Below are 55,106 nucleotides of genomic sequence, written 5' to 3'. Positions count from 1 at the left end.
CGCCGCCTGGGCGGTGGCGTAGGCGTAGCCGGCCGTCTTGGCCGCCCACTGGGCGGTCTTGACCGCCTCGCTCTGGGCCGCCGCCGCCTCCTGCTTCGCTACGGCCGCCGCGGCGGACGCCTTCTTGGAGTCCTCCTCTGCCTGCTTCGCGTTCAGCGCCGCGGCCTCGGAGGCGTCGATGGCGACGGCCGCCGCCGAGTGGGCGGCAGCCGCCGACCCCTGAGCGGTGTAGTACGCGGACCAGGCGTTGTCCGCGGCCTTCTGGGAGTTGGCAGCGGCGACCTTCGCCTCGGTGGCCGCCGCTCGCGCGTTGATGGCCGCCTGGGACGCCTCGTTCGCCGCCGTACGGGCCGCCTTGGCGGCGGAAGCCGCCTCGTTCGCCGCCGTACGGGCTTCGGTCGCGGCCGTACGGGTCTCCCCGGCGGCTTCCGTGCCCTCGGCCGCTGCCGCGGCCGCTTCCAGGGCCGCGGCCCTGGAGTCCGTGGTGCGCTGGTGCTTCTCGGCCTCGACGGCTCGGTCCCGCGCGTCCGCGGCGTCCAGTTCGGCCCGCTCGGCCGCGGCCCGCTTCGAGGCCGCCGTGCCGCCCGCCGTGGTGGCGTCGTTCAGCGCGTTACCGGCCCGGGTCCGTTCGGTCTGGGCCCGGTCCTCGGCAGCCCCCGCCTTGTTGCGCTCGGACTCGGCGGTCGATCGAGCGGCGGCGGCCTTGGCGCGCTCCAGCTCGGCGACGGCCCGCTGGTTCTGCGCCGTGGCCGCGGCCGCCTTGGCCTCCTGCTCCTCCTTCTCCGCGGTGGTCCGGGCCTGCTGGGCGATCTTCAGGTTCGCCTCGGCCTCGGCCGCTTGCTTGTCGGCGCTGTCCGCCGCGGCCTTCGCCTGGGCGGCGGCCTCCTGGGCGGCGATCCGGCGGAACTCGGTGTTGAGCGCGTGCGCCTGGGTCTGCGCCAGGGCCAGCAGGGTCTGGGACGTCGCGACCGTGGCGTTCGTCGCGTTCAGCGCCGTCTCGGTCGCCTTCGCGGCGGCCGTGGCGGCCGCGCCCGAGGCGCGGGCGACCTGGACCGACTGCTGGGCGTACATCAGGCCACGGCCGCGCGGGACGCCGGCCGCGTCCGCGATGGCCCAGGCCTCCTGCTGGGCCGTGACCGCGCGCTGGGCGGCGGCGTTGGCCAGACCGGCCTGCGACTTGGCGGTGGTGAGCAGGGCCTGGACCTTGCCTCGGGCCTTCGCCAGGTCCGTATTGGCCCGGTCGAAGAGGGCCTGCTTCGGCTTGAAGATGCTGTCCGGGTCGTTCTTGAGCTGGTCGTGCCAGTACTTCTGCCAGCGCAGGATCTGGTCGGCGAGCCAGGCCTGGCCGATGGCCTCGACCATGGTGTCCGCGGCGGAGCGGGTCGCGGCGGCGGCGTCGGCCTCCGCCCGCATGATGACCGCGCGCGGGGCGGCCTGACCGGCGTACTCCGCCTCCCATTCGGCCGAGGCCTGGGAGACGGCCTCGCTCAGGGCGTTGCGCGGGTCGACCGGGTCCTGGTGGTTGCAGGAGGCCCAGGCCTGCTTGAGGTTCTCGACCTCGATGCGGAACGCCGCCGAGCCCTCGGCGACCTTCCCGGCGGGGAAGCCGCCGTGCCGCAGATAGGTGGCGATGTCCGCGGAGGTGGTGCCGCCGGCGAAGCGGGTCTGGTTCAGGTTCCAGTCCCGCAGCATGGAGTCCGCCGCGAAATCGTGCCAGGGGTCCTTGCCCCGGTTCTGCTCGGTGATCTGGCGGGCCTTGGCGATCGCCTCCGGGCTGGCATTGGTGTGCGCGTCCCAGCCGAGACGGTCGGCCAGCTTCGCCTGCGTGGAGAGGGTGAAGCCGAGGATGTCGGCGCCGAACTCCGGTGCGTGCAGCGTGATCCCGTCGTCGAACGAGCTCATCGCGTACGGGTGGTTGGCGTCCTCCAGGAGGGCCCGGCGAGCCGCGACGGCGTCCAGATAGGCGTAACCCGCCTCCCGGTCCTGGTCGCTGGCCTGCCCCAGGGGCATCAACCCGATCCAGCCCATGTCGCCGACGACGGCGTGCAGCTGGTCGTTGGTACCGGCCAGGCCCTCGATGGCCTTGGCCTTCATTTTCGCGCCGCCCGCGTGCAGGGCGACACCGGCGACACAGCGCTCCAGGCGCGGGGTGCTGCGGACGTCACGGATGACGGCGGTCAGCTCGTTGAGCCGGCGCAGGGCGTTGTCGGCGTCGACGAAGATCTGCCGCATGCCGGTGGAGACCTTCTCGATCGCCTGGGCGAGCGCGGGCATACGGCCCACGATCACGGCGGACGACGGGATGTCGACGAGCGCCCAGAGGCACTCCTCGACGTCCGACGCGGCCAGGCACTGCTTGACCTTGGCGGGGTCGAGCTGCTCGAAGAGAATCTGCCCGCCGTTGGCGCCGGCCCACTCGACGACGTTCACGGAGACGGCGGCGATGCCCTTGCGGTAGTCGTCGACGCAGGCCTGGCCGCAGGCGTCGAGGAGGATCTTCTCCTCGCGCTCACCCAGCACCGGCCAGTTGTTCGCGCCGCCCTTGATGGGCGTGGTGCCCTCGGCGAGCGCCGTCTTGTGCGCGGCCTCGTTCTTCTCGCGCTGCTCCTGCTCGGCCTTCTTCGCGGCCTCCTCGGCGGCGGTGCTGTGGCCCTGCGCGTTGCCCGCGTTCGTCTCGGCGGTCTTGGCCTCCTGTTCGGCCGTGGACGCCTTGCCTGCCGCGTCCTTGGCCGCTTCGCCGGCCCGGCCGGCCTTCTCGTTGGCCTCCGCGGCGTGCCGTTCGGCGTCGGTGGCCTCGCGGTCCGCCTCAAGGGCGACGCTGTTCGTCTCGTCCGCTACGAGGCGGGCGCTGGCGGCGTCGTTCCCGGCCTGCTGGGCGTGGTCCGCGGCGGTGTCGGCGGCGGCCTTGGCGCCCTGCTGGGCGCCGGCGGCCTCGGCCGCGGACGCCTGGGCGCGGGTCACGGCCTCGACGGCGCGGACCGAGTCCGCGGCGGCGCGGGCGGCGGCCTCGGCGGCGAGCTTCGCGTCGCCGGTGGCCTGGGCGGCGGCCTGCTGTGCGGCCTCGGCGGCGGCGGCCGCCTCGACGGCCTTGGCCTCGGCGGCGGCGGCCTGCTGTTCGGCGATCGTCTTCGACGACTGGCCGACGAGCACGGCGAACGCGGCGGCGCTGTCCTTCTCCTGGTAGGCGCTGCCGACGACGACGGCTTCACTGCCGGCGGCGACCGCCTCCTTGGCGCTGTCGCGGGCGGCGAGCGCGGCCTGGCCGGCGGCGTAGGCGCGGCCGACCACGGTCGCGGCCGACTTCACCGCCTCCGCGGCGCCGGTCCCGGCGGCGACGGCCTCCTGCTGGGCCTTCTTGGCGAGCTCGGTGGCGTTCGCCGATGCCGTGGCGGCGAGGTCCGCGCGGGTCGCGGCGTCCTGTGACGCGTCCAGGGCGGTGGCCGCGGCGGCGTGCGCGGCGGAGGCGGCGCTGAGGGAGGTGTGGTACGCCGACCACGCGCTGCTCGCGTTGGCCTCGGCGCGCTTGGCGGCGCCCTCCGCCGTGGTGGCGGCGGCGCGGGCGGCGACGGCGGCCGTGGTGGCCTCGTCCGCGGCGGTCTGGGCGGCGGTCGCGGCCTCGGCGGCCTGGTTCGCGGCCGTACGGGCGGTGGTGGCCGCCGCGCGGGTCTCGGCGGCGGCGGCGGTGCCCTCGGCGGCGGCGGCCGCGGCTTCGAGGGCGGCGGCGCGGGCCGCTGTGGCCTGCCGCGTCTGGAGGGCGGCGATCGCCTTCTCGCGCGCGGTCTGCGCGGCCTTCGCCTTCTCGTCGGCGACCTTGCGCTTGGCCGTCGCGTCCGTGGTCGCGGTCTTCGCGGCCGTGTCGGCACCCTTGGCCGCCGTCTGCTGAGTGGCGGCCCGCTGCTCGGCTTCCTGCGCCTTGGCACGCTCGGCGGCGGCCTTGGCCCGGGAGGCGACGGCGGTGGCCTGCTCCGCCTGGGCCTTGGCGCGCTCGGCGGCGGCGGTGGCGGCGGCGGTCTTGGCCTTGTCGCGCTTCTGCTCGGCCGTGGTCTGCGCGTTCTTGGCCGTGGTCGCGCTCGCGGCGGCGGCCGTGGCGTTGGCCTCGGCGCTGTCGGCGGCGGCCTTCGCCTGGGCGGCGGCCTCCTCCGCGGCGACGCGGCGGAACTCCGTGCTGATCGCGTGCGACTGGGTCTGCGCCTTGGCGAGCAGCGCGTCCGCGTCGGCGATGGTTGCGTTGGCGGCACCGAGCGCGGTCTCGGTCGCCTTGGCCGCGGCCGCCGCGGCGGCGCTGGAGGCGCGGGCGACCTGGACCGACTGCTGCGCGTACATCAGACCGCGGCCGCGCGGCACGTGGGTGGTGTCGGCGACGGCCCAGGCTTCCTGCTGGGCGGTCGCGGCCTTCTGGGCCGCGGTGGCGGCCGAGGCGGCGTGCCCCTTCGCCGAGGTGACCAGGGCCGCCACGTTGGCGCGGTAGCGGGCGAGGTCGGCCGCGGCCTGGTCGTACATCGCCTGGTCGGGCTTCTCGAAGATGGTGTCGGGATCCTGGGCGAGGTGGTCCTGCCAGTACTTCTGCCAGGTCAGGATCTGCTCGACGAGCCAGGCCTGGCCGATGGCCTCGACCATGTTGTCGGCGGCGGCCCGCGTCGCGGCGTAGGCGTCGGCCTCCGCCTGGATGATGGTGGCGCGCTGGGGGGCCTGTCCGGCGTACTCCAGCTCCCACTCGACCATCGCGGCCATGACCGGCTCGTTGAGCTTGCGCCACACGTCGACCGGGTTCTGGTAGTCGCACGCGGCCCAGGCCTGCTTCAGATCCTCGACCTCGACGCGGTACGCGGCGGAGTCCTTGGCAGGGGCCTCGAGCGCGAAGCCGCCGCGCCGCAGGTAGGACGCGATATCGCTGGAGGTCGTACCGCCCGAGTAGCGGGTGTTGTTGACCTCGCTGTCCATCAGCATGGAGTGGGCGGCGGAGTCGTTCCAGTGGTCCTTGCCACGGTTTTCCTCGGCGATGGCCTTGGCGCGGGCCACGGCCTCCGGGCTGGGGTTGCTGTGACCGTCCCAGCCGAGGCGCCAGGCGAGTTCCTTCTGCGTGACGACGGTGAAGTTGGTGACGTCTTCGCCGAACGCCGGTGCGTGCCACTCCATGTCGTCGCTGGCCCATGCGGATTCGACATAGGGCTTGTTGGCGGTGTTGAGCCCGTTGGTGCGGGCCGTGGCAGCGTCGAGGTAGGCGCTGCCCGCCTCCTCATCGGCGTCCTTGGCTTGGCCGAGGGGGCCGTAGCCGATCCAGCCGACGCTCCCGACGACGTCGCGGAGCTGCTGGTCGGTGCCGGTCAGCCCCTCGATGGCCTTGGCCTTCATCTGGGGGCCGCCGACGTGCAGCGCGACTCCGGCCAGACAGCGGTCGAGACGCCGCTGCTGACCAATGGTGTTGCGGTCGAAACCCGTGTCCTCCTCGGGCGCCGTCTCCGCCGCGGCGGGCACGGCCTGGATCAGTCCCAGCAGGACCGCGGACGCGGTCGTCAGCGCCGTCGCGCTGATGGCCCCGGTCAGTGTGGACCGGAGGCGACGCCGGCGTCTGCCGACGTCTCGGAACAGTGACATGGTCTGCCCTGCAATCTCGCGATCGTCCGGCAGCCCAGCCATGGGCATGACAGCAGGCCCACCCCGGCACAGCGCAGTGCCGGTGTGCTCGCCCCTCCCACGAGTCGGCACTGCCGCTTACGTCGCGACCATGTCACAACAGGCCCTGCAAATGAAGGTCACATAATCTTCACCAAGTGGGCACGGAGTCCTAGCGACGGACAAACGGAACCGCCTCTTGATCATGTTGTTACCCGCCGTAAGACACCCGCCCGGCGGCGCCGGACCGCGCTCGGCGCGTGACCGACCCCACCCCCCGCAGAGGCCCCCCAGCGGCCCTCCAGCCCCGACAATGGCCAGGTGATCACCTCGCCGTCCCGAAGTGCCACCGCGCCCCGGAGCGCCTCCGCCCAGCGCCGCGCGGAGGCCACGCCGTACGTCGACCTCACCCGCGAGGAGTGGAGCGCGCTGCGGGACAAGACGCCGCTGCCGCTGACCGCCGAGGAGGTCGAGCGGCTGCGCGGACTGGGCGACGTCATCGACCTCGACGAGGTGCGCGACATCTACCTGCCGCTCTCCCGGCTGCTCAACCTCTACGTCGGCGCCACCGCCAACCTGCGCGGCGCCCTCAACACCTTCCTCGGCGACGCCGGCGAGCGCGGCTCCCAGCGCGGCACGCCCTTCGTCATAGGGGTCGCGGGCTCCGTCGCCGTCGGCAAGTCGACCGTCGCCCGGCTCCTCCAGGCGCTGCTCGCCCGCTGGCCGGAGCACCCGCGCGTCGAGCTGGTCACCACGGACGGGTTCCTGCTGCCCATGAAGGAGCTCAAGGAGCGGGGCCTGGTGTCGCGGAAGGGCTTCCCCGAGTCGTACGACCGGCGCGCGCTGACGCGCTTCGTCGCCGACATCAAGGCGGGCAAGGACGAGGTGACCGCGCCCGTCTACTCGCACCTCATCTACGACATCGTGCCCGGCGAGCGGCTGACGGTCCGGCGCCCCGACATCCTCATCGTCGAGGGCCTCAACGTGCTGCAGCCCGCGCTGCCCGGCAAGGACGGACGCACGCGGGTCGCCCTCGCCGACTACTTCGACTTCTCGGTGTACGTCGACGCGCGCACCGAGGACATCGAGTCCTGGTACCTGAATCGTTTCCGCAAGCTGCGCGAGACGGCGTTCCAGAACCCGTCGTCGTACTTCCGCAAGTACACCCAGGTGTCGGAGGAGGAGGCGCTCGCGTACGCCCGGACGACCTGGCGGACCATCAACAAGCCGAACCTCCTGGAGAACGTCGCACCGACCCGCGGCCGTGCCACCCTCGTCGTACGCAAGGGCCCGGACCACAAGGTCCAGCGGCTCTCCCTGCGCAAGCTCTGATCCGCAAGCTCCGATCCCCACGCTCAGATCCGCAAGCTCCGAAAGGGACGCGCACCCGTGCTGCATCTCCGCCTGATCGTGCCGACGGACCGCACCGACGACGTGGTGCGCACCATCGAGAAGACGGTCGGCACCACGCACCTCGCCGTCGTCCCCGGCGCGGCCCGCGACCCGGCGGGCGACCTGGTGCTGTGCGACGTGGCGCGCGAGGCCGGGGACGAGCTGATCGCCGACCTGTGCGCGCTCGGCATCGACAAGACGGGCTCGATCGCCGTCGAGGACATCGGCCTGTCGCTGTCCAAGCACGCCGAGAAGGCGGAGGAGGACGCTCCGGGCGAGGGCGCGGACGCCGTGCTGTGGGACCAGCTCCAGGAGGCCACGCACGAGGAGTCCACGCTCTCCGTCACGTACGTGGCGTTCCTGACCCTCGCCACCATGATCGCGGCCTGCGGTGTGGTGCTGGACAACGCCATCCTCATCGTGGGCGCGATGGCCGTCGGCCCGGAGTTCGGCCCGCTGGCCGGCATCTGTACGGCGCTGGTGCGGCGTCGGCCGAACCTGGCGGTGCGGGCGCTGGTGGCCCTGGTGGCGGGATTCGCCATCGCCATGGCGCTGACGGTGGCCTTCAGCCTCGCCATGGACGCCCTCGGGCTGTTCACCGAGACCAAGCTGAACGGCGATCGCCCCAACACCGGCTTCGTCTACGCGCCCGACTGGTTCTCGTTCGTCGTGGGCCTGCTCGCGGGCGCCGCCGGCACGCTGTCGCTCACCTCGGCCAAGTCGGGCGCCCTGGTGGGCGTGGCCATCTCGGTCACCACCGTCCCGGCGGCGGCGAACGCGGCGGTGGCGCTGAGCTACGGGGACTTCGGCCAGACCAAGGGCTCGGTCGAGCAGCTGCTGCTCAACCTGCTGGCGATCCTGCTCGCCGGGACGCTGACGCTGCTGACGCAGAAGTTCTTCTGGGCGCGGGAGCGCCGCCGTACCCAGCGGGCCTGAGGCCCGGGCACGCGAAAGGGGCGCCCCACCGGCGTACCGGCGGAGCGCCCCTCACCACACCTGGCTAGCCGAGCGCGGACTTCACCACGTCCGCGAGCTGCCCCGCGACCGCCCGGGCCTGCTCGATGTCGGCGGCCTCGACCATCACCCGCACCAGCGGCTCGGTGCCCGAGGGACGCAGCAGGACGCGCCCGGTGGAGCCCAGCGCGCGCTCGGCCTCGGCGACGGCGGAGCCCAGCTCGGCGGAGGTCTTCACGCGCGTCTTGTCGACGTCCTTCACATTGATCAGGACCTGCGGCAGGCGCTCCATGACCCCGGCCAGCTCGGCGAGCGACCGCCCCGTGGCCGCGACGCGCGCCGCCAGCAGCAGGCCGGTCAGGGTGCCGTCGCCGGTGGTGGCGTGGTCGAGGACGATGACGTGCCCGGACTGCTCGCCGCCGAGCGCGTACCCGTGCTCCTTCATCGACTCCAGTACGTAGCGGTCGCCGACGGCCGTCTGGACCAGCTGCAGGCCCTCGCGCTCCATGGCGAGCTTGAAGCCCAGGTTCGACATGACGGTGGCGACGACGGTGTTGCCGCGCAGCGTTCCGGCCTCGCGCATGGCGAGCGCCAGCACGGCCAGGATCTGGTCGCCGTCGACCTCCGCGCCGGTGTGGTCCACGGCCAGGCAGCGGTCGGCGTCGCCGTCGTGCGCGATGCCGAAGTCGGCGCCGTGCTCGATCACGGCGGCCTTCAGCAGGTCGAGGTGCGTGGAGCCGCAGCCGTCGTTGATGTTGAGGCCGTCCGGCGTGGCGCCGATGGTGATGACCTCGGCCCCGGCCTGCGTGAACGCCGCCGGGGAGACGCCGGACGCGGCGCCGTGCGCCTCGTCGAGGACGATCTTCAGCCCGTCGAGGCGGTTCGGCAGGACGGACAGCAGGTGGGCGACGTACTGGTCGAAGCCCTCGGTGTAGTCGGCGACGCGGCCGACGCCCGCGCCGGTCGGCCGGTCCCACGGCTCACCGGTGCGGTGCTGCTCGTACACGGCCTCGATGCGGTCCTCCAGCTCGTCGGCCAGCTTGTGGCCGCCGCGCGCGAAGAACTTGATGCCGTTGTCGGGCATGGCGTTGTGGCTGGCGGAGAGCATCACGCCGAGGTCGGCGCCGAGCGCGCCGGTCAGGTACGCGACGGCCGGGGTCGGCAGCACGCCCACCCGCATGACGTCCACGCCCGCGCTGGCGAGGCCGGCCACCACGGCCGCCTCCAGGAACTCTCCCGACGCACGCGGGTCCCGACCGACCACGGCGGTCGGCCGATGTCCTTCAAACGTCCCCGCTTCGGCGAGCACGTGCGCCGCCGCGACCGACAGGCCGAGCGCGAGCTCCGCCGTCAGGTCCGCGTTGGCGACACCGCGCACACCGTCCGTGCCGAAGAGTCGTCCCACAGCTGTCCTCCGAGTTACTCCGAAAAAGCAAGGTGAAGCGTAAAGACGTACGCCCCGGCAGCACGAAAAGGTGCCGCCGGGGCGTACGAATGAGCAGACCGAGCAGGCGTGATTAACGCTTGCTGTACTGCGGGGCCTTGCGGGCCTTCTTCAGACCGGCCTTCTTGCGCTCGACGGCACGGTCGTCGCGGCTCAGGAAGCCGGCCTTCTTCAGCGGGCCGCGGTTGTTGTCCACGTCCGCCTCGTTCAGCGCGCGGGCCACGCCGAGGCGCAGGGCGCCGGCCTGGCCGGAGACGCCGCCACCCGAGATGCGGGCGATGACGTCGTAGCGGTTGTCGAGCTCGAGCACCTTGAAGGGCTCGTTGACTTCCTGCTGGTGCACCTTGTTCGGGAAGTAGTCCTCGAGGGTGCGACCGTTGATCTTCCACTTGCCGGTGCCCGGGACGATCCGGACGCGGGCGATGGCGTTCTTGCGACGGCCCAGGCCGGCGGCCGGCTGCGGCTCGCCGAAGCGGGACGCGAGGGACTCGGAGGTGTACTCACCCTCGACGGGGACCTCGGACTCGAAGGTGGTGACCTCCGCGTAGGTCTCCTCGCCCTCGATGGGGTTCTCAACAGTGGTCTCGGCCACGATGCTCCTCAGATTTCTTTCGTTCTTAGGGGGTGGCCGGAACTACTGCGCGACCTGGGTGATCTCGAACGGGACCGGCTGCTGAGCAGCGTGCGGGTGGTTCTCACCCGCGTAGACCTTCAGCTTCGAGAGCATCTGACGGCCGAGGGAGTTCTTGGGGATCATGCCCTTGATGGCCTTCTCGACGGCCTTCTCGGGGTTCTTGTCCAGCAGCTCGTCGTAACGGACGGAGCGCAGACCACCCGGGTAGCCGGAGTGGCGGTAGGCCATCTTCTGGGTCTTCTTGTTGCCGGACAGGTGGACCTTGTCAGCGTTGATGATGATGACGAAGTCGCCCATGTCCATGTGCGGCGCGTAGACGGGCTTGTGCTTGCCTCGCAGGAGGTTCGCAGCCGTCGTCGCCAGACGCCCCAGGACAACGTCCTGCGCGTCGATGATGTGCCACTGGCGAGTGACATCGCCGGGCTTGGGGCTGTACGTACGCACTTCGTAGCCTTCGCTTCTTCAGTGGATGGAGTCCAGACACACCTGAAGCGATCATGCAGCTGGGGCCCACACTGCCGGGACACCACCCGTATGCGAGCCACTGGTAACTGCTCCAGGGAACCTGCGTAGGGCCCCTTCGCGTGAGAACGACGAAGCCAATACGCATAACGAACCAGAAGAATACTCGTGCGCCCCCGCCGGGGTCAAAACCGCCCCCCACCGCCGGGCCGCGCCCCCCTTACGGAGCCGCGGCCTCCGCCGGCTCCGTGACGAAGCGTACGGACGCCTCCAGCTTCCGGGCCAGGGCCTGCGCCTCCTCCGAGGTGTCCGCGCCGACCGCGATGTGGGCGACGCGGTTGCCGACCGAGCGGTGCTCCTCGATGACGTCGCCCGGGGCCACGGCCAGCTCCGCGTGGATCAGGTTCGGGTGGGCCAGCACCTCGTCCCAGCCCTCGACCGCCACCAGGCGGCCCGGCGGCGGGGTGAGGAAGCGGATCGCGGAGCCGCGCACCGGCTTCAGGGCCGCGGTGTCGACGGGGTTGCCGAGGACGTCGTCGAACACCAGACCGAACCACTCCAGGCCGGGGATGACGTGCGCCAGCATGCGGTGGATCCAGCCGCCCGCGTTGCGCACGTGGATCTCGCCGAGGACGACGCCCCGCTCGGTCCACCACAGCTCCACATGGAACTGCCCGTAGCGCAGCTCCAGCGCGGTGAGGGCGTCGACGACCTGGCGCTCGATCTCCCGGGCGGTGTCCTCGGGGAGGATCGCCGGGATGACGTACTCGATCTCGAAGAAGTTCGGCGGCGGCAGCAGCTCCTTCGAGGTGAGGGCGAGGACGCGCGGCACGCCGTCCACGAAGACGCCCTCCGCGCTGTACTCGGGCCCTTCCACGAATTCCTCGACGATGAAGGAGCCCCGGCCGTCCTCCGGCAGGAAGTCCAGCGCCGCGGCGAGCTCGTCCGGGCCGTCGATCCGGGTGACGCCCTCGCTGCCCATGGCGTCGCGCGGCTTGACCACCCACGGCCCGGTGGACCCGTCGAGGAACGCGCGGGCCTCGGCCTCGTCCGCGCAGACCCGGAAGGCGGGCTGGAGGAAGCCGGCGGCCGCCAGGGCCGCGCGCGCCTCGTCCTTCGTACGCACCCGGTGGACGGCGTGCGGCGGGTTGCCCGGCCGTCCGAGCGCGTCCGCGGCCTCGGCGACCGCCTCCTGCGCCATTTCCCGTACGCCGAAGACGACGTCGAAGCTCTCACCGGCCGCGGCCCGCTCGCGCACCCACGCGGCGGTCGCGCCGGGCACCTCGAAGTCGACGGCCGACGCGGTGTCGGCGAGGGCCGTGATCGCCGGGGTGGCGGCGAGGGTGGCTTCCTGGTTGGTGACGTGTATGCGCAGGCCGCGCTTGCGGGCCTGGCGGATCGCCGTCTCGACGACGTCGACGGCGAGGGTGGCGTTCCCGGCGCCGCCGACGAAGAGAAGCTGGGGGGAGGCCGGCTCGGCCATCTGTGCTCCCGGAGTGGTGATGCGTACGGACTTGGTCAGGTCGGTGGAGGGGGGTCAGAGCGCGAGCAGCAGCTTCCCGGTCGTCTCCCGGCCCTCCAGGAGCCGGTGCGCCTCGGCGGCCCCCCGCAGCGGCAGCGTCGCGTGGAGGTGCGGCGTGAGGACGCCGTCCGCCAGGTGGCCGAAGACGGCGGCGCCCGCGGCGCGCAGCGTCTCGGCGTCGTACACGTGGTCCCGCATGGTGGGGCGGGTGACGAACGCCGAGCCGGCGGCGCGCAGCAGCTCGATGTCGAAGGGCGGTACGGGGCCGCTGGACAGGCCGCACAGCGCGAGCAGGCCGCGCCGGCCGAGGGCGCTCAGGCTGGTGCGGTACGTCGCCGCGCCGACCGAGTCGTACACCACCCGGGCGCCCCGGCCGCCGGTCAGTTCGCGTACGGCGGTGTCGAAGCCGTCGTACCCGATGGCGTGGTGGGCGCCGGCCTCGCGCGCGGCCTTCTCCTTCTCGGGGGTGGAGGTCACCGCGATCACCGTCGCCCCGCGGGCCGCCGCCAGCTGGACGAGGAAGCGCCCGAGCCCGCCGGCCGCCGCCAGCACGACCACCGTGTCGCCCTCGGCGACCGGGTGGGTCTCGTGGGTGAGGTAGTACGCCGCCAGGCCCTGGAGCGTGACGGCGGCCGCCGCGGTCAGGTCGACGCCGTCGGGTACGGGGATGAGCTTGTCCTCGGGGACCACGGTGTATTCGGCGTACGCGCCCAGCTGGGAGGCGTAGGCGACGCGGGCGCCCTCCTCGAAGGCCGTGACGCCCTCGCCGAGGGCCGCGACCACGCCGGCGCCCTCCTGGCCCGGGGTGAAGGGGGGCTCGGCGGGGTAGCTGCCGTTGCGGTAGTAGACGTCGATGAAGTTGACGCCGGCCGCGGTGTTGCGGACCAGGACCTCGCCCCTGCCCGGTACGGGCACCTCGCGCTCCGTGAGGGTGAGTGCGGAGGGTCCGCCGGGGCTGGTGACGGTGATGGACTGCATGCTCGTATCCGCTCCAGGTCGTGCTGTGGCTGCCGGGTGCCGGCCGCCGCCGGTTCAGGACGGTGCTGCGGGGCTCTCGCCGAAGACGTTCAGGAAGTAGTTGATGTCCGACGTCAGCCCCTTGACCATGTCGCCGATGCGGGTGCCGCTTCCCGTGGCGGCGAGGTCGGCTTCGTTGCGTCGGCGCGTACGGTCGGAGAAGGGGAGTGCCCCCGGATCCAAGTAGCGTATGGCACCGTCCGCGGCGCGGCGGGGGATCACCTCGGAGCGGGCGTAACGGCTGGCGCTGAAGGGGATGTCCAGCCGGCCGTCCGCGAACGCGGCCTCGATCTCCTTGTAGACGCAGGCGGTTGCGAGGACCGGCTCCACGATCTCCGCCACCTCTTCGAGGATCCACTCCAGTTCGCGGCCCACCCGGTCCTCGTCGAGCGCGATGAAGTCCAGGAGCGGGGAGTTGGCGCGGGAGGCGAGGAGCAGCCCGTCGATGTTGGCGCGGGTGTCGGGGATGCCGTACGCCTCCAGGTACGTCTTGGTGATCAGCTTGCTGGCGCCGCCGAGGCGGGCGACCAGCGCGCCGTAGAGGATGAGGTCCTCGGCGTGCGACCGCTCCTTGGGGAAGACGCCCATGAACTCGTGCAGGACGGCGTGGACTTCGATGTCCTCGGGGAGGTAGCGGGCCGCGAGGGCGGGGATCGCCCGCAGCGCGGCCACGTCCTGTTCGATGTGGCCGCCCTGGGGGTACGCCACCGAGATGCACCGCACCCCTTCGCGCGCGGCGGCCACGGCCTCCAGGACGCTGATGGCGAGGGAGATGGAGGGCGGCACGAGAACGGCGGTGAGCGTGCCGAACAGCTCCCGGTCGATGACGAGTCCGCGCCGGGCGAGGTCGCCGCAGAGCGCGTCCACCTCCCGCCAGGCGGACAGCGACTCGCTCAGCGGCACGGCCTTCGAGTAGGGCAGGTTGTACGAGATCCCGCCGCCCTCGAAGGAGGTGATGCCGGACGCCACCGAGGTCTCGAACAGCAGGCGGGCGTCCGGGGAGCCGTGCCGCACCTCCAGGGGCGCGGACACGGCCTCGTTCAGCTCGCGGCCCCGTTGCCACCCGTGGGTGACGAGGGGGTAGCCGTTGAGCTCGGCCGAGTTGCGCAGCAGCGCGGCCCGGGCGTTGTCGAATCGTTTCAGCCGGGTGTGCGAGTCGATGGTGAGCGTGAGGATGTCCGGTTTGGCGTGCCGTTCGAGATCCCGCAGCAGCGTCATCATCTGGGCGTGCGAGCCGACGCCGCAGCGGGGCTGCAGCGCGACCCGCCCGGCGGAGCGGGCCGCGTGCAGCACCTCGGCGGCGGTCGGCTTCCCCAGCTGCCGGACGTAGGCGACGGACTCGGCGGGCGTGGGGAGCTCGGGTGGCACAGCCGGTGGTACGGCGTCGCTCATGAGGCCGACGAGACCGATGAGGCAGCGGTCGGCCGTGCGGTACGGGTACGGGCCCGGAGCTCGTCCAGGGTCGCCGGCAGGAGCTCCGGGTCGGACAGGATGACGTCGACGCCGAGTCCGTAGAACCGTTCGAGGTGAGCGGGATCCTTGTAGCTGCCCACGGAGAGGTTGCCGCCCAGGATCACCGGGCAGTCCAGGAGGCCTTGGGCGCGGGCCGCGGGCAGGTCCTGGAGGTCCTCGTAGGCGTGTCCGTTGAGACTGCCGATGATCACTGCCTCGGCCTCGGGGTGCTCGGCGTACGCGGCGGCGAATTCGGCGACCGAGGTGCAGGTGCCGACGTTGACGACGTGGAATCCCTGGGCGCGCAGGGCGTGGGCGATGAGCTGGTTGGCCACGACGTGGGCGTCACTGGCCGCCACACCGATGATGACGGTGCGGGTGGTGTTTTCGTGCCGCATGGAGAACCCCCGGAAGTCTTGTGGACGGAATTGCTTCTCAGAACGGCGGACTGGGATACCGGTCGATATCAGTCGTCGAATGCGGCGAAGAGTTCGCGCTTGCTGACCTCACGCAGCCGGGTGACGCTGTATTCCTCCGGGTCGGCGACGGACAGCGAGTCGAAGACCAGGTTGATCGCGGGTACCAGACCCCAGGCATGGCGGTATTCCGGCCAGCCCGGGCTTCCCTTGTCGGCGTCCGCCTGGCGCTCGAAGATGTAATTCGCCCATTTCGGCGTCGAGGGGTAGCGGTGATGGAAGTCGTGGACGACGGTGTCACCGGTCAGCACGAGGTAGCGCGCGGGAGCGTGCACGAACAGCATCCGCGTCGCCCACCTGCCCCAGGCGGCGATGCGCCGCACCGGCGGCAGGGCCGGGGAGGGCGCCGCCTCGCCGATGAAGATGGCGTTGGTCAGGCTGCCGAAGTACTCCTTGCCGCGGCGCTCGGTCACGTCCGCCGCGGGGAAGGTGTGCTTCACGCACAGCCGCAGGGTGTTGCTCACCTGGAAGAGCGGGAAGAGCGGCACCAGCCAGGCGACGATCAGCATCGGCCAGGTGCCGGTGGCGACGGTGGCGGCCACGGCGGTGCCGTAGAGACCGACGCTGATGGCCTTCTCGCTGGTGTCCGAGTCGTGCCAGAAGGAACGGGCGCGCGCCACCGCGAAGTTGAGGTGGAACCAGGGCGAGAAGATCTTGCCCAGGACGCGCCGCCACATCTGCCGGCGCGTCATCCCCGGGTGAAGGTCCAGGCTGACCAGGAACGCCTGGACCGTGGGGTCGCGCAGCGTCATGTGGTGCGCCGCGTGGTGGTCGCTGACGTGCTCGCGGCTGTAGCGGGCGAAGTTCTGGATGATCAGCAGGCTGGAGGTGGCCCGGCCGATCGCGGCGTCCAGACGGCGCTTGCGGTACATGTTCCGGTGCGAGCACTGGTGGTAGATCATCATGCGCAGGTTGCGCATGCCGTGCAGGGTGACGGCCCAGCCGGGCAGCAGGAGCAGCAGCCAGGGGCCGCCCAGGCCCATGCCGGTGCAGCTGATCGCGAGACCGAGCAGCATGGACAGCCCGGCGGTGGTCAGGTGGAATCCGGGAGTCCACCAGGACAGGGGTTGCTGTCCTGCTATCGGCTTTCCCGTGAATATGGTGAGCGGATACTGAAGGAACCGAGGCAGGGCACGCATGGTTTCGCGAGGATCCGAGTAATCCGCAATGCCTTCGGTTCGGAAGCCACTTTCGATGGCCGCCATCGCACTCCTCAAGGTCAGGATCAAATTGACGCCGGAGAGAGAGGCGCTGTCCAGCGCGTCCGGAATCGGCGTCACATAAAGTCTGTGACTGGGTGCGTCGTTGATCTTTGCAGGCGGTTGCCGCCAAGGTCAACACGTTATTGAGAGGTTTGGATACCTCCCCACCGGGTCGCCATAATCAATTCGACACGAATTCACGCAGCCGTGTTATGGGTCTGCTGCTCGGGCAGCTCCCGCCGGGAGCGCACCGGGGAAAGGAAGACCGGCAGGAAGGCGGTGGCCATGAACACTCCGCCGACCCACAGGGTGGCCTGCACGCCGGCCAGTTCGCCCAGCACGCCGGACATCGCGGCGCCGACGGCGAGCGCGCCGGTCAGCAGGAACCGGAAGGTGGCGTTCATCCGGCCGAGCAGCACATCGGCGGTCATCCGCTGGCGCAGGCTGACACCGATGACGTTGTCCATGCCGACCTTGAACATGGCCAGAAACCATCCGGCCCCGGCGAGAAACAGCCAGAACCCCCGGTCGACCAGCGGGACCAGCAGGCCGGCGGGGGCGAAACACAGCCCGGCGAGGCCGAGCGTCCGCCCGTAGCCGAGGCGGGTCGCGATGGGCCGGGCGCACCGGGCCCCGACCAGCAGCCCGGCCCCGCCGGCCGCCCAGAAGAGACCGAGCGCGCCGGGCGAGAGGTCCAGTCCGCGGACGAACCAGACCGGAAGCATGGTGTTCACGATCGCGGAGCCCAGGTTGCCCAGCGCCGCGGTGAGCGCGAGCGCCCTCAGCTCCGGGTTGCCGAAGACGTGCCGTACGCCCTCCGCGATCTGGGTCCGCAGCCCGGCGGTCTTCTGCCCGGGCGAGGTGGCGGCCGGGGCGGCCGCCGGGGTCTGCCGGATGGCGGTGAGCCGCAGCGCCGAGGCCAGATGCGCCACGGCGGTGACGAGCACGGCCACGGGCGCCGTGAGCAGGGCGACCAGTCCGCCGCCCGCACCGCGCCCGGCCACGTTGCCCGCGGCGATCAGCGTGTTGATGTCGGCGTTGGCCTGAACCAGACTGTCCCGCCCGACGAGTTGGGGCAGCACGCTCTGCGAGCCCACGTCGAAGAAGACGGTGGCGCAGCCGTTGAGCAGGACCACGGCGTAGAGCTGGCCGAGAGTGAGCACATCCAGCCACCAGGCCAGCGGCACGGTGGCGAAGAGGAGCGCGCGGCACAGGTCGGCCGTGATCAGTACGCGCCGGTGGCTGAGCCGGTCCACCCAGGCCCCGGCCGGCAGGCCGATGACCAGGAAGGCGACGGTGCTCAGGGTGGCCAGCGCACCCACTTGGCCGGGGCGTGCGTCCAGCGCGGCCACGGCGACGAGCGGCACGGCGACGTAGCCGATGTTGGTGCCGAGCTGGCTGAGCGCGGACGCGGTGAAAAGGGTACGGAAGTCACGTATTCGCCACGGAGAGTTGGGTCGCATGGTCCGTTCATCCGGTGGTTGGTCCGGAACCGCCGTTGTGCGGAGATTCCATCGGAGCGGGGAGGGTGGGCCCCGTTTCGCCAGGCTTTACGGGTACGGAAGATGGCCGAAAACAGAAGCGGCTGAAAAGAGCGGATGGATGGCTGAATTTTCGCCGTAAGGATTCGGCCACACCCACCCCCTTGCCCAGTCCCGTCGTTACTCGGACACGTCAGTCGGCAAGGATTGACGATATCTCGGTCTTGCGCAAGAGACCCGTGTCACGAGCCCGGGGTTGTTGACTCCTTTACGAACATTGGACGAACGAACCGCCTTAACGCGTTGACATGCACTGGGGTTGGTGTGATGGTCTGGGAGGTGCCGACCGGGGGGCGGTTTACCCTCCCCTGGCCTGCTGCCATGCGCGGAAATCGGGAAGCCTGCATTCCGCCAATGTGATCTCGACGGCAAATCGGTCGAACCGGCATGAGGCGCTGTCCAACCCCCCCACAAAGGGCCCTGCACTGCCCGTTCAGGGTCACGAACCCAGACAAGCCAGGTGAGAAGTAGAGTGACCACACGTACTGCGCTCCTGATCGGTGCCGCCGGTGGAATTCTCTCGGAGACCGCCCGAGGACTGGCCAAGGAAGGGCACTCGCTCGTCCTCTTCGACAAGAACGAGGAGGCCGTCCAGCGCCTCGCGGACGAGCTCGCCCCGCAGACCAAGGTCGAGGTGGTCGTGGGGGACATCACCGACATCCCCGCCGCCGAGCGCCTGCTGACCTCCGTCGTCGAGCGGCACGCCCCCTCCATCCTCGTCAACGGCGTCGGCGGCGACACCCGCGTCATCGGCTACGCCGACCTGCAGCGCTCCCACTTCGAGGAGACGTACCTGGAGAACGTGGTCAGCACCTGGATCGCGATCAAGGTGTGTGCGCCGCGGATGGTCCAGGACGGCTACGGACGCATCGTCAACTTCGCCTCGGCAGGCGGCCGTACCTACAGCCACTTCAACAACGCCGCCTACGTCGGGGCCAAGGCGGCCGTCATCGGCATGACGAAGCAGATGGGCTACGAACTGGCCGGAACCGGTGTGGTGGTGAACGTCGTGGCCCACGGCCCGATCGCCACCGAGCGCGTGGCGGGGGCCTTCGAGCGGCGCGACGAGGAGTCCAAGAAGGCCGTGCTGTCGCGCCTTCCCATGGGCCGCTACGGCACGGTGGCCGAAGCCGTGGGCAGCGTGCTGCACCTGTGCTCGGAGAGCGCCGGCTACTCCACGGGCTCCGTCATCGACATCAACGGCGGCCTCTACATGTGAGGGCCATCCCCACCCTCGTAAGAAAAAGCGCACAAGGAGCTGGTGTGGCGAAGTTTGTCGTCGAATTCGAGTACAACGTCGACCGGGCCGGCCGCCAGGGCCTGCACCCGGCGCATGCCGAGAACCTCTATCGGCTGGCCGACAGCGGAGTCCTGCTGCTCGGTGGCCCGCTCGTGGGAGAGAACGCCGGACTCCTGCTCTATGAGGCGGCCGACCGCGACGAACTCCAGCGGATTCTGGACGACGAGCCCTATGTCAAAGGCGGAATCGTGGCGAGCACCCGTATCCGCGAATGGAACCCGGGTAAAGGCAGCTGGATATCCGTGCTGAACCCGTCGGAAGAAGCCCCCAGCACGGAAGGAAACCGCTGACCATGCTTTCGTTCCAGCAGGACTCGCTGCACGGGGGAATCGCCGATCCCGAAATGGATTCCATGAGGATCCTCAGCGAGACGGCGCTCAGATTCCCGGACGCGCTGTCGTTCTCGTCGGGCGCGCCGTACGACGGGAACCACGATTTGGGCAATCTCACCTATTACGTGGACCGCTATATCAAGCACCTGCGGGACAAGGGTGTGCCGGAGCAGCGCATCACCCGCCTCCTCTTCCAGTACGGGCCGGTCAACGGCCTGATCCAGGAGGAGGTCGCCCGCATGCTGAAGCACGACGAGGACATCGATGTCCCGGCCGAGGCGATCATGATCACGCACGGCTTCCAGGAGGCGGCCCTGGTCGCCCTGCGCGGCCTGTGCGCCTCCCCCGACGACGTCCTGCTGTCGGTCTCCCCCGCGTACGTCGGCATCCGCGGCGCAGCCCGCATGCTGGACATCCCGGTCCGCGGCATCCTCGAGGGCCCCGACGGGCTCGACCCCGAGGCCGTGGCCGAGGCCGCCCGCGCCGTACGGGCCGAGGGCAAGCGCGCGGTCGCCCTCTACCTGGTGCCCGACTTCTCCAACCCCTCCGGCACGGTGCTGCCTCTTCAGGCCCGCAAGCGGCTCCTGGAGGTGGCCGCCGAAGAGGACTTCGTGATCCTGGAGGACAACCCGTACGGGCTCTTCGCCCGCGACGGCGAGTCGATGCCGACCCTGAAGTCCCTGGACACCGAGCGCCGGGTCGCCTACCTCGGCTCGTTCGCCAAGTCGGCCTTCCCGGGCGCCCGGCTCGGCTACCTGGTCGCCGACCAGGAGGTCACCGACGCCACCGGGGCCACCCGCACCCTGGCCCAGAGCCTCTCCAAGGCCAAGGCGATGTTCACGGTCGGGTCCTCCACCCTCTCCCAGGCGGTGATCGGCGGCATCCTCGTCGAGAACGGCTACGACCTGCGCTCCGCCACCCGCGAGCTCGCCGCGGTCTACCTGGAGCGGCTGGACGCCACCCTGGAGGCGCTGGCCGAGCACTTCCCGGCCGGCGAGGACCACGGGGTCACCTGGAACACCCCGCGCGGCGGCTTCTTCCTCACCCTGACCGTCCCCTTCACCGCGGACCTCGCCGCGATGGAACGTTCCGCCAGGGACTACCGGGTGAGCTGGGCACCGATGAGCATGTTCTACCTCGACGGCGGCGGCGACCGGGAGATGCGCCTCGGCTTCAGCAACCTGGCGCCGGAGGCGATCCACGAGGGCATCTCCCGCCTGGCCCGCTTCATCAAGGAGACCCCGCGCGAGACCCCGGAGGTGCGGGCATGACCACCGCACAGCCGACCACCGCACAGCCGACCGCCGTCGTCGTGGACGGCTACTCGGCCGGCAACTTCTACCCCGCGGCCTTCACCGCCGCCGGCGCCCGCGTCATCCACGTACAGAGCACGCCGGAGCTCATCCCGACGATGCTCGCGCCCGACCTCACCGCGTACGCCGAGAACATCGTCTGCTCCGACGAGGAGCGGCTCGTCGAGCTGCTCCGCCCGTACGCCCCGGTCGCCGTCGTGCCCGGGCAGGAGTCCGCGGTGCAGCTGGCGGACCGCCTCTCCGAGGCGCTCGGCGTGAAGTCCAACGGCACCGCGCTCTCCGCCGCCCGCCGCGACAAGTACGAGATGATCGAGGCGCTGCGCCGCGCCGGGGTGCGCTGCGCGGAGCAGTTCAAGAGCGACGACGCGGACCTGATCGTCAAGTGGGCGCAGGACCACGGCACCTGGCCCGTGGTGGTCAAGCCGATCAGCTCCGCCGCCTCGGACGGCGTGTTCGTCTGCGCCGGCGCCGAGGAGGTCGGCGCCGCCGCCCGCCGCGTCCTGGGCACCCGCGACATCTTCGGCTCGGCCAACACCGAGGTGCTCGTCCAGGAGTACCTCAGGGGCCAGGAGTACGTGGTCGACACGGTCAGCTGCGACGGCCGGCGGTACGTCTCCGGCGTCTGGAAGTACGACAAGATCCTGCTGCCCTCCGGCCAGAACATCTACAACCGCGACATCCTCGTCTCCCAGGACGAGGAGCCCGTCCCCGCGCTGATCGAGTACATCCACGAGGTCCTCGACGCGCTGGACGTCCGCTGGGGCCCGGCCCACGCCGAGGTCATCGTCACCGAGCGGGGCCCGGTCCTGGTCGAGATCGCCACGCGTCTCAACGGCCAGCTCAACCCCGGCTTCCAGGAGCTGTGCCTGGGCAACGACCAGGCCGGGCTCACCGCGCTGGCCTACACCCGCCCGGAGGAGTTCGTCCGGGAGTACGCCGGCCGGATCTACCGCAAGCTGCGGTCCGCGTACAGCTACAACCCGGGCACCACCCTCGACGGTGTCGTGGCGGAGGTCGACCAGGACGTCGTCGCCCGCATCAACGCGCTGCCCAGCGTGTTCCTCACCAGCGTCAAGTACGCGCCCGGCGCCCGCATCCGCCCCACCACCGACCTGCTGACGGCCGCCATGAGGATCTACCTGACCTCGGACGACGACCGGCAGCTCGCCGCCGACTACGAGACGGCCCGCGAGCTGAAGGACTCGGTCTACCGCCTGGCGTGACCGCGCCCCCCTTCGCCTTCCTCACCACACCACCCATGCTGGAGGACAGCAGTGCACAGCCGTATCGGCCTTTTCCTGTCACCCGTCCACGAGACGGGTCAGGACCCGCATCTGGCGATTCACCGCAATCTCGACCTGGTGGAGCACGCCGACCGCCTGAACTTCGACGAGGCGTGGTTCGGTGAGCACCACACCCTGGGCTGGGGTCTCGTCGGCGCCCCGGAGACCATGATCGCCGCCGCGAGCCAGCGCACCCGGCAGATCAAGCTCGCCCACGGCGTGGTCCCGCTCTCCGGACACCACCCCTTCCACGTCGCCAGCCGCGCGGTGCACCTGCACCACCTGGCCCGGGGCCGCTACATCCTGGGCGTGGGTCCGGGCGTGCCCTTCGACGCCGGCATGTTCGGGCTCGACCCGAAGGTGCAGCGCAAGCGCCTCGACGAGGCCCTGCCGACCGTCCTCGAGCTGGTCAACGGCGAGGAGCGCGTCACCCAGAAGACGGACTGGTACGAGCTGAAGGACGCCAAGCTCCAGCTGCCCCGCTTCGGCCCCGGCCCCATCGAGGTCGCCATGGCCACCTCCGGCACCTCGGTGACCAGCCCCCGCCTCGTCGGCCGGTACGGGCTGAGCATGACCTCCTTCGCGCTGCCCTTCGCCCTGATGACGCCGGGCGCGCCGGACCACATCGGGCTGGCCCAGCAGTGGAAGCACGCCGAGGAGGCCGCCGACGAGTTCGGGCAGACCATCCGCCGCGAGGACTGGCGCATCGCCCTTCCGGTGCACGTCGCCGAGACCAGCAAGCAGGCGTTCGACGAGGTCCGCGAGGGCTACGACCGCTGGCTCTTCGAGTACTTCGGCAAGGCCGCCGGCCGTGAGGTCCAGCCCCCCGGCACCCCGCGCGAGAAGCTCCTGGAGGCCCGGGTGGAGGCGGGCGGCGCCCTGGTCGGCTCCGTCGACGAGGTGGTCGCCGGCATCCGCCGCATGCAGGAGGCCACCGGCGGCTTCGGCACCCTCCTGGTGTACGTGGCGGACTGGACCACGTACGAGAACACCAACCGCAGCCTGGAGCTGCTCGCCCGGCACGTGGCCCCGCAGATCACCGGCGCCGCGGCCCGCCCCCAGGAGGCCGTCGACTGGGCGATCGCCAGCCGCGCCGCGCGGTAACCGATCCCCTGCGTCTCGCGGCGAGCGCGGCGTCCCGGCAATCCCGGGACGCCCGCGCCGCCGTAACCGAAGCCCTCACCGCCGACCAAGACCGTCCGCCGGACCGAGTGGAAACGCATCGCATGCTGCAACAGACCGAGCCGGTACAACACCCCCTGGATCAGCGCTCGTTCCGTGACATTCTGGGCCGTTTCACCACCGGAGTCGTGCTCGTGACCGCACAGGCGGCGCACGGACCCGTGGGAATGGCCGTCAACTCGTTCACCTCCGTCTCGCTCGACCCGCCGCTCATCGCGCTGTGCGCGGCGTACACCTCGACCACCTGGCCGGACATCCGGGCGACGGGGAGCTTCGCGGTCACCATCCTCGGCGAACGCCACGCCGAGCTGTGCCGCCTGTTCAGTGAGCGCGGTGCCGACCGGTTCGCCGGCCGCGACTGGGCGTACACCAGGGCCGGGCACCCGATCCCGGCCGACGGACTGGCCTGGCTGGACTGCGAGATCACCGCGATCCACCCGACCGGAGACCACGAACTGGTCGTCGCGTCGGCGGCCGAGGGCGCCCTGGCCGAGACCGCGGAGCCGCTCGTGTTCCACGCGGGCCGGTTCCGCGGGCTCGTCGCCTGAAACCTCGGCGGCCACCGGAGCCATGACTCACCGGCACCACTGTCAGAACGAGTTGAGGGAGAAACCGAAGCCGTGGGCAGTTCGCACTGGCACGAGCACTGGAACGCGCGTCGCAGCCCCTTCGTCGAGGAGTGCCGGCAGGCCCGCGCAACCCTGCTGGCCGACCTCAAGGACCCGTACGCGGCGCAGCAGCGGGTCCTGACCGACATCATCGCCCTGTGCGCCGACTCGCTGCGCTGGAAGGAGCGCGGGTACGACGCCGTCGCCGCCGACCCGGCCGCCTTCCGGGACGTCGTCCCGGTGATGCGGTACGCCGACTTCACCGCGGACATCGACCGCGAGACCCGCACCAAGGGCGGCGTCCTGTCGTGCAGCCCGGTGCTGCGCTGGCTGAAGACGAGCGGAACGACCGACGTCCCCAAGCGGATCCCGTACACGCTGCACTGGCTGCTGACCTACCGCATCCCGGCGATGCAGGCCATGTGGGGCACGTACATGGAGCACCACCCCGAGATCCTCGCCCACCCGCACGCCACGCTCGACACCCAGACCGTGTACGACAACGTCGACGACTTCCTGTACGGCGTGCAGTACCAGGCGATCAGCAACCGCCACCCGAGGATCAACAGCCGGGACTGGAACCCGCCGTGGTCCGCGGCCCCGTGGTTCGGCACCGAGGCGCCGTCCTCGCACGCCGGCCGGATGTACCACCGGATCCGCCACCTCGTGGGCAAGGACCTGCACTTCATCTCGGCGATCAACCCGAGCACCCTGATCTCGCTGCGGGACCTGGTCGCCGAGCACGGCCCCGACCTGGTCCGCGACCTCGCCGAGGGCACGCTGGAGGGCAAGCCGTACACCGACCCCGACCCGGAGGCGGCCCGCCACCTCCAGGGCGTCCTGGAGCGGGGCGAGTTCGCCCTCACGGACGTCTGGCCCTCGCTGCGGCTCTACAGCTGCTGGCTGTCGTCCTCGGCGGGGCTCTACCAGTCGCGGCTGGAGACGGTGCTGCCGGGCGTCGCCGCCATGCCGTTCATGAGCTGCGGCACCGAGGGCGTGACCACCATCCCGGTCGACGACTCCCTGGACAGCCAGCCCCTCGCCGTCAACCAGGCCTTCTTCGAGTTCGTACCGGCCGAGGTGGAGCTGGGCGCGCTGCTGGACGCGGGCGAGCGGGTCGACACACTGCTCTTCGACGAGGTGCGGGAGGGCCGCGACTACCACCTGATCATGACGCAGGCCAACGGCCTGCACCGGCTGTGGAGCGGGGACGTCTACCGCGTCGACCGGATCGTGGACGGCACCCCGTGGGTGCACTTCGTCCAGCGCGACGACATCTACCACTCCTTCACCGGCGAGAAGATCACCGAGGTGCAGGTCACCCAGGCCATCGAGCAGGCCCTGGCGGACCGCGGGATGCCCGTCGGGCTCTACATGTGCGGACCGCAGTGGGCCGAACCGCCCTACTACGTCGTGGTCGGCGAGGCCACCGAGCCCGGACCGGACCTGGACCGGACGCTGTCGGAGGCGGTGGACCGCGCGCTGGGCGTCATCAACATCGAGTACGCGTCCAAGCGGAGCAGCGGCCGGCTCGGCCCGCTCTCCTTCGCCACGGTCCCGCACGGCGCCATCGCCGCCTACACCGAAGCGCGCCGCCAGCAGGGCAACGCCACCCAGTACAAGTACAAGCCCTTCCAGAAGGACACGGACTTCGCCGCCGACCTCCTCGGCGTCACGGCAGCGACGGGAGCGCACCGGTGATCGAGACCAAGAGGCCGCCGCAGAACCTCCGCCGGGAGATCATCACGCTCGCGGCCGACGACGGCACCGAACTGGCGCTCCACCTGTGGCGGCCCCGGGAGCGCACCAAGGGCGCGATCTTCTACTTCCACGGGCTGCAGAGCCACGCCGGATGGCTGTGGGAGGTGGGGCCGCGGTTCGCCGACAACGACGTCGCGTTCTTCGTCCTGGACCGGCGCGGCAGCGGCATCAGCGGCGGACCGCGCCACGAGATACCCGACGTGGACACGGTGGTCTCCGACTACACCGGCGCGCTGGCCCACGTACGCGAGCTGATCGGCGACGACGTCCCGCTGACCCTGTTCGGGCACTGCCTGGGCGGCTCCTTCCTCGCCGCCCTGCTGCACCACTCCGCCTTCGACGTCCGCTACGACGCCGCCGTCTACTGCTCGACCTGGCTGGGCCGGCTGCACTCGCTGCTCGGCGGGGAGGAGCGCGCGGCGCTGGCCGCCGACCGCTCCACGGAACTGTGGGACGCGGGGCTGAAGTCGCAGGACTTCACCGACGACCCCCGGTACCGGCACTTCATCGACCACGACGACCTGGCGCTGCGGGAGATCACCCGCCGCTCCCGCGCCACCCTGCTCGGCCTGGAGCGCCTCTACCTGGACCCGCACCACCCGGACCGGCGGGAACTGCCGGAGATACCGGCGGCGTTCGTGTCCGGCCTGACCGACCCGATCATCGACCTCGACGACACCCACCGGGTGTTCAACCGGATGGTCTCCGACCGGGGCATGATCATCAAGTTCCCGACCGACCGGCACTACCTCTTCTACACCGACGTCCGCGACGACGTGGTCGACTGGGCGTCGGCCTACACCCTGCTCCAGGCCGTGGACCGCGATGTCTGAGGCCGAGGCCCGGCTGTACCGGGTGGCGCTGCCGATGCGCGTCGGCTTCGACCACCCGGCGGCCCGCCGCTCCACCAGCGACAGCCTCGTCCTGAGCCTGACCGTCGACGGGGTCACCGGCCTCGGGGAGTGCGCGCCGCGGGCGTACGTCACCGGCGAGACGACCGCGAGCGTCACGGAGGCGCTGCACCGGGTCCCCATGGACCGGCTGTTCGCGCGGCTGCGCGAGGTCCCACCGGAGGAGCTCCTGGCGCGGCTGCGGGCGGACGGCTTCGAGGCGGCGCTGGGCCTCGACGTGACGGCCGCCGGGCCCGAGGCCGAGGCGGAGGGCGCGGAGGGCGCGGAGGGCGCGCACAACAACCTCCTCTGCCTGCTGGAGACGGCGGTCCTCGACCTCCTCGCGCACCGGCTCTCCGTCCCGGCCACGGACCTCCTCCCGGACGCGGGGTTCCCGGAGCCCGCCACCCTGCCCGTGTCGCAGGTCCTCGACCTCAGCCTCGGCGTCGACACGTTCCTGGACACCCGGGGCCCCTTCCACTTCGTCAAGGTGAAGGCGTCGGAGGACATCGACCGCGACGTCCGCACGGTCGGCGCCATCCGGGACCGGCTCGGCCCCAAGGTCCCCGTCATGGTGGACGCCAACATGAGCTGGACCCCCGCCACCGCCGTGCCGTACGCGCGGCGGCTGCGCGACGCCGGGGCCGAGCTCGTGGAGGAGCCCCTGCCCCGCCGCTCCTGGGACGCCCTGCGCACGCTGCGCCGCGAGTCCGGCATCCGCGTGATGCTGGACGAGTCGGTCTGCACGCTCGCGGACGCCCGGGCGGCGGTGGCCGCCGAGGCCTGCGACGCCGTCAACGTACGCGTCGCGAAGAACGGCGGCCTGCTGAACGCCGCCCGCCTCGTCGCGTACGCCCGCGGCGCGGGCCTCGCCTTCCAGATCGGCGTGCAGGTCGCGGAGACCGGCCCGCTGATCAACGCCGGCCGCGCGCTGGCCTTCCGCAGCCCCGACGCCCTGACCGTCGAGGCGGGCCAGTCCGACCGGTTCTTCCCCGGCCCCGAGATGATCGTCGCGCCGCGCCCCCTGGTGGACCGCCGGGCCAACACCCTCGCTCCGCCCCCCGGCCCCGGATTCGGAGTGCGCCTGACCCCCTCGGCCGCGCCCTGGGCGGTCCTGACCTGGGCCGATGGCCGCTGGTCCCCCATCACCCCCGAGGAGAACCCACGATGACGGTCCTGTACGAGTGCGTCCACCAGGGCGAGCGCCACTTCGGCCTCGGCGCGCCCGAGGACACCGTCCTGCGCCTGTACCCGCTGGGCGACACCGACCTGCGGGCCGCCCTGCTCGCGGCGGGCGGCGACACGGAGGCGTTCATCGCCGCCGTGACCGAGGGCCGCGCACCGGCCGAGGTCCCGCCCGCCGACGTACGCTTCCGGCCCCCGCTGCTGCCGGAGTCGGCCGGCGACGCCATGGTGAGCGGCTTCATGGCCACCCACAACGTCAAGGTCGACGACAGCACGCAGACGCAGCCCAACTGGTTCTTCAAGGGCCTCGGCGACGTCCTGAAGGTCCCCGGCGAGCCGCTGCGCGCCCCGGCCGGCTCCGTGGCGCTGACGGAGGAGGCCGAGGTCGTGCTCGTCTACGTCACCGACGAGCACCGCACCCCGCACTACGCCGGGTACACCTTCGGCAACGACCTCACCGACATCGGCCGCTTCAAGCGCCACAACGGCCACCTGTCGTACGCCAAGCTCTGCGACGCGGGCGTCGCCCCCTGGCTGTTCCTGGGCACCCCGCCCCGCCACGTCACCGGCGACGTCACCATCACACGCGACGGCGCGCCGGCCTGGGAGGGCACCTTCACCACGGGGATCAAGGCCCTCCACTACGGCCTGCGGGACATGATGTCCGGCCTCTTCGCCCACGAGGCCCTGCTCCACCCCGGCCGGGTGCACTACGTCTACCTCGGCGCGGACCGCAGCAGCTTCCACAGCGGCTTCACCATGGCCGACGGCGACCGCGTCGAGATGCGGTTCACCACGCACGGCGTACGGCTGTCGAACCCGGTGTCGGCTCCGTAAGGACCTGGACGCCTGCGCGGGGCGGACCGGGAAGCGCTACCGCGCCCGGTCCACCCTCCGCTCGTCCCACACCGGCTCCGGCACCTCCCGCACGACACCGTCCGCGCCGAACACCAGGAAGCGGTCGAAGGCCCGCGCGAACCACCGGTCGTGCGTGACCGCGAGGACCGTGCCCTCGTACGCCTCCAGGCCCGCCTGCAGGGCCTCCGCCGACTCCAGGTCCAGGTTGTCCGTCGGCTCGTCGAGCAGCAGGGCCGTCGTGCCCGACAGCTCCAGCAGCAGGATCTGGAACCGCGCCTGCTGACCGCCCGACAGCCGGTCGAAGCCCTGGTCGCCCTGGCGCTCCAGCTCGTACCGGCGCAGCGCGGACATCGCCGCACCGCGGTCCTTGGCGTGCTCGGTCCACAGGATGTCGACGAGCGTCCGGCCCATGAGCTCCGGGTGGGCGTGCGTCTGGGCGAAGTGCCCCGGCACCACACGCGCGCCGAGCTTCCACGTGCCGGTGTGGGCGACGTCCTCCCCCGCCAGCAGCCGCAGGAAGTGCGACTTCCCGGAGCCGTTGGAGCCGAGGACGGCGACCCGCTCGCCGTAGAAGACCTCCAGCGAGAAGGGCTTCATCAGCCCGGTCAGCTCCAGCCCGGAGCAGGTCACCGCCCGCACCCCGGTCCGCCCGCCGCGCAGCCGCATCCGGATGTCCTGCTCCCGCGGCGGCTCCGGCGGCGGGCCCGCCTCCTCGAACTTCCGCAGCCGCGTCTGGGCGGCCTGGTAGCGGGAGGCCAGCCCGTCGTTGAACGCGGCCTTGTTCTTCAGGGTGTTGACCAGCTGCTTGAGCTGCGCGTGCTTCTCCTCCCAGCGCCGCTGCAGCTCCTCGAAGCGCGCGAACCGCTCCCGCCGCGCCTCGTGGAACGTCCCGAAGCCGCCGCCGTGCACCCACACGTCGGAGCCCCCCGGCCCCGGCTCGACGGCCACGATCTTCTCGGCGGCCCGCGCCAGCAGCTCCCGGTCGTGCGAGACGAACAGCACCGTCTTGCGGGTCTCGGCGAGCCGCTCCTCCAGCCACCGCTTGCCCGGCACGTCCAGGTAGTTGTCCGGCTCGTCCAGGAGCAGGACCTCCTCGGGCCCGCGCAGCAGCGCCTCCAGCACCAGCCGCTTCTGCTCGCCGCCGCTGAGCGTGCGCACCTCGCGGAACTGCGCCTTCTCGTACGGCACCCCCAGCGCCGCCATGGTGCACATGTCCCAGACGGTCTCGGCCTCGTACCCCCGCGCCTCCGCCCAGTCGCTCAGCGCCTGCGCGTACGCCATCTGCGCGGCCTCGTCGTCGACCGTCATGATGCGGTGCTCGGCGGCGTCCACCGCGGCCGCCGCCTCCCGGATCCGCGCCGGCGCCACCGACACCAGCAAGTCGCGCACGCTCCGTTCGTCCCGTACGGACCCGACGAACTGCGGCATCACGCCCAGCCCGCCCCCGACGGTCACCGCACCGCCGTGCGGCTGGAGCTCCCCCGCGATCAGCCTCAGCAGCGTTGACTTGCCGGCGCCGTTCGCCCCCACCAGGGCCACCACCGCGCCCTCTCCCACCCGGAACGACACGTCACCGAGCAGGATCCGCCCGTCCGGCAGGTAGTACTCCAGATGCGCGACCTCTACATGACCCATGGAGCGCATTGTCTCCGGGGACGAGGCTCCGCCCCAACCGGATTAGGATGCGCGGCATGAGCTTTGGGGGACCCCAGTGGCCGCAGGAGCCGCACCAGCAGCAGCACCAGCCGTTTCAGCAGCCGTACCAGCAGCAGCCGTACGAGCAGTCGTACGACTCCGGCACCCCGGACTGGAGCGCGCTCGCCGAGGCCTCCGAGGCCCGGGCCCGGCGCAGGCGCTGGCTGCTCATCGGCGGCGGCGCGCTCGCCACCGCCGCCATCGGCACGATCATCGCGGTCGCGATCGTCTCGGCCAACAAGGGCGGTGACGACAACAAGGCGTCCGGCACCGGCAGCACCACCCCCGAGCTGCCCACCGACACCACCAAGCCGCAGCCGTCCTTCTCCTCCGTCGCTCCCCCGCCCCCGCCGAACCCGATGGACTTCATCTCCACCGCCCAGAAGGACAAGGCCCCCCTCACCCCCGAGTCCCTCTTCCCGGGCAAGCAGCTCACGGTCGGCGAACGCGTCTACAAGAAGGGCGCGACGAGCTCCACCACGAACTGCGCGGCCGCCGCCATGGCGGGCCTCGGCCCGGTCCTCCAGAAGCACGGCTGCACGCGCGTCATCCGCGCCACGTACGAGAGGGACGGTGTCGCCATCACCGTGGGCGTCGCGCTCTTCGACGCCCAGGCCGCCGCGCTCAAGGCCAAGGAGCAGGTCCAGGGCGGCATCACCCCGCTCGTCGGGTCCGGCGTCGGCGGCTTCTGCCAGGTCAAGACGGTCTGCTTGCGCCGCGCCAACTCCCTCGGCCGGTACGCCTACTTCACCCAGGCCGGGTACACCAGCGGCAAGAAGGTGACGGAGGCGGACGCGGTCGTCTACAAGACCAGCGACGACGTCGGCACCTTCGCCTTCAACCAGATCTACGCCCGCGGCCGCGCCCAGGCCTCAGCAGCAGCCGCCTCCCCCGCGCCCGCCGGCTGACACCGAGATCGGCAGTGACCGCTTGTTGCGGGCCTCCAGGTTCCTGGCGGCCAGCAGCTCGTCGGCCGGGTAGCCGACCTCTTCCAGCGTGAGCCCGTGCGGCCGTACGACATGGACGGCCGAGTCCCGCACGCCCGCGGCCAGCACCTTCCCGGGCCACTCCACCGGCCGGTGCCCATCGCCGACGAAGAGCAGCGCGCCCACCAGCGAGCGCACCATGTTGTGGCAGAAGGCGTCGGCCCTGACCGTGGCCTCCAGCACCCCGGACGGCAGCCGCTCCCAGCGCAGCTCCTGGAGCGTGCGGATGGTGGTCGCCCCGTCGCGCTTCTTGCAGTACGCCGCGAAGTCGTGCTCGCCGACGAGCCGCTCGGCGGCGGCGTTCATGGCGTCGACGTCCAGCGGCCAGTCGTGCCACAGCACATGGCCCCGCAGCAGCGGGTCCACGCCGCCCGGGTCGTCCGTCACCCGGTACGCGTACCGCCGCCAGATCGCCGAGAACCGCGCGTTGAAGCCGGCCTGCGCCTCCTCGACGCGCCAGATCCGCACGTCGTGCGCCAGCCGTCCGGCCAGCCGCCGCAGCAGCTTGTCCCGGTGCTCGGCCCACAGCGCCTCCGGCAGGTCGACGTGCGCGACCTGCCCGCGCGCGTGCACCCCGGCGTCGGTCCGCCCGGCCACGGTCAGCTCGTACGTCTCCGACGACCGCGTCACCGTCCGCAGCGCGTCCTCGATCTCGCCCTGCACGGTCCGCTGCCCGCCGGCCTGCTTGGCCCAGCCGTGGAAGTCCTTGCCGTCGTACGACAGGTCCAGCCGCACCCGGACGAAACCGGGCTTCACCTCATCGCTCACGCGATCCATCCTCTCAAGCGGAACGGGCCCGCCCCCACGAGGGGGGCGGGCCCGCAAGCCGTTCAGAACGCGGTTCAGGCGTCCTTCGACTCCTCGGCCGGAGCCTCGGCAGCCTTGGCCTCGGCCTCGTCGGCCTTCGCCTCGTCGACCTTGGCGTTGGCCTCGTCGGCCTCCTTGACCGCGCGCTTCGTCGCGGCCTCGGCCTCGGCGACGGTCGCCTTCTTCGCGATCTCACCCTCGACCAGCTCGATCACGGCCATCGGGGCGTTGTCGCCACGACGGTTGCCGATCTTGGTGATGCGGGTGTAGCCACCCGGGCGCTCGGCGTAGCGCGGGGCGATCTCGGTGAAGAGCGTGTGGACGATGCCCTTGTCCGTGATCGTCTGCAGCACCAGGCGACGGTTGTGGATGTCGCCCTTCTTCGCCTTGGTGATCAGGCGCTCGGCGACCGGACGCAGGCGGCGGGCCTTGGCCTCGGTCGTGGTGATGCGGCCGTGCTCGAACAGCGACTTCGCGAGGTTCGCGAGAAGCAGCTTCTCGTGCGCGGCGCTGCCGCCCAGACGGGCACCCTTGGCGGGCTTCGGCATGGTGTTTCTCCTTGTGATCTGCCCCGGCCGTATCAGGTACCGGGGTCAGGACCCCGCAGGCGGTCGCCTACGGGCAGCAATCAATCAGTACTGCTCGGTCTCGACGAAGCCCGCGTCCGCGTCGTCGTCGGCGCCGAAGGCGTCGGCGGCAGCGGTCGGGTCGAATCCGGGCGGGCTGTCCTTGAGGGCCAGGCCCATGCCGGCCAGCTTCGCCTTGACCTCGTCGATCGACTTCGCACCGAAGTTGCGGATGTCGAGCAGGTCGGCCTCGGAGCGCGCCACGAGCTCACCCACGGAGTGGATGCCCTCACGCTTGAGGCAGTTGTACGAGCGGACCGTGAGCTCCAGCTCCTCGATCGGCAGCGCCAGGTCCGCGGCGAGCGCGGCGTCCGTCGGGGACGGACCCATGTCGATGCCCTCGGCGTCGATGTTGAGCTCGCGCGCCAGGCCGAAGAGCTCGACCAGGGTCTTACCGGCGGAGGCCATGGCGTCACGCGGACGCATCGCCTGCTTGGTCTCGACGTCGACGATCAGCTTGTCGAAGTCGGTGCGCTGCTCGACTCGGGTCGCCTCGACCTTGTAGGTGACCTTGAGGACGGGCGAGTAGATGGAGTCGACCGGGATGCGGCCGATCTCCTGGCCCGCCTGCTTGTTCTGAACGGCGGAGACGTAGCCGCGACCGCGCTCGACGGTCAGCTCCATCTCGAGCTTGCCCTTGCCGTTCAGCGTGGCGAGCACCAGGTCGGGGTTGTGCACCTCGACACCGGCCGGCGGGGCGATGTCGGCCGCGGTCACGAGGCCCGGGCCCTGCTTGCGCAGGTACATCACGACCGGCTCGTCGTGCTCGCTCGACACGACCAGCTGCTTGATGTTGAGGATGAGGTCGGTGACGTCCTCCTTGACGCCCGGCACGGTGGTGAACTCGTGCAGGACACCGTCGATGCGGATGGACGTGACGGCCGCACCCGGAATCGAGGAGAGGAGCGTACGGCGAAGCGAGTTGCCGAGCGTGTAGCCGAAGCCCGGCTCCAGGGGCTCGATGACGAACCGCGAGCGGTACTCGTCAACAACCTCTTCGGTCAGCGAGGGACGCTGAGCGATAAGCATGGTGTGTTTCCTTCAGTCGTGGACGCCCGCTATTTGACGTCCTCTGATACTGCAAGGGTACGGGCGGCACGCCCCCGAAGAGCCGTACCGCCCGGAACCTCACAAGACAAGCAGCAGCCTGCGTCAGACGCGGCGGCGCTTCGGCGGACGGCAGCCGTGCTGCGAATTCCCGGGGGATAACCCCCGGACCCCCAGCAGACCGACGCCCTGTGGTCGAGCCGTGCGTCAGACGCGGCGGCGCTTCGGCGGACGGCAGCCGTTGTGCGGGGTGGGGGTGACGTCCTGGATCGAGCCGACCTCGAGGCCGGTGGCCTGGAGGGAGCGGATCGCGGTCTCACGGCCGGAGCCGGGACCCTTGACGAAAACGTCGACCTTGCGCATGCCGTGCTCCTGCGCGCGGCGGGCGGCCGACTCGGCGGCCATCTGCGCGGCGAAGGGGGTGGACTTGCGCGAGCCCTTGAAGCCGACGTGGCCGGCGGAGGCCCAGGAGATCACGTTGCCGCTCGGGTCCGTGATGGACACGATCGTGTTGTTGAACGTGCTCTTGATGTGCGCGTGGCCGTGAGCGACGTTCTTCTTTTCCTTGCGGCGCACCTTCTTGGCAGCGCCCTGACGACCCTTGGGGGGCATGTCTTACTCCTACGGGAGGTGGTCGGTCCTACAGCGAAGACCGTGGACAGTCGTCCGCTGCGGACTACTTCTTGCCCGGCTTCTTCTTGCCGGCGATGGCGCGACGCGGGCCCTTGCGGGTACGAGCGTTCGTGCTGGTGCGCTGGCCGTGGACCGGCAGACCGCGACGGTGGCGCAGACCCTGGTAGCAGCCGATCTCGACCTTGCGGCGGATGTCGGCCTGGATCTCGCGACGGAGGTCACCCTCGGTCTTGAGGTTGGCGTCCACGTACTCGCGGATCTTGACCAGGTCCTCTTCGGACAGGTCACGAACGCGGGTGTTCGGGTTCACACCGGTGGAGGCGAGGGTCTCCTTCGCCAGGGTGCGGCCGATGCCGAAGACGTAGGTGAGTGCGACCTCCACGCGCTTGTCGCGCGGGATGTCAACACCGGAAACGCGTGCCATTCAATGGCTCCTGTGTGTTCGGGGGTCTTCCACAGCACCGCTCCGTGGCCGCCGACCGCTCGCGATCAAAGGGATCGAAAGAAGTGGTACGTCCAGGTCCCCGGCCCCCGCCGGAGGTGTCGTCAGCCCTGCGAGGGGCTTGGACGGGCGCTGCGTATGTACGAATTTGCTCGCGTCGCGCGAAGGTACTGCGAGGTGCAGGTTGGCGTGCGTCAGCCCTGGCGCTGCTTGTGGCGCAGGTTGTCGCAGATGACCATGACCCGGCCGTGGCGGCGGATCACCTTGCACTTGTCGCAGATCTTCTTGACGCTCGGCTTGACCTTCATGGGATGTGAGGTTCTCCGGGTCAGTGCCACCACCCGCGCGGAAGAACGCCGCGCCGGTGCGGGCAAGATCTACTTGTAGCGGTAGACGATCCGGCCACGCGTCAGGTCGTACGGAGAGAGCTCCACCACGACCCGGTCGTCCGGGAGGATACGGATGTAGTGCATCCGCATCTTGCCGGAGATGTGCGCGAGGACCTTGTGACCGTTCTGGAGCTCCACCTTGAACATGGCGTTCGGCAGGGACTCGATCACGGTGCCCTCAATCTCGATGGCACCTTGCTTCTTGGCCACGCTTCGCCCTTCGAATCGGCTACCTTGATCGACTCTCTTCTCCGCGTGTGGACACACGGGTACACGAGAGCCGACGCATCAGTCTACGTCAGGGCATTCGAAAAGACGAATCGGGCCAGTCTGCCCACGCCGGAAGATCACTATGCGGGCGGATCCGGTCATGCCAGCGGATCCGGCGCCGCCGTGACACCCAGCTCCGCGAGCTTCGCCTTGCCCCCGTCGGGAGCGGTCAGCACCAGCGGGCCGTCCTCCGTGAGCGCGACCGAGTGCTCCCAGTGGGAGGACCAGGTGCCGTCGGTCGTGATGACGGTCCACTCGTCCTCCAGCACCTCCGTGCGCGGCGTACCCAGCGAGACCATCGGCTCGATGGCCAGGCAGAAGCCGGGGACCAGCTTCGGGCCCTTGCCGCGCTTGCGGGAGACGTAGTTCAGCAGGTGCGGGTCCATGTGCATCTCGGTGCCGATGCCGTGGCCGCCGTACTCCTCGATGATCCCGTACTTGCCGCCGCCCGGCTTCGGCTGGCGGCGGATGTACGTCTCGATGGCGCGGGAGATGTCGACCAGCCGGTTGCCGTTCCGCATCGCGGCGATGCCGTGCCACATCGACTCCTCCGTCACCCGGGAGAGCTCGATCAGCTCCGGAGCGTGACCGGAGCCCACGAAGGCGGTGTACGCCGCGTCACCGTGCCAGCCGTCGACGACCGCGCCGCAGTCGATGGAGATGACGTCGCCGTCCTTGAGGACGACGTCCTCGCTGGGGATGCCGTGGACGACGACCTCGTTCACCGAGGTGCAGATCGTCGCGGGGAACCCGCCGTACCCGAGGAAGTTCGACTTGGCGCCGTGCTCCGCGAGCACCTTGCGGGCCACCTCGTCCAGGTCCTTCGTCGTCGCCCCGGGAACCGCCGCCTCGCGCGTCGCCGCGTGGATGGCGGCGACGACCAGCCCCGCCTCGCGCATCTTCGCGATCTGCTCGGGAGTCTTGATCTGCACCATGACGGCTGACGCCTTTCCAAACGGAGAACGGGGTGACCTGACAACGATACGGCGGTACGACACCGGCCGCGGCGCCCCCGAGGGGCACCGCGGCCGGTGTACTACACGTACGGAAGGTACGACGGGTGCTAGGCGGCCTGCTCGCCGCGGCCCCGCAGCGCCTCCATCGCGCGCGCGGTCACGTCCTCGACCTTGCCGAGCGCGGAGATGGTGACCACCAGGCCCTGGGCCTTGTAGTAGTCGATGATCGGCTCGGTCTGCGTGTGGTAGACCTCCAGCCGGCGCCGGACCGTCTCCTCGGAGTCGTCACCGCGCTGGTACAGCTCGCCGCCGCACACGTCGCAGACGCCCTCGCTCTTCGGCGGGGCGTACGCCACGTGGAAGACGTGCTTGTCGTTGTTGCGGCACAGCCGGCGGCCGGCGATCCGCTTGACGACCTCGTCCTCGGGGACCTCCAGGTCCAGCACCGCGTCGAGCTTCATGTCCCCGCTCTGGAGCATGGCGTCCAGCGCCTCGGCCTGCGACACGTTGCGCGGGAAGCCGTCCAGCAGGAAGCCGTTCACCGCGTCGGGCTGCTCCATGCGGTCCTTGGCCATGCCGATGGTGACCTCGTCGGGTACCAGCTCGCCGGCGTCCATGTAGGACTTGGCCTTCAGGCCCAGCTCCGTGCCCTGGCTGATGTTGGCACGGAAGAGGTCGCCCGTGGAGATGTGCGGAATCGACAGGTTCCCGGCGAGGAACGCGGCCTGCGTTCCCTTCCCGGCACCGGGCGGTCCGACGAGGACGATTCGCATCAGCGGAGGAACCCTTCGTAATTGCGCTGCTGGAGCTGGCTCTCGATCTGCTTCACGGTCTCCAGACCCACACCCACGATGATCAGGATGCTCGTCCCGCCGAACGGGAAGTTCTGGTTCGCGCCACCGAAGCCCGCCAACGCCATCGTCGGCACGAGAGCGATCAGACCCAGGTACAGCGAGCCCGGCCAGGTGATCCGGTTGAGCACGTAGCTCAGGTACTCGGCAGTAGGTCGACCAGCCCGGATGCCCGGGATGAAGCCACCATACTTCTTCATGTTGTCCGCGACTTCCTCGGGGTTGAACGAGATGGCCACGTAGAAGAACGCGAAGAACACGATCAACAGGAAGTACACGGTGATGTAGTACGGGTGGTCACCCTTGACGAAGTGCTGTTCGATCCAGGTTTTCCAGCCCGCGGTGGAGTTCGAGAACTGCGCGATCAGTGCCGGGATGTAGAGCAGCGACGACGCGAAGATGACGGGAATCACACCCGCCTGGTTCACCTTGAGCGGGATGTACGTGGACGTACCGCCGTACGACCGCCGGCCGATCATCCGCTTCGCGTACTGCACGGGGATGCGGCGCTGGGCCTGCTCGACGAAGACGACGAGCGCCACCATGACGAAGCCGATCAGGATGACCGTGCCGAACTCGATCCAGCCCTTGGCGAGCTTGCCGCTCTCCTTGATGGCCCACAGGGCGCCCGGGAAGCCGGCCGCGATCGAGATGAACATCAGGATCGACATGCCGTTGCCGATGCCGCGGTCGGTGATGAGCTCGCCGAGCCACATGACGAGCGCCGTACCCGCGGTCATGGTGATCACCATGGTGATGGTGACGAAGATCGACTGGTCCGGGACGACCTCGCTCGCCACGGTGCAGTTGCTGAAGAGGGCGCCGGTCCGGGCGGTGGCCACGAGGCCGGTGCCCTGGAGGATCGCCAGCGCGACGGTGAGGTAGCGGGTGTACTGCGTGATCTTCGCCTGCCCGGACTGCCCCTCCTTCTTGAGGGCTTCCAGACGCGGGATGACCACGGTCAGCAGCTGCAGGATGATGCTCGCCGTGATGTACGGCATGATGCCGAGCGCGAAGATCGTGATCTGCAGCAGCGCCCCGCCACTGAACATGTTCACGAGGCCGAACAGGCTGTTGTTCCCCTGCTGGGCCTGGTCCACACACATCTGGACCTTCTCGTAGCTGACCCCGGGCACGGGGACGTGCGCCCCGAGCCGGTACAGCACGATGATGCCCAGCGTGAAGAGCAGCTTCTTGCGCAGGTCGGGCGTCTTGAACGCCCGGGCGAACGCGGTGAGCACGGTGCCTCCTGCGACCCCCGCGCTATGCGTCAGAGGTGACGGTCTTGAGGATCGACGAATACGAATCAGTCAACGGTCAGTAAAAACCGCGTGGGCAGTCCTGAGGACTGACCGCGCGGCCCGGGACACAGGCCCCAAGTCATTACAGCAACACAGTGCACGCCACCTTACCGGCGGACATGCCCCCCTAGGAACGACCAACCGGGGATGCCCCTTTTGAGAGGCATCCCCGGTCGGATGTTCAAGCCATCGAGTCGTCTCAGACGAGCTCGGTGACGGTACCGCCGGCGGCGGTGATCTTCTCCTTGGCGGAGCCGGAGACGGCGTCGACCGTCACCTGCAGCGCCACGGAGATGTCGCCCTGGCCCAGGACCTTGACGAGCTGGTTCTTCCGCACGGCACCCTTGGCGACCAGGTCGGCAACGGTGACCTCGCCACCCTCGGGGTAGAGCGCGGCCAGCTTGTCCAGGTTCACGACCTGGTACTCGGTCTTGAAGGGGTTCTTGAAGCCCTTCAGCTTCGGGAGACGCATGTGGAGCGGCATCTGGCCACCCTCGAAGCTCTCCGGAACCTGGTAGCGGGCCTTCGTGCCCTTCGTACCACGACCGGCCGTCTTACCCTTCGACGCCTCACCACGACCCACACGGGTCTTGGCGGTCTTGGCGCCCGGGGCGGGACGGAGGTTGTGGACCTTCAGCGGGTTCTGCTCCGCCATGTCAGTCGACCTCCTCGACCGTCACGAGGTGGCGGACGGTGTGCACCATGCCGCGGAACTCGGGGCGGTCCTCCTTGACGACCTGCGTGTTGATGCCCTTGAGACCAAGGGAACGCAGGGTGTCGCGGTGGTTCTGCTTGCTGCCGATGTACGACTTCGTCTGCGTGATCTTGAGGCGAGCCATTACGCACCCGCCCCAGCACGCGCACGGAGGAGAGCCGCGGGGGCGACGTCCTCGAGGGGCAGACCACGGCGAGCCGCGATCTCCTCGGGACGCTGCAGGCCCTTCAGGGCCTCCACGGTCGCGTGCACGATGTTGATCGCGTTGGACGAGCCGAGCGACTTCGACAGGATGTCGTGAACGCCGGCGCACTCGAGCACGGCACGCACCGGGCCACCGGCGATAACGCCGGTACCGGGGGACGCCGGCTTGAGCATGACGACGCCCGCCGCCTTCTCACCCTGGATCGGGTGCGGGATGGTGCCCTGGATACGGGGGACCTTGAAGAAGTGCTTCTTGGCCTCCTCCACACCCTTGGCGATGGCGGCCGGCACCTCCTTGGCCTTGCCGTAACCGACACCCACGGTGCCGTCACCGTCGCCCACCACGACCAGCGCGGTGAAGCTGAAGCGACGACCACCCTTCACAACCTTGGCGACGCGGTTGATCGCGACAACGCGCTCAACGTACGCGGTCTTCTCGGCGGCAGCAGCGCCGCCGTCACGGCCCTTCCGGTCCCGCCGCTCGCCGCCACCGGCACCGCTTCCGCGGCGCTGGGGTCCAGCCATTGGACTTTCCTTCCTAGTCTTCCTACGTGCGGAACCGGCTCAGAACTTCAGGCCGGCTTCACGGGCGGCATCCGCCAGGGCGGCGATGCGCCCGGCGTAGCGGTTGCCGCCACGGTCGAACACGACAGCTTCGACGCCGGCGGCCTTGGCACGCTCGGCCACGAGCTGGCCGACCTGCTTCGCCTTCGCCGACTTGTCGCCTTCGCCGCCGCGGATGGACGCGTCCAGGGTGGACGCCGACGCCAGGGTGTGACCCGCGATGTCGTCGATGACCTGAGCGGTGATGCCGCGGTTGGACCGGGTGACGACGAGGCGCGGACGCTCCGGCGTACCCGAGACGTTCTTGCGGATACGGATGTGGCGACGCGCCTTAGCAGCGCGCTTGTAAGCGTCGCCCTTGGCGATCTTCGTACCGTATGCCATGGCTTACTTACCAGCCTTTCCGACCTTGCGGCGGATGACCTCGCCCGCGTACTTCACGCCCTTGGCCTTGTACGGGTCGGGCTTGCGCAGCTTGCGGATGTTCGCGGCGACCTCGCCGACCTTCTGCTTGTCGATGCCCTCGACCGAGAACTTGGTCGGCGACTCGACCTTGAAGGAGATCCCCTCGGGGGCCTCCACCAGGATCGGGTGGCTGTAACCGAGCTGGAACTCCAGGTTGGAGCCCTTCGCGGCGACGCGGTAACCGACACCGCTGATCTCGAGCGCCTTCGTGTACCCCTGGGTCACACCGGTGATCATGTTGGCCACCAGCGTGCGGGACAGGCCGTGGAGGGCCTTGTTCTGACGCTCATCGTTCGGGCGGGTGACGTTCAGAACGCCGTCCTCACCCTTGACGATCTCGATCGGGGCGGCGACGGTGTGGGTGAGGGTGCCCTTGGGGCCCTTCACCGAAACCGTACGGCCATCGATGGTGACGTCCACACCGGCGGGAACCGTGATGGGGAGCTTGCCGATACGCGACATTGGCTTTTCCTCCGTTCCCGACTACCAGACGTAGGCGAGGACTTCCCCACCCACGCCCTTCTTCTGCGCCTGCTGGCCGGTCAGGAGACCGTGGGACGTGGAGATGATCGCCACGCCCAGGCCGCCGAGGACCTTCGGCAGGTTGGTGGACTTCGCGTAGACCCGGAGACCGGGCTTCGAGATCCGCTTGATGCCCGCGATGGAGCGCTCACGGTTCGGGCCGAACTTGAGCTCGAGGACGAGGTTCTTGCCGACCTCGGCGTCCTCGACCTTCCAGCCCGTGATGAAGCCCTCCTGCTTGAGGATCTCCGCGATGTGAGACTTGATCTTGCTGTGCGGCATCGTCACGGTGTCGTGGTACGCCGAGTTCGCGTTCCGCAGACGCGTAAGCATGTCTGCGATCGGATCAGTCATGGTCATGAATTGGCCTTCGGCCTCTCTCGCCGGGGTTTCCTATGTGCGCCATCCCTCTCCCCACTCATGGGCGGGACGGGTGCGGCGCGGGGACCTACGGCGTAGTAAGTCGTACGGGCGGCAGGCGCCCAACCCCACAAGCCTACGACATGCGGGGAAGGGCTCCTGCCGGACCAGATGCTTACCGAGAGACTCCGGTCATCCCAACTAAGGGATTACCAGGAGCTCTTGGTCACGCCCGGCAGCTCGCCACGGTGAGCCATCTCACGGAGGCACACGCGGCACAGGCCGAACTTGCGGTAGACGGAGTGCGGACGACCGCAGCGCTGGCAGCGGGTGTACGCGCGCACGCCGAACTTGGGCTTGCGGGCAGCCTTCGCGATGAGAGCCTTCTTCGCCATCTCGCTTACGCCTCCTTGAAGGGGAAGCCGAGGTGACGGAGGAGCGCGCGGCCCTCTTCGTCGTTGGTCGCCGTGGTCACCACGGTGATGTCCATACCCCGGACACGGTCGATCTTGTCCTGGTCGATCTCGTGGAACATGACCTGCTCCGTGAGACCGAAGGTGTAGTTGCCACGGCCGTCGAACTGCTTGGGGGACAGGCCGCGGAAGTCGCGGATGCGCGGGAGCGCGAGCGACAGGGTGCGGTCCAGGAACTCCCACATGCGGTCGCCACGGAGCGTGACGTGGGCACCGATCGGCTGGCCCTCACGCAGCTTGAACTGCGCGATGGACTTGCGGGCCTTGGTGACGGCCGGCTTCTGACCGGTGATCGTGGTGAGGTCGCGGATGGCGCCCTCGATCAGCTTGGAGTCGCGGGCGGCGTCGCCCACACCCATGTTGACCACGATCTTGACGAGGCCCGGGACCTGCATGACGTTCTCGTACGAGAACTCCTCACGCAGCTTGCCCGCGATCTCCTCGCGGTACTTCGTCTTCAGACGCGGAGTGGTGGTGGTAGCCATCAGATGTCCTCACCCGTCCGCTTGGCAACGCGGATCTTGTTGCCCTCGTCGTCGAAGCGGTAACCGACGCGGGTCACGACCTTCTTGCCGTCCTTCTCCACGACGAGCTGAACGTTGCTCACGTGAATGGGGGCCTCGGTGGTGATGATCCCACCGGTCTGCGAACCGCGAGCGGTCTGACCGGCCTTGGTGTGCTTCTTGACCCGGTTGACACCCTCGACCAGGACGCGGTCCTCGCGGGGGAAGGCCGCGATGACCTTGCCCTGCTTGCCCTTGTCCTTACCGGTGATGACCTGGACCAGGTCGCCCTTCTTGATCTTCATGCTTACAGCACCTCCGGCGCGAGCGAGATGATCTTCATGAACTTCTTCTCGCGCAGCTCACGGCCCACGGGGCCGAAGATACGGGTGCCGCGAGGGTCGCCGTCGTTCTTCAGAATGACGGCGGCGTTCTCGTCGAAGCGGATGTACGAGCCGTCCTGGCGGCGGCGCTCCTTGACGGTGCGAACGATGACCGCCTTGACGACGTCACCCTTCTTCACGTTGCCACCGGGGATCGCGTCCTTGACGGTGGCGACGATGACGTCACCGATGCCCGCGTAGCGGCGACCGGAACCACCGAGAACACGGATGCAAAGGATCTCCTTGGCACCAGTGTTGTCGGCGACACGCAGTCGCGACTCCTGCTGGATCACGTCTATCTCCTGATCGTCTGCCGGTTCCCGGCAGGGCCTGCGAAGGCCCTGCCGAGCCTGGCGGAACTAAATGCTGGGGCAGTGACGCCTCAGCGAGGGGCATGCGGGGACTGAGCCGGTGAGGACGCAGTCCCCCGCAAAATTACTTGGCCTTCTCGAGGATCTCGACGACGCGCCAGCGCTTCGTCGCGGACAGCGGCCGGGTCTCCATGAGGAGGACGCGGTCGCCGACGCCCGCGGCGTTCTGCTCGTCGTGCGCCTTGAGCTTGTTCGTACGGCGGATGACCTTGCCGTACAGCGCGTGCTTGACGCGGTCCTCGACGGCGACGACGACGGTCTTGTCCATCTTGTCGCTGACGACCAGACCCTCACGGGTCTTGCGGAAACCGCGCGCTTCCTTGTTCTCAGTCACGTTGCTCTCGCTCATCAGGCGCTCTCCACCGTCTCGATGCCCAGCTCGCGCTCGCGCATCAGGGTGTAGATCCGGGCGATGTCCTTACGGACGGACTTGAGCCGACCGTGGTTCTCGAGCTGCCCGGTCGCCGCCTGGAAGCGGAGGTTGAACAGCTCTTCCTTGGCCTCGCGGAGCTTGTTGAGAAGCTCCTCGTTGCCCAGCTCGCGCAGCTCGGACGCCTTGGTACCGGCCGACATCACAGCTCACCTGCCTCGCGCTTGACGATCTTGCACTTCATCGGCAGCTTGTGGGCGGCACGAGTCAGGGCCTCACGCGCGATCTTCTCGTTCGGGTAGGACAGCTCGAACATCACCCGACCAGGCTTGACGTTCGCGATCCACCACTCCGGGGAACCCTTACCGGAACCCATGCGGGTCTCGGCAGGCTTCTTCGTGAGCGGACGGTCCGGGTAGATGTTGATCCAGACCTTGCCGCCACGCTTGATGTGGCGGGTCATCGCGATACGCGCGGCCTCGATCTGGCGGTTGGTCACGTAGGCCGGGGTGAGGGCCTGAATGCCGTACTCGCCGAACGCAACCTGCGTGCCACCCTTGGACATACCGTTGCGCTTCGGGTGGTGCTGCTTGCGGTGCTTGACCCTACGGGGGATCAGCATTTCGGTCAGGCCTCCGTTCCGGTGCTCTCAGCCGGAGCAGCGGCGGCGGCCTCGGCCTTGGGGGCCTCGGCGCCGGCGTTCTGCTGCGGCTTGCGACCGCGACCGCCACGCTCGCCACCGCGGCCACCACGGCCGGCGGGGCGGTCAGCGCCACCACGGGCCGGGCGGTTGCCGGCGCGGGCAGCGGCGTTCTCGGCGCGGACCTCGGCGATGTTCTTGACGTCGCCCTTGTAGATCCAGACCTTCACGCCGATGCGGCCGAAGGTCGTCTTGGCCTCGAAGAAGCCGTACTCGACGTTCGCGCGGAGCGTGTGCAGCGGCACACGGCCCTCGCGGTAGAACTCCGAGCGGGACATCTCGGCGCCGCCGAGACGGCCGCCACACTGGATCTTGATGCCCTTGGCGCCCGCCTTCATCGCCGACTGCATGCTCTTACGCATGGCGCGGCGGAAGGAGACGCGGGAGGACAGCTGCTCGGCAACGGCCTGGGCCACGAGCTGAGCGTCGACCTCGGGGTTCTTGACCTCGAGGATGTTCAGCTGGACCTGCTTGCCCGTGAGCTTCTCGAGGTCACCGCGGATGCGGTCGGCCTCGGCGCCACGGCGGCCGATGACGATGCCCGGACGCGCGGTGTGGATGTCCACGCGGACACGGTCACGGGTGCGCTCGATCTCCACCTTCGAGATGCCGGCGCGCTCCATGCCGGACGTCATCATCCGACGGATGGCGACGTCTTCCTTGACGTAGTCCTTGTACAGCTTGTCGGCGTACCAGCGCGACTTGAAGTCGGTGGTGATGCCGAGCCGGAACCCGTGCGGGTTTACCTTCTGGCCCATTACCGGGTTCCTTCCTTGCTGCTGACGACCACGGTGATGTGGCTGGTCCGCTTGCGGATCCGGTAGGCACGGCCCTGAGCACGCGGACGGAACCGCTTCAGGGTCGGGCCCTCGTCAACGTACGCCTCGCTGATGTACAGCGAAGAGGCGTCCGTGTGGTCGTAGTTGTGCGCGGCGTTGGCAATGGCGCTGTCCAGCACCTTGCCCACCGGCACGCTCGCGGCCTGCGGGGCGAAACGCAGGACCGCCTGAGCCTCCGTGGCGTCCATGCCACGGATGAGGTCCACCACGCGGCGGGCCTTCATGGGCGTGACGCGGATGTACCGCGCCTGGGCCCTGGCTTCCATGGTTGTCCCTTCAGTGTCTGACACGTTCGTCATGGTCTTTCACCCCGCTACTAGCGGCGCTTCGACTTCCGGTCTTCCTTGACGTGACCCCGGAAGGTGCGCGTCGGCGAGAACTCGCCGAGCTTGTGGCCGACCATCGACTCGGTGACGAACACCGGGATGTGGGTCTTGCCGTTGTGCACCGCGATCGTGTGGCCGAGCATGGCCGGGACGATCATCGAGCGACGGGACCAGGTCTTGATGACGTTCTTGGTGCCTGCTTCGTTCTGGGCGTCCACCTTCTTGATCAGGTGGTCGTCGACGAAGGGCCCCTTCTTGAGACTGCGCGGCATCTAAACCCGCTCCTAGCGCTTCTTGTTCGTCTTGCGGCGGCGGACGATGTACTTGTTGCTCGCCTTCTTGGGAGAACGAGTACGACCCTCCTTCTGACCCCAGGGCGAGACCGGGTGGCGACCACCGGAGGTCTTGCCCTCACCACCACCGTGCGGGTGGTCGACCGGGTTCATGGCGACACCACGAACGGTCGGGCGGACGCCCAGCCAGCGCTTGCGGCCGGCCTTGCCCCAGTTGATGTTCGACTGCTCGGCGTTGCCGACCTCGCCGATGGTGGCGCGGCAGCGGACGTCGACCAGACGGATCTCACCGGACGGCATGCGCAGGTGGGCCATCGAGCCCTCCTTCGCGAGCAGCTGCACGGAGGCACCGGCGGAGCGGGCGAACTTGGCGCCGCCACCGGGACGGAGCTCGATCGCGTGGATCGTGGTACCGACCGGGATGTTGCGCAGGGCCAGGTTGTTGCCCGGCTTGATGTCGGCCGCGGGGCCGTTCTCGATCCGGTCGCCCTGGTTCAGGCCACGCGGAGCGATGATGTAGCGCTTCTCGCCGTCCGCGTAGTGGAGCAGAGCGATGCGCGCGGTGCGGTTGGGGTCGTACTCGATGTGAGCGACCTTGGCCGGCACGCCGTCCTTGTCGTGACGACGGAAGTCGATCACGCGGTAGGCGCGCTTGTGGCCACCGCCCTGGTGACGGACGGTCACACGACCGGTGTTGTTACGGCCGCCCTTGCTGTGCAGGGGGCGGACCAGCGACTTCTCCGGCGTGGACCGCGTGATCTCGACGAAGTCGGCGACGCTGGAGCCACGACGGCCCGGAGTCGTCGGCTTGTACTTGCGGATACCCATTTCTCAGTCCTCGTCCGATATTCGGACCAGGGCACTCCGTTAGGAGGCCTGGCCGAAGATGTCGATTCGGCTGCCCTCGGCAAGGGTCACGATGGCGCGCTTGGTGTCGGCGCGCTTGCCGAAACCGGTGCGGGTGCGCTTGCGCTTGCCCTGGCGGTTGATCGTGTTGACCCCAACGACCTTGACCGACCAGACCGCCTCGACGGCCTGCTTGATCTGGGTCTTGTTCGCGCGCGGGTCGACGATGAACGTGTACTTGTTCTCGTCCAGCAGCGCGTAGCTCTTCTCGGAGACAACCGGCTTGACGAGAATGTCGCGCGGGTCCGTGAAGGTCTTGCTGGTGATCTCGGCCATCAGGCCTCGCTCCCCTCGTTGTCAGCGGCCTTGGGGCCAGACACGAAGGACTCGAAGGCGGCCTTGGTGAAGACCACGTCGTCGGAGACGAGCACGTCGTACGTGTTCAGCTGGCCCGGCTCCAGGATGTGCACCTGGGGCAGGTTGCGGGCGGACAGCCACGCGGCCTCGTCGGAGCGCTCGGCGACCAGGAGCAGGTTCTTGCGCTCCGAGATCTTGCCGAACAGCGTCTTCGCGGCCTTGGTGGAGATCTCGCCCTCGACCACGCCGGAGACGACGTGGATGCGGGAGTGGCGCGCCCGGTCCGAGAGGGCACCGCGGAGGGCGGCGGCCTTCATCTTCTTCGGGGTGCGCTGCGAGTAGTCACGCGGCACGGGGCCGTGGACGACGCCACCGCCGGCGAACTGCGGGGCGCGGGTCGAGCCCTGACGGGCGCGGCCGGTGCCCTTCTGGCGGTACGGCTTCTTGCCGCCACCGCGGACTTCGCCACGGGTCTTGGTCTTGTGCGTGCCCTGGCGGGCAGCGGCCAGCTGTGCGACGACGACCTGGTGGATCAGCGGAACGCTGGTCTTCGCGTCGAAGATCTCCGCGGGGAGCTCGACGGTACCGGCCTTGTCGCCTGCCGGCGAAAGGATGTCAATGGTGCTCATCGTTACCTCAGGCCCCCTTGGCCGCGGTACGGACCAGGACGAGGCCGCCGTTCGGACCGGGGACCGCACCCTTGATCAGGAGCAGACCCTTCTCCGCGTCAACGGCGTGGACGGTCAGGTTCTGGGTGGTGACCCGCTCGTTGCCCATGCGGCCCGCCATGCGGAGGCCCTTGAACACACGGCCCGGGGTGGCGCAGCCACCGATGGAACCGGGCGAGCGGTGCTTGCGCTGGGTGCCGTGTCCGGCGCCCAGGCCACGGAAGTTGTGGCGCTTCATGACACCGGCGAAGCCCTTGCCCTTGCTCTTGCCGGTGACGTCGACCTTCACGCCCGCCTCGAACACGTCGGCCGTGATCTCCTGGCCGAGGGTGTACTCGCTGGCGTTGGCGGTGCGGATCTCCACCAGGTGGCGGCGCGGGGTGACGTCGGCCTTGGCGAAGTGACCCTTGAGGGGCTTGTTCACCTTGCGCGGGTCGATCTCGCCGAAGGCGATCTGGACCGCCTCGTAGCCGTCGGTGTCGTTGGTGCGGACCTGGGTGACGACGCACGGCCCGGCCTTGACGACGGTCACCGGGACGACCCGGTTGTTCTCGTCCCAGACCTGGGTCATGCCGAGCTTCTCGCCCAGGACGCCCTGAATGTTCTTAGCCATCTCGCGCGTCACCTCAGAGCTTGATCTCGATGTCGACGCCGGCCGGCAGGTCGAGGCGCATGAGCGAGTCAACCGTCTTCGGCGTGGGGTCGAGGATGTCGATGAGGCGCTTGTGCGTGCGCATCTCGAAGTGCTCGCGCGAGTCCTTGTACTTGTGCGGCGACTTGATGACGCAGTACACGTTCTTCTCAGTGGGCAGCGGCACCGGGCCCGCGACCGACGCACCGGTACGGGTCACCGTCTCGACGATCTTCTTCGCCGAGGAGTCGATGACCTCGTGGTCGTAGGCCTTGAGCCGGATGCGGATCTTCTGTCCCGCCATGGCTACTCAGTAGTCCTGTCTCTCGTAACGCTCTGGTACCTGGTGGGTCCGCGCCCTGTCCTGATCTCCGACCCACGCGGTCGGGCGTGTCGCACTCCCTCTATGTAGATATCCCGAAGGATTTCCCAACCGAGGGGGTGCGGGCCTGTGGACCGCGAGACCGGGGATCGACGTATGGACGCGCCTGGCCACCGGGTGCCTGGTCGGCGCCCCGCTGACGCTTCCCGGAAGATTCCCGTACGTCCGCCCCTGATCAGAGGCGACGAGTACTGTGGGACTCGCTTCCGGTCCTCCCGGCGGGAGGCGCGCAGCATCGGCACTCAACCGAGCAACCCGGACAGTCTGCCACACCGGGCCTGGCCGACGCCAATCGAGCCGAAGAGATTACCCCGCGGGGGTTGCGTGTCAAACCGCGGCACGCGGAAGCCCGCGGTCCGGCCAGGGCCGGCCGGGGCCGGCCTCGTACGGAGCCGCCACTATGATCGCCGGCCGTTCCGGGCGGGGCCACCGCCCGGAGACCGGAAACCGGATCATGGGGGAAATGGTCGGATGACACCGTGAACGACGTGACCGACACCCCGTACGCGTTCCTGGTCGCCGTGAACAACCCGGTTCCCGTGTCCGGGCCACGGCCGCCGCACCTGCCGCCCGACGCCGAGATGGCCTCGACGATCCGGCTGACGACCGCCCGGCGCCCCGAGGACACCCCGCTGGCCCGGGTCCACACCCCGCGCACCACGCAGCGCTGGAGCCGCCGGGCGCCCGTGCCCTTCTGGATCGACGACGGGCGGGACGGCAGCCCGTCCTGCTCCGTCCGCCCCGCCGCCCCGGACGTCCACGACGTCCTCGCGCCCGACGGCACACCCCTGGCCAGGATCACCCGCCGCGCCGGCCGGTTGCTGCCCTGGCCCCGCCGCGTCCGGTGGTCGGCGCAGCTCACCCATCCGCCGCGGACCGTCACGGGCAGGTCCGGCACCTGGTACGCGTGGCTCGTCTATGTGACGACCGCCCCCGTCTGGCTCCTCGTCGCGCTCGCCGTAGCGGTGTACTCGTTCTTCGTGGGCGAGCCCGACGACGACACGGTCGCGAGACCGACCCGGACCCGCTGGCGCGCACCCGGCGCCGGCACCGTGCTCGACTACCGGGGCGTCGGCAAGGTCTACCGCGTCGCCCCCCGGCACCTGGACGTCCGTGTCGCCTACGCACTCGCGGTGCTGCACACCTGGGAACGCGGACGCTGATATCCGCGTGCGCGGCGCCGGAAAGGGCGCTTACGGTACGGAGTCGGCGATCAAGCGAGGAAACCGGGGGGAACGTGCGTACGTCGTACCCCCGCACGCCCCACTTGCCCTGGTCTCCCGGCGCCGCCGCCGACGATGTGCGGGCCGGGGACCTCGCCGGGCTGGTGGGCCGGGAGGTCGTGGTCACCGAGAAGCTCGACGGCGAGAACACGACCCTGTACGCCGACGGGCTGCACGCCCGCTCCCTCGACTCGGCGCACCATCCCTCGCGGGCCTGGGTCAAGGGCCTGCAGGGCGGATCGCCGCCCGCGTCCCGGCCGGGTGGCGGGTGTGCGGCGAGAACATGTACGCGCGGCACTCGATCGCGTACGGCGATCTGGAGAGCTGGTTCTACGGATTCTCGGTGTGGGACGACCGGGACCGGTGCCTGGACTGGGACCGGACCGTGGCGTTCCTGCGGCGGCTGGGGGTTCCCGCGCCGCCGGTCCTGTGGCGGGGCACCTTCGACGGGCGGGCGCTGCGCGCGCTGAGCCGGAGCCTCGACACCTGCCGCCAGGAGGGGTACGTCGTGCGGACGGTCGAGGGCTTCGGGTACGGGGAGTTCGCGCGGCGGGTGGCGAAGTGGGTGCGGCCCCGGCACGTGACGACCGACGCGCACTGGATGTACGCCGCCGTCGTGGAGAACGGGCTCGGTCCGCGCGCCGCGCTGTGGGACGTCCGGTCCGGGGCGGCGCCCGACGCCGAGGCGCTCGCGGCCGCGGTCGGCCTGCCGGAGGGCGCGGACGCCCGGGCCGCCTCGGAGGCGGCCGCGCGGCTCGACGGGCTCGGCCGGTCGGGCGACGACCGCCTCGCCGGGGTGCTCGCCGCGCTGCTGCACCGGCACCCGAGGGCGCGGCTCGCAGCCGGGCTGGTCGCGCCGCTGGGCATGCCGCTGGCGCGGCGCGTCGGCGACCTGGTCGGGCTGTACCCGGGGCTGCAGCGGCCGTACCCGGACGAGGAGCGGCGCGCCGGGCTCCTGCGGCTGTCGTACGCCGCCGACCTGGGCCTCCTGCACGCCGTGGCCGGGGCGCTCGCGGACACCGCCGAGGCGCGCGAGCAGGTGGAGTGGTCCGCGCTCCACGCGGAGGAGGCCCGGCCCCTGGAGGGGCTCCGGGAGGCGTTCCATGACGTGAACGATCCGGAAGCGGCCGACCGCTGCGTGGCGCAGGCGCGCGAGGCGTACGCGCTGGGCCGGATCGCGACCGTCGAGGAGGCGATCGCGGCGACCTGGCGGTGGCGGTCCGGGGACTTCCCGCGGCTGGTCCACCTGGTCGGGCCGTCGGGCAGCGGGAAGAGCACCTTCGGGCGCCGACTGCCGGGCATGGGCGCGGGCGTGGCCCCGGGCGCGTACGTCTCGCTCGACGAGCTGCGCGCGGCGCGCGGCTCCCGCGAGGACCAGCGGGACAACGGCGCCGTCCTGCGCGAGGGCATCGACCGGCTCGACACGGCCCTCGCCGCCGGAGGCACCGTGGTGTGGGACGCCACGTCCCTCAACCCGCACCAGCGGTCCCTGGTGCACGCGGTCGCGCACCGCCGCGACGCGCTCGTCACGCACGTGGTGGCGCTGGTCGACGAGACCGAACTCGCGCGCCGCAACGCGCACCGGGCGCACGCCGTACCGGCGGAGGTGCTCGCCGGCCAGCTGCGCCGGTTCGTGCCGCCGTACCCGGGCCAGGCGCACCGCACCTGGTACGTCGGGGCGAGCGGCACAGTGGAAGACGAGGCGTGAGGCACGAGGCATGCGTACGAGCGAGGAGATCTACCACCGGGTGCTGTGGGACGCGCGGTTCGACCCGGCACGGTTCGTGGTGGGCGTGCGGCGGCGGGACCCCGGGCTGGGCCCGAAGCGGATGCCGCTGTCCGCGTTCGTCCCCGGCGGGGACATCCCGTGGCACCGGGTGCTGTTCTTCGAGGCCGACGGCGAGATCGTCTGGGACCGCTCCACGGGCGTGGACCGCATCGACGCGACCGACGCCGGACGGGTGCGCGACCCGCGGCTGCTGCGGGCGCCGTTCTTCGCGGCGCGGACGCCGTACGCGTACGACGGCAATTGGTCCGCCACGGCACCGCGCGGCACGCCCGCCGCGGCCGGGCTGCGCGTCCTGACCTGGAACACCCTGTGGGACCGGTACGACAGCGACCGCATCGACAGCGCCCGGCGCCGCCCGCTGCTGCTCGCGGCGCTGGAGGAGGCGGACGCCGACGTCATCGCCCTCCAGGAGGTCGAGGCCGGGCTGCTACGCCTGCTGCTCGACGCGCCGTGGGTGAGGGAGGCGTACACGCTGGGCACCGACCCGGCGGGGCCGGACGTCGCCGAGTGCGGGCTGCTGCTGCTCAGCCGGCTGCCCGTGCGGGAGGCGGGCCTGCACGCGCTGGGGCCGCACAAGGCGGTCGCGGCCGTCGTCGTGGAGACGGCCACGGGTCCGCTGGTCGTGGCCGCGACGCACCTCAGCAGCGACCACTCGCCCGACGGCGCGGCGCGGCGGGAGGCGGAGCTGGCCCGGATCGCCGAGGGGCTCGCGGGCACCGAGGCCCCGGTGGTTTTGCTGGGCGACTTCAACGACGGCGGCGAGACCCCCGCCCGCACGCTCGGCATGCGCGACGCCTGGAGCGAGGTCCACGGCCCGGCGGACGGTACGCCGACGTTCGACCCGGGGGTCAATCCCCTGGCGGCCGTCTCGTCGCTCACCGGCCGCGCCTCCCGGCTGGACCGGGTGCTGCTCCGCGCCGACGGGCTGCGGGTGGACGCGGCGGTGCTGCGCGGCGACTCCCCCACGGCGGACGGGCTGTACGTCTCCGACCACTACGCCGTCCAGGCCGACCTCGGCTTCGACGGAGGCTTCGACGGACCGGCCGTCTCGGGTGTCCTCGACGCGCGGCCGACGGCCCGCACGGCGGTGGCCTGGTTGCCGCCCCGCGAGCTGTGGCCGCCGGTCCAGGCCGTGCGCGAGGACCACGACCCGCAGATCGACCGCTGGCCGCCGCACGTCAACCTGCTCTTCGGGTTCGTACCGGAGTACGCCTTCGAGCGCGCGGCACCGCTGCTCGCCGAGGCGGCGGCCGCCGTGCCGCCTTTCGAGGCCCGGCTGGAGGGCGTGCACACCTTCGGGCACCGGGAGGACGCCACCGTGTGGCTGGACCCGGCCGCGGCGGGCGAGGAGCCGTGGGCGAGGCTGCGGAGCGAATTGGCGCGGCGCTTCCCGCGCTGCCGGGATCGCCGGTCCGGTTTCACGCCCCATCTCACTCTGGGCAGGACCTCCGACCCGCAGGCCGTCGCCGCCGCGTGCGCGCGCCGTCTGCCCGGGCCGCTGACGGCGCGCGTCGGCGAGCTGGTGCTGCTGTCCCGGCGCGGCGACGAGCCGATGCGGGTCCGGGCGACGGTCGCGCTGGGCACGGGCGAGGTGCGCTGGGCCGAGGACCCCGGCCCGGGTGCCCCGCGGCCTGAGGACCCGTGCCGCGCGGAGCACGCCCGCGAGGTCGCGGCCCGCGTGTCGGACGCGCTGCCCGAGGCGGCGGTGCACGTCGTCGGCTCGCGGCGCATGGGCTGCGCCCTGGAGGGCGCCGACCTGGACCTGGTGGCGGCCGCGCCGGGGCTCACCGGCGTACGGGACGCACGGGACGTACGCGACCGGCTGGTGGCGGCGTTCCCCGAGGCCGACGGGGTACGGGAGGTGGTCGGCGCCCGCGTGCCGGGCCTGCGGCTGCGGGTCGGGGACCTGGGTGTCGACCTGGTGCTCGTGGACACGGCTCGGCCCTCGGAAGCGGCCGCGGTCGCGCTGAGCGCGGTGAGCGACGCGGACGCGCTGCTCCCGGCACCGGGACCGCGCCGGGAGGCCTTCGTACGCCTCGCCCGCGAGGTGAAGGCGTGGGCGCGGGCGCGCGGTCTGGACGCGGCGCCCTTCGGCGGCCTGCCGGGCCTGGCGTGGTGCGTCCTGGCGGCCCGTACGGTACGGGAGGCAGGGGACGACGGCCTGTCACCGGAGGATCTGCTCCGGCGCTTCTTCGCCACGTGGGCGGCCTGGGACTGGCGCGAGCCGGTGGGCGACGGCCCGGTCACGGCCCCGCGACCGCCGGTGGTGGTCCTCACGCCGACCGCGCCGGTGCGGCCCTGCACGGAGCAGGTGAGCCCGGGCGGCCGTGACCTGCTGACGCAGGAGCTCTTCCGTGCCTGGGAGATCCTGGAGGCCTCCCCCACCGCGTCCGCCGCGTGGGCCGAGCTGCCGGCGCCGCCGCCCCTGCACCGCCGCCACGCGGCGTGGGCGGTCCTCACCGTCCCGGACGCCGAACTGGGCCGGACTCGGGGGCGGATGCGCGCCCTGCTGTCCGACCTGGAGGCCGCGGGCGCCCCGGACGCCCACGCGTGGCCGCGCCCGTTCGCCCCCGGCCGCTACGCGATCGGCCTGGGCGCCACCCCGCCGGACGAGGGGGCCCTGGCCCGCGTCGCCGAGCACCGGCTGCGGGGCCTCGCCGGTGTCAGGCTGACGCGCGCGGACGGCGGCGACGTACCGACCCTGCGCTGACCTCGTCAAACGGTGGGGCTCCAGCCCGCCTTCGCCGCCTCGGTGTCGAGGGACCCGGGCCGGACCTGGCCGCAGGGGGCGTAGACGCTGACGACCAGGGTCGTCGTCCGGTTGTTCCACCGCACGTCGATGTGGTCCTCGGCGCCGGGCTGCCGGTAGCGGTAGCCGAGCTCGACGAAGTCCTCGATCGTGCGGTTCCCGTCGTGGGTGAGCTTCCAGCCCGCCCGCTCCAGCCGCTGCCGCAGCCGCTGCTCGGCCTCGCGGGCCGTGTTCTCCGGGGTCCCGGGCACCTCCCAGCGCAGGGAGAAGTCGACGACGTCGAGGCGCGCGTCGTCGATGTGCCCGAAGCCCCGCAGCCCGCGGTAGTAGCAGGCACCGGTGTCCATGCCGGACGAGTGGACCGCGCCGGCGGTGGCCGGGGGCAGGCCGAGGCCGTCGTACGCCCACTGGGACCGCTCCTGGAGCAGCCGCGGGACGGCCGCCGGGTCGGCCGAGGGGTACGGCTTGCCGTTCCAGAGCTCGGACACCTTCTTGGCCCCGGCGTCCACACCGACGGCCAGGAGGGCCAGGGCCCCCACGGCCGCCAGGATCGTCAGCCCCACGCGCTTCCTCTTCATGGAGCCGACGCTACGAGCGGCCGGGCCCGCGCGCGTGAGCAGCCGTACTCATGAAGGTACGGGCCGCCCGCTCACGTCCTCGTGACGGTCCCGCACTCCTCGGGCCGGTCGGCGAGGGGCGTGCTGCGGTCGTAGGGGTCGACCTCGGGGCCGGTGGCGTCGGTGGGCGGGAGCTCGGAGGCGAACTGCGGGTGGAGGAAACCGTCGGCATCGCGCGTGCAGTCGTCGTTGCCTGCGGACTCCAGCCAGCGCAGGACGTACAGCTTTCCGGGCGTCGTGCGGATCTTGGCGGGGTCGTAGAGGGCGAACGTCATCTCACGGCGTACGACGGTCCGCGCGACCTCCGTGGCGCCCGGCCTCGCGCGCACCAC

59 protein-coding genes and 1 pseudogene (2 of these 60 running past the window's edge) are annotated in these 55,106 nt (G+C 70.6%); 16 read left to right on the top strand and 44 right to left on the bottom strand.

Going from position 1 to position 55,106, the window contains the following annotated elements:
• Window positions 1-5,595 carry the 5' portion of a hypothetical protein gene (locus ABZX67_RS03960; protein ID WP_355354016.1) on the bottom strand. 1,650 nt of this gene lie to the left of the window's left edge, so 5,595 of the gene's 7,245 nt are visible here — the first part of the coding sequence; the start codon lies at window positions 5,593-5,595; its stop codon lies off the left edge, out of view.
• Window positions 5,596-5,934: 339 nt separating this feature from the next.
• Between ABZX67_RS03960 and coaA the strand changes: the two genes are divergently transcribed.
• Together coaA and ABZX67_RS03950 are read left to right on the top strand one after the other, a co-directional pair.
• Complete coding sequence (gene coaA / locus ABZX67_RS03955; protein ID WP_355354013.1) at window positions 5,935-6,945, top strand: type I pantothenate kinase; 1,011 nt, start codon at window positions 5,935-5,937, stop codon at window positions 6,943-6,945.
• Window positions 6,946-7,002: 57 nt separating this feature from the next.
• A complete protein-coding gene (locus ABZX67_RS03950; RefSeq protein WP_355354010.1) occupies window positions 7,003-7,941 on the top strand; it encodes a DUF389 domain-containing protein in 939 nt (312 codons plus the stop codon).
• A gap of 64 nt (window positions 7,942-8,005) precedes the next feature.
• Here ABZX67_RS03950 and glmM read toward each other — a convergent pair whose 3' ends face one another.
• The 9 genes from glmM to ABZX67_RS03905 form a co-directional block, all read right to left on the bottom strand.
• Window positions 8,006-9,364 (bottom strand): phosphoglucosamine mutase, encoded by a 1,359-nt coding sequence (gene glmM / locus ABZX67_RS03945; RefSeq protein WP_355354007.1) that lies wholly within the window; start codon window positions 9,362-9,364, stop codon window positions 8,006-8,008.
• 112 nt (window positions 9,365-9,476) lie between these two features.
• Complete coding sequence (gene rpsI / locus ABZX67_RS03940) at window positions 9,477-9,995, bottom strand: 30S ribosomal protein S9 (RefSeq protein WP_031076704.1); 519 nt, start codon at window positions 9,993-9,995, stop codon at window positions 9,477-9,479.
• 42 nt (window positions 9,996-10,037) lie between these two features.
• Entirely contained in the window at window positions 10,038-10,481 is a 444-nt protein-coding gene (gene rplM / locus ABZX67_RS03935) for a 50S ribosomal protein L13 (RefSeq protein ID WP_031076703.1), read from the bottom strand.
• Window positions 10,482-10,719: 238 nt separating this feature from the next.
• Window positions 10,720-11,982, bottom strand: coding sequence for an ATP-grasp domain-containing protein (locus ABZX67_RS03930; protein WP_355354003.1), 1,263 nt, complete (start codon window positions 11,980-11,982; stop codon window positions 10,720-10,722).
• A 54-nt stretch (window positions 11,983-12,036) separates the two neighbouring features.
• Complete coding sequence (locus ABZX67_RS03925) at window positions 12,037-12,999, bottom strand: quinone oxidoreductase (RefSeq protein ID WP_355354000.1); 963 nt, start codon at window positions 12,997-12,999, stop codon at window positions 12,037-12,039.
• A gap of 54 nt (window positions 13,000-13,053) precedes the next feature.
• Complete coding sequence (locus tag ABZX67_RS03920) at window positions 13,054-14,430, bottom strand: methylaspartate mutase (protein WP_355353997.1); 1,377 nt, start codon at window positions 14,428-14,430, stop codon at window positions 13,054-13,056.
• Window positions 14,427-14,888 carry a cobalamin-dependent protein gene (locus tag ABZX67_RS03915; RefSeq protein WP_355353994.1) on the bottom strand — a complete coding sequence of 154 codons (462 nt, stop codon included), beginning with the start codon at window positions 14,886-14,888 and terminating at the stop codon, window positions 14,427-14,429. Before ABZX67_RS03915 ends, ABZX67_RS03920 begins: the two co-directional genes overlap by 4 nt.
• A gap of 68 nt (window positions 14,889-14,956) precedes the next feature.
• Window positions 14,957-15,982, bottom strand: a complete 1,026-nt coding sequence (locus ABZX67_RS03910) for a fatty acid desaturase (RefSeq protein ID WP_355353991.1) — start codon at window positions 15,980-15,982, stop codon at window positions 14,957-14,959.
• 383 nt (window positions 15,983-16,365) lie between these two features.
• Window positions 16,366-17,631, bottom strand: a complete 1,266-nt coding sequence (locus ABZX67_RS03905) for an MFS transporter (RefSeq protein WP_355353988.1) — start codon at window positions 17,629-17,631, stop codon at window positions 16,366-16,368.
• Between the two features lie 550 nt (window positions 17,632-18,181).
• Between ABZX67_RS03905 and ABZX67_RS03900 the strand changes: the two genes are divergently transcribed.
• The 10 genes from ABZX67_RS03900 to ABZX67_RS03855 all read left to right on the top strand — a co-directional run bounded on the left by ABZX67_RS03900 (window position 18,182) and on the right by ABZX67_RS03855 (window position 28,400).
• Window positions 18,182-18,928, top strand: coding sequence for an SDR family NAD(P)-dependent oxidoreductase (locus ABZX67_RS03900; RefSeq protein WP_355353985.1), 747 nt, complete (start codon window positions 18,182-18,184; stop codon window positions 18,926-18,928).
• Between the two features lie 44 nt (window positions 18,929-18,972).
• Complete coding sequence (locus ABZX67_RS03895) at window positions 18,973-19,299, top strand: YciI family protein (RefSeq protein WP_355353982.1); 327 nt, start codon at window positions 18,973-18,975, stop codon at window positions 19,297-19,299.
• A gap of 62 nt (window positions 19,300-19,361) precedes the next feature.
• Complete coding sequence (locus ABZX67_RS03890; protein WP_355353979.1) at window positions 19,362-20,612, top strand: PLP-dependent aminotransferase family protein; 1,251 nt, start codon at window positions 19,362-19,364, stop codon at window positions 20,610-20,612.
• Window positions 20,609-21,877, top strand: a complete 1,269-nt coding sequence (locus ABZX67_RS03885) for an ATP-grasp domain-containing protein (protein WP_355353976.1) — start codon at window positions 20,609-20,611, stop codon at window positions 21,875-21,877. Before ABZX67_RS03890 ends, ABZX67_RS03885 begins: the two co-directional genes overlap by 4 nt.
• A gap of 51 nt (window positions 21,878-21,928) precedes the next feature.
• On the top strand, window positions 21,929-23,041 hold the full coding sequence (locus tag ABZX67_RS03880; RefSeq protein ID WP_355353973.1) for an LLM class flavin-dependent oxidoreductase: 1,113 nt from the start codon (window positions 21,929-21,931) through the stop codon (window positions 23,039-23,041).
• 122 nt (window positions 23,042-23,163) lie between these two features.
• The gene (locus tag ABZX67_RS03875; protein WP_355353970.1) at window positions 23,164-23,667 is read left to right on the top strand and encodes a flavin reductase family protein; all 504 of its coding nucleotides are present in this window, start codon (window positions 23,164-23,166) and stop codon (window positions 23,665-23,667) included.
• A 72-nt stretch (window positions 23,668-23,739) separates the two neighbouring features.
• On the top strand, window positions 23,740-25,428 hold the full coding sequence (locus ABZX67_RS03870; RefSeq protein WP_355353967.1) for a GH3 auxin-responsive promoter family protein: 1,689 nt from the start codon (window positions 23,740-23,742) through the stop codon (window positions 25,426-25,428).
• Window positions 25,425-26,321 (top strand): alpha/beta fold hydrolase, encoded by an 897-nt coding sequence (locus tag ABZX67_RS03865; RefSeq protein WP_355353964.1) that lies wholly within the window; start codon window positions 25,425-25,427, stop codon window positions 26,319-26,321. The genes ABZX67_RS03870 and ABZX67_RS03865 overlap by 4 nt, the downstream gene beginning before the upstream one ends.
• On the top strand, window positions 26,314-27,549 hold the full coding sequence (locus ABZX67_RS03860; RefSeq protein WP_355353961.1) for an enolase C-terminal domain-like protein: 1,236 nt from the start codon (window positions 26,314-26,316) through the stop codon (window positions 27,547-27,549). Before ABZX67_RS03865 ends, ABZX67_RS03860 begins: the two co-directional genes overlap by 8 nt.
• Window positions 27,546-28,400, top strand: a complete 855-nt coding sequence (locus ABZX67_RS03855) for a fumarylacetoacetate hydrolase family protein (protein WP_355353958.1) — start codon at window positions 27,546-27,548, stop codon at window positions 28,398-28,400. Before ABZX67_RS03860 ends, ABZX67_RS03855 begins: the two co-directional genes overlap by 4 nt.
• A gap of 36 nt (window positions 28,401-28,436) precedes the next feature.
• Here ABZX67_RS03855 and ABZX67_RS03850 read toward each other — a convergent pair whose 3' ends face one another.
• Entirely contained in the window at window positions 28,437-30,065 is a 1,629-nt protein-coding gene (locus tag ABZX67_RS03850; RefSeq protein WP_355353955.1) for an ATP-binding cassette domain-containing protein, read from the bottom strand.
• 47 nt (window positions 30,066-30,112) lie between these two features.
• Between ABZX67_RS03850 and ABZX67_RS03845 the strand changes: the two genes are divergently transcribed.
• On the top strand, window positions 30,113-31,024 hold the full coding sequence (locus ABZX67_RS03845; RefSeq protein ID WP_355353952.1) for a hypothetical protein: 912 nt from the start codon (window positions 30,113-30,115) through the stop codon (window positions 31,022-31,024).
• On the opposite strand, the gene truA is transcribed toward ABZX67_RS03845, so the two are convergent.
• From truA to rpsJ, 31 genes are all read right to left on the bottom strand, one after another.
• On the bottom strand, window positions 30,989-31,870 hold the full coding sequence (gene truA, locus ABZX67_RS03840; RefSeq protein ID WP_355353949.1) for a tRNA pseudouridine(38-40) synthase TruA: 882 nt from the start codon (window positions 31,868-31,870) through the stop codon (window positions 30,989-30,991). The two genes, ABZX67_RS03845 and truA, sit on opposite strands and share 36 nt — an antisense overlap.
• 74 nt (window positions 31,871-31,944) lie before the next feature.
• Window positions 31,945-32,457, bottom strand: a complete 513-nt coding sequence (gene rplQ, locus ABZX67_RS03835) for a 50S ribosomal protein L17 (protein WP_355353946.1) — start codon at window positions 32,455-32,457, stop codon at window positions 31,945-31,947.
• A gap of 84 nt (window positions 32,458-32,541) precedes the next feature.
• A complete protein-coding gene (locus ABZX67_RS03830) occupies window positions 32,542-33,564 on the bottom strand; it encodes a DNA-directed RNA polymerase subunit alpha (protein WP_023587013.1) in 1,023 nt (340 codons plus the stop codon).
• Window positions 33,565-33,789: 225 nt separating this feature from the next.
• Window positions 33,790-34,194 carry a 30S ribosomal protein S11 gene (rpsK, locus tag ABZX67_RS03825; RefSeq protein WP_003956432.1) on the bottom strand — a complete coding sequence of 135 codons (405 nt, stop codon included), beginning with the start codon at window positions 34,192-34,194 and terminating at the stop codon, window positions 33,790-33,792.
• A gap of 64 nt (window positions 34,195-34,258) precedes the next feature.
• Entirely contained in the window at window positions 34,259-34,639 is a 381-nt protein-coding gene (gene rpsM / locus ABZX67_RS03820) for a 30S ribosomal protein S13 (RefSeq protein ID WP_064069941.1), read from the bottom strand.
• A gap of 212 nt (window positions 34,640-34,851) precedes the next feature.
• Window positions 34,852-34,965 (bottom strand): 50S ribosomal protein L36, encoded by a 114-nt coding sequence (rpmJ, locus tag ABZX67_RS03815; RefSeq protein WP_003956441.1) that lies wholly within the window; start codon window positions 34,963-34,965, stop codon window positions 34,852-34,854.
• 69 nt (window positions 34,966-35,034) lie between these two features.
• The gene (gene infA, locus ABZX67_RS03810) at window positions 35,035-35,256 is read right to left on the bottom strand and encodes a translation initiation factor IF-1 (protein ID WP_003956442.1); all 222 of its coding nucleotides are present in this window, start codon (window positions 35,254-35,256) and stop codon (window positions 35,035-35,037) included.
• 158 nt (window positions 35,257-35,414) lie between these two features.
• Complete coding sequence (gene map / locus ABZX67_RS03805) at window positions 35,415-36,251, bottom strand: type I methionyl aminopeptidase (RefSeq protein WP_355353941.1); 837 nt, start codon at window positions 36,249-36,251, stop codon at window positions 35,415-35,417.
• A 128-nt stretch (window positions 36,252-36,379) separates the two neighbouring features.
• Window positions 36,380-37,045 (bottom strand): adenylate kinase, encoded by a 666-nt coding sequence (locus ABZX67_RS03800; RefSeq protein ID WP_355353938.1) that lies wholly within the window; start codon window positions 37,043-37,045, stop codon window positions 36,380-36,382.
• Complete coding sequence (gene secY, locus ABZX67_RS03795) at window positions 37,045-38,364, bottom strand: preprotein translocase subunit SecY (protein ID WP_355353935.1); 1,320 nt, start codon at window positions 38,362-38,364, stop codon at window positions 37,045-37,047. The genes ABZX67_RS03800 and secY overlap by 1 nt, the downstream gene beginning before the upstream one ends.
• A 259-nt stretch (window positions 38,365-38,623) precedes the next feature.
• Complete coding sequence (gene rplO / locus ABZX67_RS03790; protein WP_355353932.1) at window positions 38,624-39,079, bottom strand: 50S ribosomal protein L15; 456 nt, start codon at window positions 39,077-39,079, stop codon at window positions 38,624-38,626.
• 1 nt (window position 39,080) lies between these two features.
• Window positions 39,081-39,263: a 50S ribosomal protein L30 gene (rpmD, locus tag ABZX67_RS03785; RefSeq protein WP_010473936.1), complete on the bottom strand. Its 183-nt coding sequence runs from the start codon at window positions 39,261-39,263 to the stop codon at window positions 39,081-39,083.
• Window positions 39,263-39,868: a 30S ribosomal protein S5 gene (gene rpsE / locus ABZX67_RS03780; protein ID WP_355353929.1), complete on the bottom strand. Its 606-nt coding sequence runs from the start codon at window positions 39,866-39,868 to the stop codon at window positions 39,263-39,265. The genes rpmD and rpsE overlap by 1 nt, the downstream gene beginning before the upstream one ends.
• A 39-nt stretch (window positions 39,869-39,907) precedes the next feature.
• On the bottom strand, window positions 39,908-40,291 hold the full coding sequence (gene rplR, locus ABZX67_RS03775; protein WP_355353926.1) for a 50S ribosomal protein L18: 384 nt from the start codon (window positions 40,289-40,291) through the stop codon (window positions 39,908-39,910).
• Window positions 40,292-40,294: 3 nt separating this feature from the next.
• Window positions 40,295-40,834: a 50S ribosomal protein L6 gene (gene rplF, locus ABZX67_RS03770; RefSeq protein ID WP_355353923.1), complete on the bottom strand. Its 540-nt coding sequence runs from the start codon at window positions 40,832-40,834 to the stop codon at window positions 40,295-40,297.
• Between the two features lie 21 nt (window positions 40,835-40,855).
• The gene (gene rpsH / locus ABZX67_RS03765) at window positions 40,856-41,254 is read right to left on the bottom strand and encodes a 30S ribosomal protein S8 (protein ID WP_010473942.1); all 399 of its coding nucleotides are present in this window, start codon (window positions 41,252-41,254) and stop codon (window positions 40,856-40,858) included.
• A 209-nt stretch (window positions 41,255-41,463) separates the two neighbouring features.
• Window positions 41,464-41,649: a type Z 30S ribosomal protein S14 gene (locus tag ABZX67_RS03760; RefSeq protein WP_003956452.1), complete on the bottom strand. Its 186-nt coding sequence runs from the start codon at window positions 41,647-41,649 to the stop codon at window positions 41,464-41,466.
• 5 nt (window positions 41,650-41,654) lie between these two features.
• A complete protein-coding gene (gene rplE, locus ABZX67_RS03755) occupies window positions 41,655-42,212 on the bottom strand; it encodes a 50S ribosomal protein L5 (RefSeq protein ID WP_004984522.1) in 558 nt (185 codons plus the stop codon).
• Window positions 42,212-42,535, bottom strand: a complete 324-nt coding sequence (gene rplX, locus ABZX67_RS03750; RefSeq protein WP_031076675.1) for a 50S ribosomal protein L24 — start codon at window positions 42,533-42,535, stop codon at window positions 42,212-42,214. The genes rplE and rplX overlap by 1 nt, the downstream gene beginning before the upstream one ends.
• Window positions 42,536-42,537: 2 nt before the next feature.
• Window positions 42,538-42,906, bottom strand: coding sequence for a 50S ribosomal protein L14 (gene rplN / locus ABZX67_RS03745; RefSeq protein ID WP_003956455.1), 369 nt, complete (start codon window positions 42,904-42,906; stop codon window positions 42,538-42,540).
• A gap of 142 nt (window positions 42,907-43,048) precedes the next feature.
• Window positions 43,049-43,333, bottom strand: a complete 285-nt coding sequence (gene rpsQ, locus ABZX67_RS03740) for a 30S ribosomal protein S17 (protein ID WP_039656223.1) — start codon at window positions 43,331-43,333, stop codon at window positions 43,049-43,051.
• A complete protein-coding gene (rpmC, locus tag ABZX67_RS03735; protein WP_015035581.1) occupies window positions 43,333-43,557 on the bottom strand; it encodes a 50S ribosomal protein L29 in 225 nt (74 codons plus the stop codon). Before rpmC ends, rpsQ begins: the two co-directional genes overlap by 1 nt.
• Complete coding sequence (gene rplP, locus ABZX67_RS03730; protein WP_030494257.1) at window positions 43,557-43,976, bottom strand: 50S ribosomal protein L16; 420 nt, start codon at window positions 43,974-43,976, stop codon at window positions 43,557-43,559. The genes rpmC and rplP overlap by 1 nt, the downstream gene beginning before the upstream one ends.
• 5 nt (window positions 43,977-43,981) lie before the next feature.
• Window positions 43,982-44,812: a 30S ribosomal protein S3 gene (gene rpsC, locus ABZX67_RS03725; protein ID WP_355353915.1), complete on the bottom strand. Its 831-nt coding sequence runs from the start codon at window positions 44,810-44,812 to the stop codon at window positions 43,982-43,984.
• On the bottom strand, window positions 44,812-45,159 hold the full coding sequence (gene rplV, locus ABZX67_RS03720; RefSeq protein ID WP_030685471.1) for a 50S ribosomal protein L22: 348 nt from the start codon (window positions 45,157-45,159) through the stop codon (window positions 44,812-44,814). Before rplV ends, rpsC begins: the two co-directional genes overlap by 1 nt.
• A 50-nt stretch (window positions 45,160-45,209) precedes the next feature.
• Complete coding sequence (gene rpsS, locus ABZX67_RS03715) at window positions 45,210-45,491, bottom strand: 30S ribosomal protein S19 (RefSeq protein ID WP_004984529.1); 282 nt, start codon at window positions 45,489-45,491, stop codon at window positions 45,210-45,212.
• Window positions 45,492-45,503: 12 nt separating this feature from the next.
• The gene (rplB, locus tag ABZX67_RS03710) at window positions 45,504-46,340 is read right to left on the bottom strand and encodes a 50S ribosomal protein L2 (RefSeq protein WP_355353910.1); all 837 of its coding nucleotides are present in this window, start codon (window positions 46,338-46,340) and stop codon (window positions 45,504-45,506) included.
• 39 nt (window positions 46,341-46,379) lie between these two features.
• On the bottom strand, window positions 46,380-46,694 hold the full coding sequence (gene rplW, locus ABZX67_RS03705) for a 50S ribosomal protein L23 (protein WP_355353907.1): 315 nt from the start codon (window positions 46,692-46,694) through the stop codon (window positions 46,380-46,382).
• Complete coding sequence (gene rplD / locus ABZX67_RS03700) at window positions 46,694-47,344, bottom strand: 50S ribosomal protein L4 (protein WP_355353904.1); 651 nt, start codon at window positions 47,342-47,344, stop codon at window positions 46,694-46,696. The genes rplW and rplD overlap by 1 nt, the downstream gene beginning before the upstream one ends.
• A gap of 7 nt (window positions 47,345-47,351) precedes the next feature.
• On the bottom strand, window positions 47,352-47,996 hold the full coding sequence (gene rplC / locus ABZX67_RS03695; protein WP_355353901.1) for a 50S ribosomal protein L3: 645 nt from the start codon (window positions 47,994-47,996) through the stop codon (window positions 47,352-47,354).
• 13 nt (window positions 47,997-48,009) lie between these two features.
• A complete protein-coding gene (rpsJ, locus tag ABZX67_RS03690; protein ID WP_003948644.1) occupies window positions 48,010-48,318 on the bottom strand; it encodes a 30S ribosomal protein S10 in 309 nt (102 codons plus the stop codon).
• Between the two features lie 566 nt (window positions 48,319-48,884).
• Here rpsJ and ABZX67_RS03685 point away from each other — a divergent pair.
• The 3 genes and pseudogenes from ABZX67_RS03685 to ABZX67_RS03675 all read left to right on the top strand — a co-directional run bounded on the left by ABZX67_RS03685 (window position 48,885) and on the right by ABZX67_RS03675 (window position 54,118).
• Window positions 48,885-49,559, top strand: coding sequence for a hypothetical protein (locus tag ABZX67_RS03685; RefSeq protein WP_355353898.1), 675 nt, complete (start codon window positions 48,885-48,887; stop codon window positions 49,557-49,559).
• A gap of 74 nt (window positions 49,560-49,633) precedes the next feature.
• Window positions 49,634-51,327 (top strand): annotated as a pseudogene (locus tag ABZX67_RS03680) (RNA ligase family protein).
• A 10-nt stretch (window positions 51,328-51,337) separates the two neighbouring features.
• Entirely contained in the window at window positions 51,338-54,118 is a 2,781-nt protein-coding gene (locus ABZX67_RS03675) for an RNA repair domain-containing protein (RefSeq protein WP_355353895.1), read from the top strand.
• A gap of 5 nt (window positions 54,119-54,123) precedes the next feature.
• Here the strand turns inward: ABZX67_RS03675 and ABZX67_RS03670 are convergent, their stop codons facing one another.
• Together ABZX67_RS03670 and ABZX67_RS03665 are read right to left on the bottom strand one after the other, a co-directional pair.
• Window positions 54,124-54,735 carry a hypothetical protein gene (locus tag ABZX67_RS03670; RefSeq protein ID WP_355353892.1) on the bottom strand — a complete coding sequence of 204 codons (612 nt, stop codon included), beginning with the start codon at window positions 54,733-54,735 and terminating at the stop codon, window positions 54,124-54,126.
• A gap of 71 nt (window positions 54,736-54,806) precedes the next feature.
• On the bottom strand, window positions 54,807-55,106 hold the 3' end of the coding sequence (locus tag ABZX67_RS03665; RefSeq protein ID WP_355353889.1) for a hypothetical protein. It continues 837 nt past the right edge of the window; 300 of the gene's 1,137 nt are visible here — the last part of the coding sequence; its start codon lies beyond the right edge, outside the window; its stop codon occupies window positions 54,807-54,809.

It is taken from the genome of Streptomyces sp. NPDC003036 (genome assembly GCF_040611175.1).
Lineage (GTDB): Bacteria > Actinomycetota > Actinomycetes > Streptomycetales > Streptomycetaceae > Streptomyces.
Note: the sequence above shows the minus strand (reverse complement) of the source record. Positions and strands in the feature narration are given on the sequence as shown.

Excerpts from the sequence above, each read along its gene's own strand:
- ABZX67_RS03860 (WP_355353961.1), top strand. The coding sequence starts at position 26,314 with ATGTCTGAGGCCGAGGCCCGGCTGTACCGGGTGGCGCTGCCGATGCGC.
- ABZX67_RS03845 (WP_355353952.1), top strand. The coding sequence starts at position 30,113 with ATGAGCTTTGGGGGACCCCAGTGGCCGCAGGAGCCGCACCAGCAGCAG.
- rplV (WP_030685471.1), bottom strand. The coding sequence starts at position 45,159 with ATGGAAGCCAGGGCCCAGGCGCGGTACATCCGCGTCACGCCCATGAAG.
- map (WP_355353941.1), bottom strand. The coding sequence starts at position 36,251 with ATGGTGCAGATCAAGACTCCCGAGCAGATCGCGAAGATGCGCGAGGCG.
- ABZX67_RS03915 (WP_355353994.1), bottom strand. The coding sequence starts at position 14,888 with ATGCGGCACGAAAACACCACCCGCACCGTCATCATCGGTGTGGCGGCC.
- rplE (WP_004984522.1), bottom strand. The coding sequence starts at position 42,212 with ATGGCTACCACCACCACTCCGCGTCTGAAGACGAAGTACCGCGAGGAG.
- rplF (WP_355353923.1), bottom strand. The coding sequence starts at position 40,834 with ATGTCGCGTATCGGCAAGCTCCCCATCACGGTTCCCGCCGGTGTGGAC.
- ABZX67_RS03885 (WP_355353976.1), top strand. The coding sequence starts at position 20,609 with ATGACCACCGCACAGCCGACCACCGCACAGCCGACCGCCGTCGTCGTG.
- rpsE (WP_355353929.1), bottom strand. The coding sequence starts at position 39,868 with ATGGCTGGACCCCAGCGCCGCGGAAGCGGTGCCGGTGGCGGCGAGCGG.
- ABZX67_RS03910 (WP_355353991.1), bottom strand. The coding sequence starts at position 15,982 with ATGCTGCTCGGTCTCGCGATCAGCTGCACCGGCATGGGCCTGGGCGGC.
- ABZX67_RS03850 (WP_355353955.1), bottom strand. The coding sequence starts at position 30,065 with ATGCGCTCCATGGGTCATGTAGAGGTCGCGCATCTGGAGTACTACCTG.
- rplQ (WP_355353946.1), bottom strand. The coding sequence starts at position 32,457 with ATGCCGAAGCCCGCCAAGGGTGCCCGTCTGGGCGGCAGCGCCGCGCAC.
- ABZX67_RS03760 (WP_003956452.1), bottom strand. The coding sequence starts at position 41,649 with ATGGCGAAGAAGGCTCTCATCGCGAAGGCTGCCCGCAAGCCCAAGTTC.
- rplO (WP_355353932.1), bottom strand. The coding sequence starts at position 39,079 with ATGGCGGAGCAGAACCCGCTGAAGGTCCACAACCTCCGTCCCGCCCCG.
- rpsC (WP_355353915.1), bottom strand. The coding sequence starts at position 44,812 with ATGGGCCAGAAGGTAAACCCGCACGGGTTCCGGCTCGGCATCACCACC.
- ABZX67_RS03905 (WP_355353988.1), bottom strand. The coding sequence starts at position 17,631 with ATGCGACCCAACTCTCCGTGGCGAATACGTGACTTCCGTACCCTTTTC.
- rplC (WP_355353901.1), bottom strand. The coding sequence starts at position 47,996 with ATGGCTAAGAACATTCAGGGCGTCCTGGGCGAGAAGCTCGGCATGACC.
- rpmC (WP_015035581.1), bottom strand. The coding sequence starts at position 43,557 with ATGTCGGCCGGTACCAAGGCGTCCGAGCTGCGCGAGCTGGGCAACGAG.
- rplD (WP_355353904.1), bottom strand. The coding sequence starts at position 47,344 with ATGAGCACCATTGACATCCTTTCGCCGGCAGGCGACAAGGCCGGTACC.
- rpsH (WP_010473942.1), bottom strand. The coding sequence starts at position 41,254 with ATGACCATGACTGATCCGATCGCAGACATGCTTACGCGTCTGCGGAAC.
- rpsJ (WP_003948644.1), bottom strand. The coding sequence starts at position 48,318 with ATGGCGGGACAGAAGATCCGCATCCGGCTCAAGGCCTACGACCACGAG.
- ABZX67_RS03875 (WP_355353970.1), top strand. The coding sequence starts at position 23,164 with ATGCTGCAACAGACCGAGCCGGTACAACACCCCCTGGATCAGCGCTCG.
- rpmJ (WP_003956441.1), bottom strand. The coding sequence starts at position 34,965 with ATGAAGGTCAAGCCGAGCGTCAAGAAGATCTGCGACAAGTGCAAGGTG.
- ABZX67_RS03830 (WP_023587013.1), bottom strand. The coding sequence starts at position 33,564 with ATGCTTATCGCTCAGCGTCCCTCGCTGACCGAAGAGGTTGTTGACGAG.
- rpsS (WP_004984529.1), bottom strand. The coding sequence starts at position 45,491 with ATGCCGCGCAGTCTCAAGAAGGGGCCCTTCGTCGACGACCACCTGATC.
- rpmD (WP_010473936.1), bottom strand. The coding sequence starts at position 39,263 with ATGGCTCGCCTCAAGATCACGCAGACGAAGTCGTACATCGGCAGCAAG.
- rplB (WP_355353910.1), bottom strand. The coding sequence starts at position 46,340 with ATGGGTATCCGCAAGTACAAGCCGACGACTCCGGGCCGTCGTGGCTCC.
- ABZX67_RS03930 (WP_355354003.1), bottom strand. The coding sequence starts at position 11,982 with ATGGCCGAGCCGGCCTCCCCCCAGCTTCTCTTCGTCGGCGGCGCCGGG.
- ABZX67_RS03920 (WP_355353997.1), bottom strand. The coding sequence starts at position 14,430 with ATGAGCGACGCCGTACCACCGGCTGTGCCACCCGAGCTCCCCACGCCC.
- ABZX67_RS03925 (WP_355354000.1), bottom strand. The coding sequence starts at position 12,999 with ATGCAGTCCATCACCGTCACCAGCCCCGGCGGACCCTCCGCACTCACC.
- rpsQ (WP_039656223.1), bottom strand. The coding sequence starts at position 43,333 with ATGAGCGAGAGCAACGTGACTGAGAACAAGGAAGCGCGCGGTTTCCGC.
- rplP (WP_030494257.1), bottom strand. The coding sequence starts at position 43,976 with ATGCTGATCCCCCGTAGGGTCAAGCACCGCAAGCAGCACCACCCGAAG.
- ABZX67_RS03675 (WP_355353895.1), top strand. The coding sequence starts at position 51,338 with ATGCGTACGAGCGAGGAGATCTACCACCGGGTGCTGTGGGACGCGCGG.
- rpsM (WP_064069941.1), bottom strand. The coding sequence starts at position 34,639 with ATGGCACGCGTTTCCGGTGTTGACATCCCGCGCGACAAGCGCGTGGAG.
- rplR (WP_355353926.1), bottom strand. The coding sequence starts at position 40,291 with ATGGCATACGGTACGAAGATCGCCAAGGGCGACGCTTACAAGCGCGCT.
- ABZX67_RS03670 (WP_355353892.1), bottom strand. The coding sequence starts at position 54,735 with ATGAAGAGGAAGCGCGTGGGGCTGACGATCCTGGCGGCCGTGGGGGCC.
- rplX (WP_031076675.1), bottom strand. The coding sequence starts at position 42,535 with ATGAAGATCAAGAAGGGCGACCTGGTCCAGGTCATCACCGGTAAGGAC.
- rpsK (WP_003956432.1), bottom strand. The coding sequence starts at position 34,194 with ATGCCCCCCAAGGGTCGTCAGGGCGCTGCCAAGAAGGTGCGCCGCAAG.
- ABZX67_RS03800 (WP_355353938.1), bottom strand. The coding sequence starts at position 37,045 with ATGCGAATCGTCCTCGTCGGACCGCCCGGTGCCGGGAAGGGAACGCAG.
- ABZX67_RS03890 (WP_355353979.1), top strand. The coding sequence starts at position 19,362 with ATGAGGATCCTCAGCGAGACGGCGCTCAGATTCCCGGACGCGCTGTCG.
- ABZX67_RS03855 (WP_355353958.1), top strand. The coding sequence starts at position 27,546 with ATGACGGTCCTGTACGAGTGCGTCCACCAGGGCGAGCGCCACTTCGGC.
- rplW (WP_355353907.1), bottom strand. The coding sequence starts at position 46,694 with ATGGCCGAGATCACCAGCAAGACCTTCACGGACCCGCGCGACATTCTC.